The sequence below is a fragment of the Metabacillus kandeliae genome (assembly GCF_021166585.1).
In the GTDB taxonomy this organism is placed as follows: domain Bacteria; phylum Bacillota; class Bacilli; order Bacillales; family Bacillaceae; genus Metabacillus_B; species Metabacillus_B kandeliae.
This window is the reverse complement of record NZ_JAJOZE010000008.1, coordinates 1-57,671: the sequence shown is the minus strand read 5'-3', so window position 1 is coordinate 57,671 and position 57,671 is coordinate 1. Positions and strand designations below refer to the sequence as shown.

Sequence of the window (57,671 nt, the reverse complement as noted above, 5' to 3'; positions counted from 1 at the left end):
TGGATAAAACAATGGAGCTGATATCGAGTTTCGGATGAGTCTGTTCTGTGACATTTTTTAAGATAAAGAACGCTACGATGAAATCTATGATAGCAATCGGCAATACAATATCAAACAGTGTTCTCCAGGGATATTGATCCACAATCCAGCCGGAAAGCGTAGGGCCTATAGCTGGTGCAAATGCGATAACGAGACCGAAAATCCCCATCGCCTGTCCTCTTTTTTCAATGGGGAAGATGACAAACAGCACGGTTTGAATCAACGGAAGAATGATCCCGGCGCCTGCTCCCTGGATAATCCGGCCGACAATTAAAAGGGAGAAACCCGGAGCAATGGAGCAGACAAATGTTCCGATGGCGAATAAGGCGACAGCACTTAGGAAAAGGGCCCTTGTTGTAAATTTGGCTGTCAAAAACGCTGTAATCGGAATCATTATTCCATTTACGAGAAGGAATATGGTCTGCAGCCATTGAACCGTATTAGGGGATAAACTTAAGTCCTTCATAATATGGGGCAAAGCTGTTGCCAGAAGCGTCTGATTCAGGATCGCTATAAAAGCGCCTGAGATCAGAACAGCAACAATGGGTCCTGTTCTGACATTCGTGTTTGGTTGTGTTTGCGTATTTTCCATAGCTCAGTCCTCTTCGATTTTGATTGGCGGTGCACAAATTCCTCTATTAGTATTTATCCTGATCCAGAGATTTGAAACAGGCTGATGTTCAAAACAGGAGGGAAAGGGGATGAACTCAATAAAAATAAAATTGATTGTCGCAGATGATAATTCCTTCATAAGAGAAGGCATGAAAATTATTTTAACAACGTACGAGGAATTTGAAGTTGCAGCAACAGTGTCAGATGGGAAGGAAGCCGTTGACTATTGTTTGAAGCACGAGATTGATGTTGCCCTGCTTGATGTGCAGATGCCGAACATGAACGGGGTGGAGGCAGCGGGTCTGATAGCAGGTCAAACGAAGACAAAGCCGCTGATTCTCACCACCTTTGATGATGATGCTTATATCCTTGAAGCCATTCGGAACGGGGCAAAGGGCTATTTATTGAAAAATACTGATCCGGAAAGAATTAAAGAAGCGATCACAGCGGTTCATCATGGGAACAGTATTCTGCAGGATACGGTTCTTGAAAAACTCAAGGCGAATCTCCTAGAGGGGCCTCAGGAAACCCTCAAAATTGATCGTAAGCTTTTCACAGAAAGAGAGCTAAGTATTATGAAGCTCATTGCCAAAGGCTTTTCAAATAAGGAAATTTCAAAAAAGCTGTTCATTTCGGAAGGAACGGCAGCCAATTATATTTCTTCTATTCTTTCCAAAACTGGCTTGGAGCACAGAACGCAAATCGCCATCTATTATTTAACAGGGAATGCTGACTAGGATTATGATGGTGTGGATCAATACAGCAAAGCTGTTTTTTATCCTGGTTTTGGCTTTATACTTTATCCAAACAAAGGAAGTACAGATCCCGCAAGCGGTGCTGCTTGTCCTTCTGTACCTTTGCTTTAATTTAACAGGCTCTATTGCAAAGGGGCCTGTCCTGCAAAGATTGGCGTTGTTCGCTGCTCTATCTGCGGCGGCCTCCGGATTTTTCACAGTCCACCCGCTATTCATCATTTTGATGCCGCTGAATTTTCTGGAGCTGGCTGCACCTGCCAGCCTTAATAAATGGCTTGCTTTATTGCTGCTTCTCCTCCCAGTAAGCTTGATTTCACAGTCTGTGCAGCTCTTTTATTTCTTGGCGGCTCTATTCAGCTTTCTTGTGTATATACTGGCGGAAAGTTACGAAAAAAGGGTGCAGCGGCTGGAGTATCATAATGACAAAATGAGAAGGGATCTTATTCTCCTGACGAAGAACCTGAATGAAAATACGGAATACTCAAGGCAGCTGCACTATTCGTTCAAGCTTGAGGAACGAAACAGGCTGTCACAGGAAATTCACGATAAAATCGGGCATTCGATGACAGGGGCCCTGATTCAGATGGAAGCCGCCAAGCATTTGCTGGATAAGGATGCTGAAAAGGCAAGAGAGCTTCTTCAAAATGCGATCCATATTTCAAAAGAAGGGATTGAGAGCATTCGTCTCACTTTGAAAAATATGAAGCCGCCGGCAGAGCAAATGGGGCTTAGCAGAATCCGGCTGCTTGCAGAGGAGTTTTCTGCCACTCATAGAATCAGCGTCCAGCTTGTTCACAAAGGGAATATTGAGGCCATTTCGCAGCTTCAATGGAAGGTCATCTATGACAACATGGCAGAGGGGATGACCAACACTCTTCGATATGCGGACGCAGACTGTATTTCTGTTAGGCTTGAGGTGCTGCATAAGGTTGTAAAAGCGGAAATAAAAGATAATGGAAAAGGGGCAGAAAAGGTTGAAAAAGGCCTTGGCCTGATCGGAATGGAAGAACGCACAGCTTCCGCAGGCGGCACCATTGTTTTTCATGGAAAAGACGGTTTTACGATCACAATGCTGCTGCCGATTGCAAATGTCTGGCATGGCTGATGAACATACTCAATAAAAAAAGTGAAGATTCTCATGTGAAAAGGATGAACGATTGCACTGCCGGCCGTTCATCCTTTTTCTTATAATGAATCCAAGAAGTGATTCATTCACGAGAGAGGCGAGGAAATGGAAATCCTAACAATGAAAAACCTGACAAAAAAGTTTGGGGATTTTATCGCTGTTGACAATATGTCTTTAACCATTCATGAAGGAGAAATCTTTGGCTTCTTAGGTGCAAATGGAGCAGGGAAGAGCACGACCATTAACTTGGTTTCCGGCTTAATGAAAAGCAATGGGGGAAACATCGTTTTTCTACAAAAGGATATCGCGAAGCATTCCAGGTTTGCTAAAAGAAATATTGGGGTTGTGCCTCAGGAAATTGCCATATATGAGAATTTGACAGCCTATGAAAACGTCGAATTCTTTGCCGGGCTGTATGGCTTGAGAGGAAGGAAGCTCAAGGAGCGGGCAGAGGAGGCCCTTGAGTTTACAGGCCTTAGCGACAAGCGGAAAAGCAAGCCTGACAGCTTTTCAGGAGGGATGAAAAGAAGGCTGAATATTGCCTGCGCCATTGCCCATCGTCCGAAGCTGATTATTATGGATGAACCAACGGTCGGCATTGATCCTCATTCACGAAATTATATTTTATCTTCTGTAAAGAAACTGAATGAGATGGGCTGTACGATTATTTACACGAGCCATTACATGGAAGAAGTCGAAGAGATCTGCACAAAAATTGCTATTATTGATCACGGGAAGATCATTGCGGAAGGCACAAAGGAAGAGCTGGCCGCGATAATAACGAACACAAAAGACATGGTGATTGAAGTAAAATCAACTGAAAATCTTGATATAAAAGCGCTAAAAGAAATCAACGGCGTGAACGAGGTCATTCAGGAGGAAAGCGTGATTAAGATTAACTCCGATTCAGAAGCCGGCAATCTGTCCAGAATTCTGCAATATTTCATCAGTGCCGGGATTGAAATCCGCTCGCTCGATGAGCAGGCGCCAAACCTGGAAACCGTTTTTCTTACTCTGACCGGAAGAAACCTGCGGGATTAGGGAGGGATGGCCATGAATATTTGGAGAATTGCTCAAAAAGAAATCAAGCAAAGCTTTCGCGATGTCAGGACATTAGTATTAATGCTCGCCTTTCCGATTGTTCTCATGCTTATACTCGGATCCGCCCTCACGAATGCATTCAACACCGATTTTTCTCTAGGGAAAGTGGAGGTGCTCTATCAGAATAAGGCATCAGGGCAGCTTTCTCAGTCATTTCAGGGACTTATTGAAAGTACAGATAAAAGCGGTATTCGCTTCATCAAAGAAAATAACAGCAGTAAGGCCAAAAAAGCGATTGAAAATGGAAAATATGCGGGCTATGCAGAGGTATCAGATAAAGGAATCACCTATTTCGGAAACGAAAGACAGCAGCTCGAAAGCGGGGTTGTTCAAGGAGTGCTGAATTCGTTTCTGACGAAATACAAGGCAGCTGCAGAATTAGCTAAAAAGGATTCGAAGCTGATTCATTCAACGTTATTGAATTCACATCACAATTATATAGAAGAAAAAGCTCTGAACGCTTCCAGGCAGCCAGGGTCTATGGACTACTACGCCATTGCCATGACAACAATGATTGCCTTATACGGCAGTATCTCAGCAAGCTTTCTCATCAGAAGCGAAAGAACGAGAAATACTTCCATCAGGCTTGCGGCTGCACCTGTATCAAAAGTTGAAATTTTTATCGGCAAAATCATTGGCAGCCTTCTGACAAACGGTCTGGCCGTTCTCCTTGTCGTCCTGTTCAGCAAATATGTCTTTGGAGTAGATTGGGGCAGCCATTTCGGCCTCGTCATGATGGTGATACTGGCTGAAGTCCTCTTTGCCGTAAGCTTCGGCTTAGGATTAAGCTATATCACGAAAACCCCCGGTGCTCAGCGGGCCATTTCAATGATTATGGTTCAGGTGGCTTCCTTCTTTGGAGGAGCTTACTTTCCAGTTGGAAATGAGAAAGGCTTTTCAAAAATCGTAACAGATTTATCACCGCTTCACTGGTCTAATACAGCCATCATGAAATTAGTCTACAACAATGATGCAGCCGCGGCACTTCCAGTCATTTCGCTGTTTATCGGATTAGCGGCCCTGTTCCTCGCCATTTCAGCAGGTGCGATGAGCAAAAGAGAGGGGATTTAATTATGACATCTATTCTGTGGCTCATCAGAGGGGCTTTGAAAACCCACCTTGCCAACAAAAAAGGAATGTGGATTTTTCTCGGTCTGCCGGTCATCGGCATTCTCCTATCAGTGCTTGCTCATTCAAGCAATTCAGAAGATAGGGTTAAAGCAGCCGTTATTAATGAAGATGGCCAGTATGCTGCAAATTTGACAGCTGATCGAGTGAAAAGCCTTAAAAATGTAAACATTATCCAAGTGAAAAAATCAGATTTGAATAGCCGGATCGCTGATGGCACAATTGATGCTGCCGTGATACTTAAAAAAGGATTTTCGAAAAGCGTTGCAGAGGGAAAACCAGCTGGAATAGAAATCTTTTCCGTGAAAGGGAAACAGGCAACCGCTCTCCTGACAGGGCCAATCTATGAGTATGTGGATGTTCTGACTTCTTTTGCCAAAGCTTCGCCGCAGGATGAATCAGGATTAAAAAAAATGGTGAAAAGCTATCAGCAATCCTCGCTCAAACTAGTCACAGGGAAAATCAGCAGCCTGGAGTCAAGTGATATGACGGCTGCAGGATCAATCGGCTACTTGATCATGATTATGCTCATATCTGCGGGAAGTCTGTCAGAGTTCATTCTGAAGGAAAAAGAGAGCCGCACGTATTTCAGGCTCCTGACAGCACCGATCGACTCGAAATCCTATGTACTGGCCAATATAGCCGTCAACATGATCTTCATGGTTGCCCAGATTGTGATCACGCTCTTTTTCTTAACCAATGTTTTTCATATCCGTTTAGGACTCCCCGTGTCAGAGATGTTCCTGATTCTCTTTTTGTTTTCCTTCATATCAGTTGGCCTTTCGCTCATATTTGCGGCGTTTGCCAAAAGCTCACACGCCGCAAGCGCCCTGCAGAATTTAATTATCACGCCAACATGCCTGATTGGCGGCTGCTTTTTCCCGATAAAAATCATGCCGGAAATGCTCCAGAAAGCAGCTGACTTTTTGCCGCAAAAGTGGGTGCTGACGACCATCTCCCAGCTGCAGCAGGGAAGCCCGCTTGGCAGCCTTGGTTTAAATTTTCTTATCCTGCTGGCATTTGCTGCCGCGTTTTTCCTGATTGCTGTTTATGGATTCAGCAGGGAAAACAAAGGCGGAAGCTTTGTATAAGAGTTAAGAAAGCTGTCCATCATTGGATGGCTTTTTACCTTGAAAGAGATTTAGTTATAAAGGTATAATAGGTAATATTATTTATAGAAATAGGTGAAGTAAAATGGATCCTTACGATTCAAAGATCCTTCAGCTGCTCTCTCAAAATGCCCGCATGAAATGGGCCGATCTCGCCGCAAGCATTGGGCTATCCGCTCCAGCGGCGGCAGAGAGGGTCAGCAGGCTGATGGATCAGGGGGTTATCAAGCATTTCAGCACAATTGTAGACCCTGAAAGTGTCGGCTGCGATCTCGCCGCATTTGTGGCGGTCTCTCTGGAGAGGCCTGAGCATAGAGGGAAATTTCTGGCGCTGATCGAGAAGCTTGCAGAAGTGCAGGAATGCCACCATATTGCAGGTGATGATGACTATTTGCTGAAAGTGCGCTGCCGAAACACAAAGGATTTAGACAGGGTTGTCAGCCATGAAATCAAAAGTCTGCCTGGCATTATCAGGACGAAAACAACGATCGTCATGGATACCATTAAAGAAAGCACTGAGGTTGCTCTGCAGTCCCATAAATTTTCATCATAGAAGGAAGAGCAAAATGTTATTTTTAAAGAGTATCATTTTAGGTTTTTCTGTATCTGCTCCTATTGGACCGATCGGACTTCTCTGCATCCAGCGGGTACTGCAAAGAGGGAAGGTGGCAGGCTTGTTAACAGGCTTTGGAGCAGTTACAGCCAATATACTATACGCTGCAGTTGCCGCATTGGGCTTTTCAGTCATTTCTGCTTTTTTGCTGCAGCAGCAGGCTATTTTAAAAGTGCTCGGGACCCTTTTTCTCTTGTATATTGGAGTGCAGACACTTGTGAGGAAGCCGGCAAAATATGCGGCAAATCTAAAAGGGGAAAGCTTATTCCAAATGTACCTGTCAACGCTTCTCCTGATGATCGCAAACCCCGTAACCATTCTTAACTTTACAGCCATGTTTTCAGGGATAGGATTCCATCAGGGGGAAGACACGATTTCAACCGTTTTTCAGCTAGTGGGAGGAGTTTTGATTGGTGCTGCCTTCTGGTGGATTTTGCTTAGCTGCTTTGTCAGTATTTTCAGAAGCAGGCTGACGGCACATCTTGGATTTGTAAACAAAAGTGCCGGACTGATGATTATCTTGCTTGCTGTTTTATCCTGGATGAAATAATGATAGAAAAGCCCCCGTTCACCGGGGGTTTTTAAGTGCCTATGACCCATGTGGAAGTAAAAAAATGGTTATAGAATAATAGATATCCCGCCAATCAAAAGGAGGAGAAAAGCTTGAATCGAAAAATGATAGCGCTTTCTATCTGCTCAACGCTGCTCTTTTCGTTCAGCCCTGTTATGACAAAAAGGACGAATGCAGAAATGCAGATGACCCCGTTCAGAAATGCTCACGATGTGACGGAAACCTATTTTAATGGAAAAAATGAGAGCTGGCTGACAACGAAAAACCCGAAGCAATACGAACAGGCCACGCTGTATGGAAACCTTGGACTCGCCCCATACAATTGGGGGAATGCAGCAGAGGGCACCGGCTATTACAGCATGAACAAGCCTGCAGCTGTAACAGGACATCAGGTAACAGGGACTTTCGATGATGCGAAGTTTGTTATCCGTGTTCCGGATCAATGGAACGGAAAGCTTGTCGCCGCCGGCATACCAGCCACAAGAAATGAAACATCCACAGATCTTTTGTTCAGCGACTATGTTTTAGGGAAAGGCTATGCCTTTGCAGCGATCGATAAGGGAACACAAGGGGAAAGCGACCCGAACGATCCTTTTGCAAAGGTGAAAAATGCTCTCGTTTCTCCAGATGACAGTGTTGCCGAATGGCACATGCGGTTCAGGCAGGTAACAAAAGCGGCACAGAGCTATCTGGCAGAAGAGTATTCAGATCAGCTGATTAAGAAAAACGACAAGCACAATCCTGCCAGCAAGCTGGTCAGCAAACACCACAAAGTCCCGACCTATGCGATCGGCATTTCAAACGGCGGCTATGTTGTCCGCTATGCACTTGAAAACGATGCTCCCGAAAAAACGGGAGAAGCAAGGCTTTTTGACGGAGGTGTCGACTGGGAAGGTGTTCTCTGGACTGAAAAAGAACCGAACTTACTCAGTTCTTTGACGACTGTCGTCAACAATGCCCAAGCAGCCATTTACGGCGAGGGAAAAGAAAAAGAAAAAGCAATCAAGAAGATGCACAAGGCGGGTCTCCCGGAAGGATCGGAAAAGTTATGGCCGTATCACGACCAGGTGTACTGGTTTGTCACGCTGAATATTTACAGAGACCACTTTGATCCAGCAGCCCCAGGAAGGATTGACTGGAGAAACTATTTGAATTTCAAAGCGGACGGAACAAGAGACAGAACCTATGACAGCATCTTTCAAAACTACGATTATAGCGAACGCCCGAAAAGCGTCAGAAAGAATATTAAAGAGATTGCCAATACAGGCGATATCGATGTTCCCCTGATCAGCATCACAGGCTCTCTTGACTCGCTTATTTTCCCGGATATTCACGCGAAAGGCTATGATAAGCTTGTCAAAAAAGCAGGCAAGGAAAAGCTGCACCGGCTTTATACGGTTAAAGGCGGAAACCATGTGGACAGCCTTGTATGGAATAAGCAGACAGATCCGGAGCAAAGCCTGCAGCCGCTGCTTCCATATGCCCATCAATCGTTTGACCTGCTTGTTGACTGGATTGAAAACAAAAAGCAGGCGCCTGCAAGCCATACGGTAGATCGGCCGAAGAATTCCTTAAAGGTAGTAGATTTGAAGACAGGAAAAGAGAAGAAGCCATATTAAGAGAGGAAGGAGCTCCGTGGGACGGGGCTCTTGCTGGTTAAATTGCGAAATGCAATTTTGAAAGAAAGCGGGAAAGCCTGCTTTGGAGTTGGAATTTGATGATGTACAATAAAGCAATGCATGGATATCGGCGATCTGGATTAAAGCAGAAGAAAACCGGCACTTTTGTTAATAAAGAGCCGGTTTTTTGGTCTGGTCCTTTATATTGGAGCATTTGGGCGTATTTTTTAGCAGTTTTGCAGATAAGACAGCAGCCCTGTTACCGGATATCGGCGAACTTTCCACGATATCGGCGACCTGCTTTCCAAGCAGAAGAAAACCGGTACTTTCATTCACTTTTCAAGCTGCCGGTCAGGCCCCTTGCATTTTTAAACTAGTTCCTCCGCTGCTTCAAGCAGCAAATCCGCGACATGAACCGCCTTCACTTTGCCAGTCAGGCCCTCGCGTTCAATGCCAAGCTTCATTTGAAGCAGGCAGCCTGGATTGGCAGTAGCAATAATAGCCGCTTCCGTTGCTTTTGCCTGCACCATTTTATGGTCCAGGATTTGCATGGACATTTCTGATTCCACTATATTGTAAATGCCAGCAGAGCCGCAGCATCTGTCGGCATCTTTCATTTCCTTGTAAGCAACGCCATCAATGCTGTGCAGAAGTCTGCGAATTTCAGCTGATGTGCCCATAACATTCTTTAAATGACACGAATCCTGATACGTAACAGTTACCTCAGGCAGCTTTAATGGCAGCTTGTCAAACTCAAGCTCCAGAAGAACAGAGGAAATATCCTTCAGGCTGGCTGAAAACTCTTTGGCTCTGTCATGCCAGTCTGGGTCTTCTCTTAATAAGTGATCATAATCTATTAAGAAGGCACCGCATCCGCCTGCATTTGTGATAATGTAATCCACCTTAAGGTCCTCAAATGCCATGATGTTCCGCTTTGCGAGTGCAATAGCACCTTCTTTTTCACCGCTGTGCCCATGAAGGGCGCCGCAGCAGGCCTGATTTTTCGGAATCACAATTTCGCAGCCGGCAATTTGGAGAAGTTTCATTGTTGCATTATTTGTTTCAAGGAACATCGTGTCCATCAGACAGCCAGAAAAGAAGGCAACGCGTTTTTTCCTTTGTCCATGAGGCTCCAAATGCTCTGGCCTGTTTTTCATCACATTCATTTTTGGAACAAGAGGGAGCACCTTTTCCATTGCAGAGAGATTGTCAGGCAGCACTTTCAGCAGCCCTGTTTTCCGTACGGTTTTCTGGAGTCCTGAACGCTGGTAAAATCCGAGCAGCCCTGTTGCATATCTCATTCGGTTTTGGTGGGGAAAGAGCCCGCCAAAAACACTTTTCCGAACAGCTTTTACAGGAAGGGAATGCTTTTTGTTACTATTGATCACTGCCCGTGCTTCTTCCAGCAAATGTCCGTAATTGACACCTGACGGACAAACTGGTTCGCATGCCCTGCAGCCGAGGCACATGTCGAGCGACCGTTCTACATCTTCATCAGGCTCAATCAGTCCGTCTGCTACAGCCTTCATCAGAGCAATTCTTCCCCTTGGCGAATGATTTTCCTTGTACCCGGATTCCACATAGGTTGGGCAGGAGGGGAGGCAGAACCCGCAGCGCATGCAGTTCAGCAGCTCGTCTTCATCCATCCTGTCCTTGAATTGCTGCTGAATCGCTTTTCGTTCCTGTGCTGTTGTCATGATGTGACCACCACCCGTTTCCGTGATTCCTTCGCAAAGACTTTTCCAGGGTTCATGATATTGTTTGGATCGAATGACTGCTTGATCCCCTTCATTGCAGCAACGCCTTCTTTTCCAAGCTTCCATTCAAGGTACGGCGCCTTCATTTCGCCGACACCATGCTCTCCTGTAATGGTTCCGCCAAGCTGTATGGCTTTTTCAAAAATATCGCTGAACGCCTGCTCAACGCGCTCCATCTCCTCGTGATTACGGAGATCTGTTGTACACGTTGGATGCAGATTGCCATCTCCGGCATGCCCGAACGTGCAGATGGAAACATCGTATTTCTCAGCGATCAGGTTAATTTCACGGACCATTTTTGCAATTTCGGAACGCGGTACTGTGGCGTCCTCCAGGATTGTTGTCGGCTTCAAGCGTGCAAGGGCTGATAACGCGGACCTCCGTGCTGTTCTTAATTGCAGCGCGTGTTCTTCAGATTGTGCAATTTCAACGGAAACTGCTCCTTCATCCCGGCAAATGGCAGCCATTCTCTCGATATCTCTTTCAGATACTTCAAGGGGCCCATCCTGTTCAATCAGCAGGACAGCTTTTACATCTGTCGGCAGACCTATTCTGGCAAAATCCTCTACAACCATCAGTGTCGGCTGATCCAAAAACTCCAGCGTGGCAGGGATGATTTTTGAAGCAATAATTTTTGAAACAGACTGTGCTGCAGCTTCCATATCCTGATAATGGGCAAGCATTGTTTTAACTGACTCCGGCTTTGGCACCAGCTTCAAAATTGCTTCTGTAATAATGCCAAGCGTACCCTCTGATCCGGTAAAAAGCCTTGTCAGGTCATAGCCGGCAACATCCTTAGCGAGTTTTCCGCCTGTCCGGATAATGTCTCCGTTAGCCAATACTATTTCAAGACCCATCACATAATCCCGCGTCACGCCATATTTCAGGCCTCGCAATCCGCCGGAGTTCTCATTAATATTGCCGCCGATCGTGGAGATTTTCATAGAGCTTGGATCAGGAGGATAAAACAGCCCTTTTTCTTCCACATCATTGATTAAGTCAAGCGTAATAACGCCTGGCTGAACGGCTGCAGTTAAGTTATCCTCATCAATTTCAAGGATTTTGTTCATATGCTTAAAAAGAAGCACAAGCCCGCCTTCTGTCGGGCATGTTCCTCCGCATAGGTTTGTACCTGAGCCTCTAGGAACGATCGGAATCTTAAATTCATTGCAAACCTTTACAATTTCCGAAACTTCATGCGTATTTCTTGGAGAAATAACTCCATCAGGCATCGCCTGAAACTGCGGTGATGCATCATATGAGTAAACAAGCCTTGAAGCAGCCGAATCCTCGTAGTTTTCAGGAGCAGCGATCGCCATGAGCCTCTTTTTTGCCTCTTCTGGAATCATAAAAAAACACCCGCCTCATAATAGCTTTTACCTATTATTTTAGCGAATGCATGAGCCGTGTTCTATGTATGTTTCTACAGTAATTCCTTTAAAAAGGAGCGGGAATTTGGAGATACCTCTAAAAAATAACAGGCCAGGTAAAGCTCCACCGCGTCTGGAAAATGCTTTATATCGATTCCCGTTAATTCCTTCAGCTTGCTGAACCTGTAGTGGAGCGTGTTTACATGAAGATGAAGGGCTTCCGCCGTTTCTTTTACTGATAAATGATGAGAAAAATACATCCTGCACGTTGCAAGCAACTCTTCATTTTTCAAGACAGGCTCAAGCACGCGTTTAGTAAACTCTTTTTTTGCCTCTGATGGAATGGCATCAAGGCAAATATCGAGCCGGAGATCCTCCTCGAAAATGACAGAATGGGTGCGAAGAGCAATGTGAAGCGCCTTTTCTGCCTGCTCAAATGATTCCCGAATGCTGTGTGCTTCTTTCGGCTGTCCTGCCCCTATCGAAACAGCTGCTTGCCAATTTTCTTCAATGTAACGCTTCATGCCGGTTAATTTTTCTTCAAAGCTTTCTCTGGAGAGGCTGTTGTCAATGAGAAGCAAGAGCCTTTCGTTGCCCCATTGAACAACAAGATCCATCTCCTCAAGGAAAGGGCGAAGCTGCCACAGATCCTGCTGGAAAATGGTCTTCTTTCCGCTCAGCTCCGCAAGGACAGCCCTGCGGCCAATTTCCAGTTCAATATTTAAATGCTTCGCCCTGCTGAAAAAAGCAGGAGGCCATTCTTTCAGCTGCAGCCAGTCAAACACAAACGCTTCCTGCATCCTCGATTCCATCTGAAGCTGCTCGGAATAATAATTTTCCTGAATCAAAAGCTCAGTCATTTTTCTGATAATCTCGCCGAATGGAAGCACATGTCCAGGCTCTCCTGTAATGCCGATTACCCCTATGACCTCCTGCTGAAAGAAAACTGGGAGATTCAGTCCAGCTTTCACGCCGATGAGAGTTTTCTCGTCTTCCTTGCTAATGACAACATTGCGCTTTTCCTTCATGCAAAGGACAGCCCCTTCATGGAACCGGCTGATGCGTGATGGATCAGTGCTGGCAAGGATAACGCCTTCTCTGTTCACAATAATTAGATCTTCATTTAAAAGTTTTTTAACTTCCCCGATAATTTTCTGTGCAAGGGAAGGGAGGAGCTGCATGCTGTTCACTCCATTTCATGTTTTTTATCTCAGCATAAAAAAGCTTGCAGGACTCTGCAAGCTATAGCTGCTATTAAGGCAAATTTCGTCCCCTTGAAGAGACATAAAGGGAGTACCATTCTTCTCTTGTCATTTCTTGAGCAACTTGAATGGCATCCTGGCAATTTTTAATTCTTTCGGGGCTTGTTGTGCCAATTACTGGCTGAATGTTTGCCGGGTGCCTCATCAGCCAGCCGAGAACGATTCCTTCCCGTGAAGTGTTTTTTTCCGCAGCAAGCTGTTCCACAAGCTGCAGCGTTTTCATTTCAGATTCACTCAGTTCCGGGAATTTCCGGCCAGAGAACTTGCCGTTAGCCAGCGAGCCCCATGCCTGAAGCTGAATATGATGAAGCATGCAATATTCAAGCAGTCCTGCAGCAAAAGAAACTTCTGATCCATCAGCATGATTCACATAAACACCCTGATCAACCCAGTCAAGCTTGTCCAGGCTCATTTCCAGCTGATTCACAACCAGAGGCTCATCAAGTGCTGACTGAAGTAACTGAACTTGCCCGGGATTCATGTTGGAAACGCCGAAATGCCGGACTTTTCCGCTTTTCTTTAATTCGCTGATGGCTTCTGCTGTTTCAAAAGCATCCATAAGAGGATCTGGTCTATGAAGCAGCAGGACATCAAGGTATTCAGCTGACAGACGCTTCAGTGTGCCATCCACAGATGATAAAATGTGGTTTTTAGAAAAATCATAGCGTCCTGGAGCTGAACTGTCTGCAAAACGGATACCGCATTTGCTTTGGATCACCATCTTTTCTCTCAGCTGAGGATTAGAGGCGAGTATCGTTCCAAATGCTTCTTCCGCCTTTCCCATTCTGTAAATATCCGCATGATCAAACATGGTAATGTCTGAGGCGAGTGCTGCTTCTACACCGGCTTCCGTTTTTCGGATATCTTCTTTTGTCAGCGGGCTGTTATCCCAATCCCCGCCGTATCCCATACATCCAAGAATTAATCGGCTGCTGGAAATTCCTCTTTTCTCAAGCGGCATCATTATGAAATTTCCCCTTTTCCATTCATTTTCTCTTACTAGTTTAACAGCGGGATGCCATTTTAAAAAGCTGCCGGCTTCTGTAAGCCGGCAGCCTATGGAGTCTATTCTTTTTCCGCTTTGTTTTTCCCGCCAAGATTTTTCCCGATTCCTCTAAATACGAATAGAAGGACAGTGATCGTTCTCTTAATGGCAGGATCATTCAGTGCCCGGAGAAGTCCGAAAAGGCCAGTTTCTTTCGGCGGCTCAGTGTCGCGGCCGATGTTATTATTCCGAAGCCTTCTGACACTGTATGTTTCAAGTCCTTTAAAATTCAGTGCGCCGAGCAGCTCGACCATTGTGGCTACATTGCTAAGGATTGCTGAATTCTGCGGTTTGTTTGCTTCTTTGGCAAAATTCGTAAGCACTCTGTCCTGATGGTGGACAAGAGCGGAGATGGTATCCAGGTTCCGGTTTTCATCCATATATTTAATCAGGTTGATGACCTTCAGCAAGGATTCCTTGTTTTCAGCCAGGGCGCTTACTAATTCATCCAAATTCTCTTCTTTAATCCGCTCAGCCGGTATCTCCATTTTAACGATTTTCTCTGTCGCTTTAGCCACGGTCTTTTACCTCGCTTCCTGGGAAGATATAGTCATTTCTTTCCCACTTGCGCTCTACCTCGACCCCATGCTGCGAAATGCGTTCAGCTGTCCGATGGTTATTAAAATTAATCGGAGACTTGCCTTTTTTCTTCAAAACCTCGACTTTAACAGGGACCTCTTTGTATGCCGGTGTGTCTGTATCCTTGTCAACCCTGTTGCTGGTTAAGTAGTTAATCGCATTTTTTCCGTCACTGTTCAGCGTAACATAAAGCTGTTTGCCGAAAACTTCATCCGTCACGTGAACTCTCGATTCTGTTTCGCCTTCTTTGTTGGACATTTTAATCCATCCGCCTGTTTCAACCCCAAGCTCTTTTGCCGCTTCCTTGGATATCTCGACAAATGGATAAGGAATCTTGTTCACAATGCCTTTTGTATGACTTGTCATATTGCCTTCATGGAAATGCTCGAGAACACGGCCATTGTTGGCATGGAAGTCATGTCCTTCCACTTTTGGATACTCGTATTCAAATTCAAGCGGCCACAGTCTCGCTTTTTTATCATCAAAATTAAACCCATCTGTATAAAGCAGCGGTGTATCTGTACCATCTTCTGCTACAGGCCACTGCAGGCTGTTAAACCCTTCAAGAAGCTCATAGCGGACACCTGCGAAAAGCGGTGTGAGGCTCGCTGCTTCATGCATAATATCTGCAGGGGATTCATAGCCCCAGTCATAGTCAAGCCTTTTGGCAATTTCCTGATAAATCTCCCAGTCAGGCTTTGCATAGCCTTTAGGCTCCATAGCTTTATAAAGGCGCTGGATGCGGCGTTCTGTATTAGTAAAGGTTCCCTCTTTCTCCACGCTAGGCACGGCAGGAAGAACAACATCCGCATACTCGGCTGTTTTTGTCAGGAAAAGATCCTGCACAACAAAGAATTCAAGCTTTTCAAAAGCATCTGTTACATAGTTGATGTTTGAATCGACTATGCCCATGTCTTCCCCTGTAACATAAAGGGATTTCAGCTTTCCTTCATGAATCTTTTCCACCATTTGATGGTTATCCATGCCTTTTTCTTTCGGAATCTCAGCATTCCATGCTTTTTCAAATTTCTTTCTGATCAAATCGTTATCTACCGGCTGATAGCCAGGGAATAGATCCGGCATGCTGCCGAAGTCGCTTGCTCCCTGTACATTGTTATGGCCTCTCAGCGGATAGGCGCCAGCGCCTGGTTTCCCGTAGTTGCCAGTGATCAGAAGCATATTGGAAATAGCTGTGGAAGTATCAGAACCGATCACATGCTGTGTAACACCCATTGCCCAGCAAACAGCCGTTGTATTTGCATTGTGGATATCTTCAGCAATCTTCATCAGGTTTTCCTTTGTTACACCAGTCTTTTCCTCCGCATATTCCAAAGTGAAAGGAGACAGGCTTTCGTAATATTCCTCGAAGCCGTTTACCTTGTCATCAAGAAATTCTGTATGATGCCAGCCTTGATCGATGATGTATTTCGTTACAGCCGAAATCCAGACAAGATCGGTTCCTGGTTTAGGGCTTATGAAGAGGTCAGCTCTTTTGCTCATTTCATGCTTGCGCAAGTCAGCTACAATCATTTTTGAGCCGAAAAGCTTATGTGTCCGCTTAATTCTGGAGGCAATAACCGGATGAGAATCAGCCGTATTGGTTCCGATCAGGATCATCAGTTCCGCTTTGCCAAGATCATCAATAGAGCCTGCATCACCGCCGTAGCCTACTGTCCGGAAAAGTCCTTTTGTTGCAGGTGACTGGCAGTAGCGGGAACAGTTGTCCACATTGTTTGTGCCGATTACCTGCCGTGCCATCTTCTGCACAAGGTAAGATTCTTCATTAGATGCTTTTGAGGAAGCAATAAACGCCAGTGCGTCAGCACCGTCGCGTTCTTTAATCTCCCTGAATCTTTTTGCTACATAATCAAGCGCTACATCCCATTCCACTTCTTTGAACGTATCGCCTTCTCTGATAAGAGGGAGGCTCAGGCGTTTTTCGCTGTTTACATGGCCGTATCCGAATTTTCCTTTAATGCATGACATCACGCCATTAGCCGGTCCTTCTTGAACAGGAGCCATCTTAAGGATTTCTCTTCCTTTTGTCCAAACGTTAAAGGAGCAGCCGACACCGCAGTACGTGCAGACAGTTTTCGTCTTTTTGATTTGATCATCGCGCATTTGAGCTTCAGAATCAGATACCGCGAACAGAGGGCCGTAGCCTGTTTCAACTGTTTTTGTAATATCAATCATGGAGCGGAGAAGACCGTCATTCAAGCCTGTCAGATAGCCGGCTTCATTCAGCATATCGTTCTCCATTAAGGCGTTGCACGGACAAACCGTCACACATTGCCCGCAGCTGACACAGGAAGATTGGTCGATCGGTACATCTTTATCCCAAATAACCCTTGGCTGCTTTCGTTCCCAATCAATCGTCAGCGTCTCATTTACCTCAAGGTCCTGGCAGGCTTCCACGCATCTGCCGCATAAAATGCACTGATCAGGATCATAGCGGTAAAACTGGCCTGAGAAATCCTTTTCATAACCTTTGAAACGGAAAGGCTTCATCTGGTGTTCAAGACCCATCATGGCAACCGTGTTATGAAGGGTGCAGTCTCCGTTGTTTTTTTCGCAAACTGTGCAATACAGTTCATGGTTTTCTAAAATGTTGTCCATCGCGCGGAACTGTGCTTCCTTCACTTCAGACATCTCCGTATTGATGCTCATGCCCTCCGCAAGAGGAGTGCCGCAGGAACGCATTAACTGATCATTAATGGAGATTGTGCACGTATCACACGTCTCAATAGCACCTAGACTTTCCTGGTAGCACACCTGAGGAATTTTGATCTGTTGGGAATTCAAAAACTCAAGAACGGACTGACCGCTGTTTGCTTCAAATTGTTTGCCGTTGACGAAGACAGTTAACTTTTCTTCCATATTGAATGCTCCCCCGTTTTACTAAATAGATTTCCATTATGAATGCAGGATAGGATCAAAGATTCTTTCCGGATGGGTGTACACGTTCATACGGTCTTTACGGATAAAGCCAATTGCCGTAATGCCAAGATCATCTGCCAGCTGCAATGCAAGATCAGTCGGTGCCGACTTTGACAGCAGAATGCCAATTCCCATTTTTGAAACCTTCAGCAGCACCTCTGAAGAAATCCGCCCGCTAAAGGCAATCACCTTATCCCTCACAGGAATGCGGTGAATCAGGCAATAACCGTACAGCTTATCAAGCGCATTGTGGCGGCCGATATCATGATAAAACCTGACCACTCCCTCGTTTCCGCTGATAGCAGCATTATGCATTCCGCCCGTCCGCTGAAACTGTTCGGAATGATCATGAAGCTCCGACATAATCTGTAGTGCCTGCTCAGGAGAAATCCGGCCGGATGACGTGATCGTCTTCGCTGTCAGCATATCATTCTGAAAATAAAACTGCCGGCTCTTCCCGCAGCAGGACCCAATAAAACGCTTAGAAACATTTTGCCGCCGCTGCTCCGGCACATGAGCCGATTCTACATAAGCAAACCCCTTGCTCTCATCAATGGAAAGCGAACTGATCTCCTCATATCGGCGAATCACACCCTCCGAAGCCAAAAACCCAACAACAAGCTCCGTTAAATCAGAAGGTGTGCACACCATCGTTGCCCACTCCTCGCCATTCAAAACAATCGTCAAAGGAAACTCAGCAGCCACCTCATCAGTCTCCTCTGAAAAAACCCCTGACGCATAACGCAAAACCGGCAGCGAACGGATGCCATCGCTATCCAAAAAGCACACCCCCTTGTATGTAAGAAATGGTCTAATATACTTGTTTCCCTTCCTGGTAGGAAGGGGAAACGTGGAAATGCGATTTTTGGGAAAATTATTGGGTTGGGTGGTTGTTAAAAAGGAGCAGAAGGTTGGGAAATTTGGTGATGGCTTGAAGTTTTTTTATAGCCTTTGGAAGTCAGGTTGAGAGCTGAAAGCATCCGGGATGCTTTCGTAGGGGAGAAAAGATTAGTGAACCAGCGAAATTCACGGTTAGTGATAAAAGGGGAAATGAGCAGGAAGTAATCATCTATTGCTTCTAAATGGGCATCCTTTGATTCGTAAAGGCAGTTTCCGCATTTCCATTTACCGTAAATATGTTCCATGTAATAAGTGTGGCAATTACTGCAGGCTATTCCAGTAACTAATTCAGTTTTAGAAATTTGAAATCTATTAAGTAAATCTGATTTAGCAGGGGTATGATTTTTTAAAAGTAGTTTTTTTAATTTTTTTCTGCCAGCGGGAGATATGAGGGGATTTTTGTAGATTTGGTCTAATCGTTTTAGTTTGTCTGCTAGATTTGAAGCATGAAATATTCTTTGATAGGCAGAAGATTGCCCGTTCATTGTTTTAATTATTGTAGAAGGATTGCTGATAACCACTGCTGTCTCAAAAGGAAACAGCGGAAATTTATGGTCGAGCAGCCAGTCAGATAGCATATTTTTTTGGTAAGTCAGTTGTGAAAGAGGATTTTTGAATCCTTCTTCTTTTCCGTCTATTGTTCTAATCAATTGGTTAAACAGAGAATCAAAATGAATGGTACCGGAAATATTTTTTATTTCTAGAATCATAAGAAAGTAGTCTGTAACAAGAAGGGTATCAATTTGAAAAACATTTTTGTTTTTAAAAATGCGAACATCTTGATAAACATCATATTTCTCCTCATCCAGTAGAGATAAATAATAATCTACTGACTGCTCACCCCGATAACCGGCTTTTCTTTTCAATAATTCTTTATGAATTTCGGATTTTTTAGGGTGTTCGTCAGGCAGCCGTCTTAATAAAGCTTCCAGCTGAAAAATAATGAGGGGCTTTTCTCTGTTTTTTACAATCATGAAACCAGTCCTTTGCAGTATAGTGGTTTTTGATGCGTGGAGGGCAAAAATTAGAGCGTTATGATGAAAAATATGATGAATTAGCTTTAATTTCACCACTTTTTATAACGTTTCAGCAAAATAAAAGGTGTTTGACTATGAATTTAAGGCGTTTATATGCGGGTTTTAAAGTTTTATATGCGGGATTTGAAAATTTATTTGCAGCTTTTGGAATTTTATATGCGGGATTCGAAATTTTATATGCAGCTCAGGAGAAAAACATGCGGGTTAAAGGAGTTTCTTGCAAATTTATCAACTCATATGCGGATTTAAAGATTTATGTGCGGGTTCACAAATCTACGTTAGTAGACATCCCTATCTTAACCCAAACCCCAATAGAATGAAAAGCCAAATATAAAACCCAAACCCCAATAGAATGAAAAGCCAAATATAAAACCCCCAAACCCCAATAGAATGAAAAGCCAAATATAAAACCCCCAAACCCTAATAGAATGAAAAGCCAAATATCAACCCCCAATCCCCGCCCCTGCGCCACGCCCCATGCACCTGATATAATATACAGAATCTAGCATATATACGGAGGCAGCAGAATGAAAAAAGAGACAAATCCAACGCGTGTGATATGGGCGCTTTTGATTGCGACGTTTTTGATGGCGATTGAGGGGACGATTGTGAGTACGGCGATGCCTAAGATTGTGGAAGAGCTTGGGGGCAGCCATTTGTATACATGGGTGATTTCGGTTTATTTGCTGGCGACGGTGATCAGTACGCCTGTGTTTGGGAAGTTTGCGGATTTGTATGGGCGGCGGCTGATGTTTACGATCGGGTCTGTTGTGTTTTTGATCGGTTCAATGGCATCGGGGTTTGCGCAGTCGATGGAGCAGCTGGTAATTTTCAGGGTGATTCAGGGTCTTGGAGCCGGGGCGCTTGCGACGATTCCCTTTACGATTATCGGAGATTTGTATTCTTATGAACAGAGGGCGAAGATTCAGGGATGGATCAGCAGTGTATGGGGAATTTCCGGGATTGTTGGACCGCTCGCAGGAGGTATTTTGGTTGATGCGGTTTCGTGGCGCTGGGTCTTCTTTATGAATTTGCCGTTTGGGATTGCTGCGATTTTAATGCTGTGGCTTTCTTTGCATGAGAAGCTTGAGAAGAAGAAGCACAGCATCGATTATGGCGGGATCGCTGTTTTTGCGGTTTCGATGACAGCCTTTTTGTATGGGCTGACAGTCCTTCGGGAGTCAAAGCAGATGACGGGTGCAGTGTGGGCTTTTTTTGCCGTGGCAGTTGTCAGCGGAGTAATTTTCTTTTTTATAGAAAGAAAGGCGAAGGAACCGATGATTCCGCTTGGGCTATTTAAAATCAGAACGCTCACGATTGCCAATACAGCAGGATTTCTGCTTGGTTTTATTCTTGTGGCGTTTACGTTCTACATCCCGCTTTGGGTGCAGTCTGTGAATGGGCTGAATGCGACGATGTCGGGGGTTGCAATGCTGCCGATGTCTATTTTATGGCCAATTGGTGCAATCGTCTGCGGCAGGCTGCTTGCTGTAAGATCAGTCAGGAGCATTACGATTACCGGCTCAGTACTAATTGCCATCGGGTGCTGCGGGCTCTTTTTTATCAATCCTTCTTCTTCTATTGTATGGTTTATGATTATTTCGGCTGTTACAGGTCTCGGTTTCGGGCTTTCTTTTACAGCATTTACGGTTTCTGTGCAATCGGCTGTTGATTGGAGTATAAGAGGGGCAGCTATGGGAACGAACAACCTGCTTCGCATCCTTGGCCAGGCAGTTGGAATAGGTGTTTCAGGCATTCTTCTCAGCGTGAATTTAAAAGGAGAAGAGCTCGCAGCAAGCCTGCATTGGATCTTCCTGCTGCTCATTGTCCTGGCTGCTGCAGCCATTATCAGTACAAGCCTGCTGAAAAAAGAGCCAGCAGGCCAAAAAGAAGCATAGAAGTTTAGCGGAAAGGGAATGAAAAGGGCTAAAAGGATGTGAGAAAATGTATATTTACAGTAAAGAAGAAATTCAGGAGGCGGACAGCACAGCGGAAAAAAGAGGGATGCCGGTTTTTACTCTTATGGAAACAGCCGGACGGGCCCTGTATGAGGCCCTCGCCAATACTGTTACTAGGAAGGACTCTATTTTAGTCCTTGCCGGAAAAGGCAGTAATGGTGGAGACGGCATTGTGCTTGCGAGATATTTGAAACAGAACGGCTTTGATGCAGCGCTTGTTTTCCCGCTAGGGGAGCCAAAAGCTGATTCCCCTGCTGATGAGCATTTGCGCTATTTTGAAGCATGCGGCTTTGCGTCTGCTGCTTTTTCAAAAAATGCAGCATGCGATGTGATCGTTGATGCCCTTCTTGGAGCAGGCTCTGCCCTGCCTTTGCGGGAGAATGCCGAAGAGATCGTCAAATGGGCGAACGGCAAGAATGCTATGCGGGTTGCTGTCGATTTGCCGACAGGTGTTGAAGCTGATACAGGGAATTGTGAAGAGGCCTTCAGAGCTGATATGACGTTTTCTCTGCATGGATACAAGCCTTCTGCCTTTCTGTTGCCTTCAAGCAGCTATTACGGAAAAGTTACAGTGCTGGACATTGGTCTGCCGCACAAAGGGCGCTTCAAAGTCTGGACAATGGATGATGTGAAAAGAACTCTTCCTGTATTTCCTTCTTCTGCCCATAAAGGTACGTTTGGAACAAGCTATTTAATTGCCGGAAGCGAGGATATGCCGGGAAGCGTCATGATGGCTGCCGCCGCAGCGCTCCGAAGCGGCACCGGGAAGCTGATGATCGGGACATCTAAAACAGCTGCAGGCATGATGGCAGCGCAGGTGCCTGAAGCGACCTATTTTTTTGACGGCTTAAAAAAGGCGGCAGAAGGAGAGTTTCCTGAAAAAATCGCTGCAGTTGGAATGGGGCCGGGACTCCAGGATAAGGACTCTATTACAAAAGCCATTCACCATTTGCTTCAAACGGATTTGCCGGTGGTTCTTGATGCAGATGCGCTGGATGAGAGGGACTATCCTGACCGTGAACAGCCGGTTATATTGACCCCGCATCCAGGCGAATTCAGCAGAATGAGCGGCTATGGAGTAAAAGAAGTGCAGGCAAACCGGATTCAGTATGCAAGCGAATATGCTGTTAAGCACAAGGTAACGGTGATTTTAAAAGGAGAGCACACGGTAATAGCCTATCCGGATGGAACAGGGGCAGTGAACACAATCGGTAACAGCGCCCTTGGAAAAGGCGGCAGCGGTGATACGCTGACTGGGATGCTTACAGCCTTTTTAGGGCACTACAAGGACAGCCGTCATGCTGCCGCTAATGCAGTTGTTCTTCATGCTTTAACAAGCGAGGAATGGGTAAAAGAAAATGGGCTGAGATCCATGACAGCAACCGATATTTCCGGGCTGCTCCCTCGGGTAATGAAGCTTGCTGAAACTTAAAGTCTCCAGTAACAGGAGGCTTTTTTTATTGCGCAAAAAGAGGGTGCCGATGGGTTATGGCAGGACTCCGCATTGCAGCTGTAATCGCGATTGGAGTCGCGACGCTTGCGCCGTTTGTCGAAGAAGACGGGCTCGAGAGGGGAATTTTTTCAGGCATCAGCTCCCGCAATTACGTAAGAATTTATGTCGGTGCGGTTCCAGCCTGTGTCCTTGATGTATTAGCAGATGTTATTCTTGGGCTGATTGAAGTGAAAAACCAAATTTACAACCTCCAGATAAGCCGGCGGGAATGGTAAGATAGAAAAATAATTCATTCATTGCTGGGAGAGATAAAAAGTGACAAGAAAACTTTACTATGAAGATCAGTATACAAAGACCTTCCGATCTGCTGTCGTCAAACAGGCAGAAGAGGCTGGACGGCCCTATGCCGTTCTTGAAGAAACAGCTTTTTATCCGGAAGGAGGAGGCCAGCCTTCTGATACTGGCACATTGGATGGTGTCAGGGTGATGGAGGTAAAAGAAGAGGAAGGCGAAATCCGGCACTTTCTTGAACATCCCTTAAAAGTAAAAGAAGCTGAAGGCAAAGTGGACTGGGAGAGAAGATTTGACCATATGCAGCAGCATAGCGGGCAGCATATTCTGTCAGCCGCATTCCGGCATGTTCTTGGAATAGATACTGATGCGTTTCATCTTGGAACAGAAATCTCCACCATTGATCTTTCAGCGGAAAGCCTGACGGAAGAAATGGCCGAGCAGGCAGAATCCTGGGCAAACGGCATTATTTTTTCAAACAAACCGATACAGGCGGTCTGGGTCAAAAAAGAAGAGCTGGAACAATATCCGCTCCACAAACAGCCGGCTGTTGAAGACAACATCAGGCTTGTGATCATTCCGGAAGTTGATTATAACGGCTGCGGAGGAACCCATCCAAACAGAACGGGCGAAACAGGCATCATCAAAATTCTAAACTGGGAAAAACATAAAAAAATGACAAGGGTTCAGTTTGTCTGCGGCGGGAGGGTCATCCGCCAGCTTGGGCAGAAGCAGCGGGTTCTTTTAACCTTGATTCAAACAATGAACAGCCCTGAAGCAAACCTGCCTGAGGCAGCAGTTAAGCTCTTAAACGCCCAAAAGGACACAGCGAAGGAGCTTGCGGAAGCAAAAGACAGGCTGCTTGAATTCGAAGCAGAGAAAGCAGCAGACAGTGCTGATGGCATTGTTGCCCTGTCATTTGAAAACAGGCCCTTGCAGGAGCTTCAAAAGCTCGGAAGGCTTATTGCAGCAAAAGGCCCTGTTTGCCTTTTAACAGTAAAAAACGGCGGGCTTGTTCAGTTTTTTGCCGCAAAGAATCAGGAACATCCTGCAAACTTAAGGAAAATGTCGAAAGAAGTGCTTGATGCCATTGGAGGAAAAGGAGGCGGAAGCGAACTCGCTTTGCAGGGAGGAGGCGAATCAGCCCTTGCTGCAGGTGATCTTCTGGCTCTTATGAAAAAAAGCATCTCATAAAAAAAGGCAGCCGCTCCGGCTGCCTTTTTGCTATTTATCTTTTCCCGCTTGATGGTCAATATTTCCTCCAAGATAATATTCGTTCACCTGGTCATGGGTAACCTCAAGAGGGCTTGCTTGTTTATCCTCATTTTTTTCTGACGGCTCAAATGTTTTGCCTGCAATTTCTTCTGCACGTTCTGTTTGTTTATCGCTCATGCCGGATCTCCTCCTTTAGAGTCTCATCTGGATGGCCTGCTGAGCCTCCATTATATGCTGCAGATGTTCTTCGCAAAGCTTCAATTCATGCTGTTCCTTTTCCGTCAATTCGTGCTTCCTGCTATGAAGGTCACGCAGCTTCTCCTGAGCGGTGAAAATCAGTGTCTGTGCTTCCTGAAACCCGTTCGGAGTCATGCTGTAATGTGCTTTTTGCAAGTCTTCCATTGCCTCGTATATTTTTAAGGATGCTGCGGACAGTTTACCTTTTCCCATATTTTTCGCTCCTTACACATCAAAGGATATTAAGATCTCTTTACAATTTACTTTGCCCTTTTAGGGCATGAATTCATCCTTGTCCGAATAGCATGTACAAGATACTTTCTGACATGGAGGACTTGGATGCTGATACTGCTGAATTACGTTCTTCTCGGATTGTCGCTCGCTGCCCCGATCGGTCCAATCAATGCGGCCCAGCTCGATAAAGGAATGAAAAGCGGCTTCTGGCACTCCTGGCTGCTGGGGCTTGGGGCGACAACTGCTGACTTGCTTTATATGGCACTCGTCTACATAGGAATCGTCCAAATTATTGACATGCCGTTCATTAAAGTTTTCCTGTATGCCTTTGGGGCTTTTGTGCTGATTTATACCGGAATAGAAGGACTTTTAAGCATTAAAAAAAACGCAGCAGCAGCGGCCCGGAAAAGCGAGCCAAAATGGAAATGCTTCTTTTCAGGATTTTTTCTGTCGTTAACCAATCCGCTCACGATTTTGTTTTGGCTTGGCATATACGGATCTGTACTGGCCAATACAGCCGCATCCTCTTCGAAGGGGGAACTGTATCTTTACAGCGCAGCCATTTTTGCGGGCATCCTCGCTTGGGATTTTTCAATGGCGCTGCTTTCAAGCACTTTCAGGAGGTACACAAAGGGAAGACTCCTGATTGTGACATCGCTTCTTTCCGGCATAACACTGCTTTTATTCGGTGCGTACTTTGCCGTGCAGGCCTTTCTCCTTCTTTTCTGAAGCCTTTAGTTTAAGGGACAGAAGAACAATCAGGATCAGGAGGGCAAGGCTTGCGAAAAATCCTGGCCTGCTGTCCTGGTTGAAAGCTGTTCCAATAATCGCGAGCGTGATAAAAGCAGCTCCCAAATACGTGAACAGCTTGCCTGAAACAGCCGTTTTCGTTAGTTTTTTGCTTGAAAATAAAATAAAAATCCAGTTGTACAGGAGCATCAGCCCTGCAGCTGTTGTAATATATTCGTAAATTTTCCCGGGCATAAATAGAGAAAGAACGATGGATACAGCCATGCCTGATATCGTCAGGCAGAGTGAACGGATGGGAAGCTTTCGCTTTCCTTCCGTTTTCTTTTGAAAAAACCGGGGTGCATTCTTATTCTCAGCTAATGTCACAAGCAGGTTGGTGACAGCAAAAAGAGAAGCACACATTGTAGAAAACCCTGCAATAATCAAGGCGCCATTAAAAACATGAGGAAAGACAGGCAGCTTGAATGCCTCCAGCGCCAGGACAAACGGGCTTTCTTTTTGGTTAAATGACTGCCAGGAAAGAAGTGTGACCGCAAATACCATTGAAGCAATGTAAATCACCCCAAGAACCATCAGCATGACGCTTCCGGATTTAGGAGCGTCTTTTTTATCCTTCAGATCCATCGCCATCAGCCCCATAACTTCTATGCCGCCAAACGCATAAAAGGCATAAATAAGAGACAGCCAAAGCCCCATTATCCCTTCAGGAAAAAATCCACCTAGAGAAGAAGGAAACTCATGCTTCTCAGGGCCGTTTTTAAATACTCCGAAGATCGCAAGAACAGCAAGAATAATAAACATCAAAATAGCCCCAATTTTAATGCTCGCAAACACATTTTCCAACCGTTCAAATCCTTTTGTTCCAGCCAAAACAACTCCAACGCCAAGCAGAGCGAAAATACATGCGAAAATCCAGAGAGGCACAGCAGGAAACCAGAACTTAGAAAAAATCGAAAGCGCCGTCAGCTGGCTTCCCATAATCAATATTTCAGAAAGCCAGTAAACCCAGCCGGATGTAAACCCAGCGGCAGGTCCGAAGGCTTTGCTGGCATACGTGCAGAACGCCCCTTTCTGCGGATCCTCTGAAATCATTTTGGCAAGCGCTCTGAACACGATATAAGTTGTTACAGCTGCGATGAAAAAAGAAAGCATAACAGCAGGTCCTGCATGTTTTATGGCAAGACTTGATCCCAGAAAGAAGCCTGTGCCGATAATACAGCCGACACCAATCAGGGAAAGCTGCCACCATTTAAGCGAACCTTCTGCCTGCTTCCCGCATTTTTGCTGACTTTCCGTCACATCATTCTCCCCCTTTAGCATTTGCTTATTATTCGAAAAGGAGAGAAAATTTATTAGCTTAGAATTTTTTGAGTGAAGAAAACATGTGTATAATAAACATGGACGACATATTAGAAAAGGACGGGGTTATATGCTTTCCATTACAAGCCACGCCGTAGAGGTATTAGAGGATCCATTCGGCATCCTGCCGGGAGACCGCTACGAATTTATTTTGAATCTTGACGTTCCGGAGGACGACGAACTATACTCTGATAAAGGTGTTTACTTGAGGGTCATTTACACAGTGGAAGACGGACAATCCAGAATTTCGCAATATCAGTTTTTTGAAAAAGAAACAGACAAGTACTTCGATTTCGAGCTTGATGAGGATGAAGAAGCAATGGCAGCTTCGTATTGCCTGGCGCACCTGCCAAGCAGCGAAGAAGCTGATGTGATTGAGTAAGCAGGATGGATAGAGGAGAGAGCTGGTCTTTAGAGGCTGGCTTTTTTTTCTTGAGGGTTATAGGCAGGGCAGTGAACAGGGGGAAAGGATGCCTTTTCGGTTATAAAATGGCTGTGGATTTCCGCTGCAGCCGGCTTCGCTTTCCGCGGGCGTGCCGGGGAGCCTCCTCGGCGCTTTAGCGCCTGCGGGGTCTCCCCTGCCCCGTACTCCCGCAGGAGTCTTCGCCGTCTTCCGCTCCAATCAACAGCGTTCATTCACTTAGGCAGAATTTAAAAGTCAGTATTGTAAAAAGGGGTTTTTCAGTGGCCTCTTTTAAAACGCTACAAATAAAGTCACCTACTTATTTGCCCCAAAAATTAGCAGGACAGAGCAAAGCAATTTCTACTCCTGTCCAGTCTCCTCAGTTCCCCTATCAGCTTCAACTACATGGTACATAATATGGCCAAGATGATGAATCGGGCCGTACTCTTCATCTTCACTTTCAAGTGTATCCAGTTCTTCGCGGAATTCGAGATCATTCAGGTAAAGGGCTGTAAATTGATAAAAATCCTTTAATTCAAAGGAATAGCAGGCTGACGGATCTTCCTCGTCCGGATTTTCTTCATAGTGCAGGACAAGATAAGATTCCTTGCCAGAAGTGTCTTCAGCATCGAAAAAGATAAAAAAGCCGATGTTGGTGTCCAGTTCAAACAGGTGCCTTGTTCCCCCTTCAGTCAGTGCAGCAAATTCATCTTCTGCGACTTTTTGAACCTTCATTTCTTCAATAGCATCTTCTTTATGAAGCTGTACAGTAAAGGTTTGCATCAATAAAGCACCTCTTTAGTCAGATTTGTCATAGTCTAGTATAACCCTTCCCTCAGCCTCTATCATCAAAAAAGACATGCTCTGCATGCAGTTCATCGCCAAGAGTCAGGATCCCGTATGAATACCGCGGCTGTTTCCGTTTATCAAGCGGTGAGCCAGGATTAAAGAGCAGGATGTCTTTTTCAGTTTTCAGGACGGGAATATGGGAGTGCCCGAAAATAATGCAGTCCGGCTTTTCATCTTGAAATGCCTGGATGGCGCGTTTCTCGGTAGTGAGCTTTTCTCCGTGACCGTGAGTTAAGCCAATGGAAAAGCCGTTCAGCATCAGCAGGTGCTTTTCGCCAAGCAGATCGTGAAGCTCGGGGGAGTCCACATTTCCCGCCACTCCAATCAGCTTGCCATAACCCGCCAGTTCTTCGTAAACGTCCATTATCTGAAAGTCGCCCGCATGAAGGACCATGTCTGCACCTTTGAGGTCTTGTATAAGGATATCAGGCAGTTTTTTTGCCTTTTTTGGGATGTGCGTGTCTGATATTACAATAATGCGCAAAAGGTCACCCTCCTTCAAGAGAAATATGCCTTCATTACTTCTTGCCGAAAAGAAAAGATTTCAAACAAAAAAAGCCGGCAGAAAAATATCTGCGGCTTTTTTTTCGTAACGCCCTTTAAAAGGTTGCGCCGGCTGATTGGTTCGTTCTTTTCAAGTATAAAATATGAAACGCGTTTCATAACAAGAATTTTTATTATCGAAAAGGACAAATTAACAGTATTAGGAGAACCCGAACTGGCAAGAAGTAAAGCGTATCCAAAGTTTTTTACTGATTTTTCAGGCAATGCGAATTGTTTGAAGTCTCTTTTTTTGACGTGTAAAATGCTTTCTTGTCAACAATTTATTAAGTTATCACGAAGGGACGGCAGCAAGAAAATGGATATTTTATTAGCTTTGATCCCTGCATTGTGCTGGGGAAGCATTGTGCTTTTTAATGTGAAACTGGGCGGAGGCCCGTACAGCCAGACACTTGGCACCACGATTGGCGCCTTGATTTTTTCTCTTGCTATTTATTTATTCGTGCATCCTGTTGTTACCCCGTTTATTTTCTTGATTGGGGCTGTATCAGGTTTGTTTTGGGCTTTAGGCCAGAGCAATCAGCTGAAAAGCATCGCTTTAATGGGTGTGTCAAAAACGATGCCGATTTCAACGGGCATGCAGCTGACAGCAACGGCTATTTTCGGTGTGATTGTTTTTCATGAATGGTCTACGCTCACAACAGTTCTATTGGGTTCCGCTGCAATTGTTTTAATTATTGTTGGAATTGTTCTCTCCTCGTTAAAAGGGGAAAAGGAAGATGAGAAAGAAGGCGAACTGAAAAAAGGGATCGCCATCCTGGTTGTTTCCACGATTGGGTACCTTATTTATGTCGTTGTGATCAGGCTTTTTGATATCAACAGCTGGTCAGCTATTTTACCGCAGGCAGTCGGCATGGTCATCGGAGGCGTTATTCTTACCTTTAAGCACAAGCCTTTCAACAAGTATGCCATCCGCAACATTATACCCGGCTTGATTTGGGCTACTGGAAACCTGTTTTTGTTTATCTCACAGCCTAAGGTCGGTGTCGCAACAAGTTTCACTTTGTCACAAATGGGCATTATTATATCAACATTTGGCGGTATTCTTCTATTAGGTGAAAAGAAAACGAAGAAGCAGCTGATTGCAATCATAATAGGAAGCATTTTAATTATTCTCGGTGCGGTATTGCTGGGGATGGCAAAGGCATCATAATTAAAGGAGGCAATATTACATGTTTGCAGATTTAGAAGGAAAAGCAGTCGTTATTACAGGAGCTTCAACAGGACTCGGGCAGGCGATGGCCGTTCGTTTTGGAAAAGAAAAAGCAAAAGTAGTGATCAATTACTATAAAAATGAGCAGGAAGCGCTTGATACGAAAAAAATGGTTGAAGAAGCAGGCGGCGAAGCCATTATTTTTCAAGCTGATGTAACAAAGGAAGAAGAGGTCATCAGCCTTGTGCAGTCATCCATAAAGGAATTCGGAAGACTGGATATTATGATTAATAATGCCGGCATGGAAAACGCTGTCCCATCACACGAACTGTCACTGGCAGATTGGAACAAAGTAATGGATACGAATTTGACCGGCGCATTTTTAGGGTGCAGGGAAGCACTGAAGCACTTCGTGGAAAATGACATTCAAGGAAACATCATCAATATGTCCAGTGTTCATGAAATGATTCCATGGCCGACATTCGTTCACTATGCTGCAAGCAAAGGCGGCATGAAGCTCATGACAGAAACATTGGCGCTTGAATACGCTCCAAAGAAAATACGGGTAAACGCCATTGGACCCGGTGCCATGAACACTCCAATCAATGCAGAAAAATTCTCAGATCCGAAACAGCGTGCTGACGTAGAGAGCATGATTCCAATGGGCTACATAGGAAAGCCGGAAGAAGTAGCAGCAGCAGCGGTATGGCTCGCATCATCCGAATCAAGCTACGTAACAGGCCACACACTATTCGTAGACGGCGGCATGACCCAATACCCTGCGTTCATGGCAGGCAGAGGGTAAACAGAAAAGCGGAAGCCGCTCGTTCAGCCCTGACAAGCGCTGGAGAAAAAATCCGAAAAGTCCGCACTTCGACTTTTTGAAGCGCCTTGATGACAAGGCAAAATTAAGTTTTGATAGTATAAAAATAAGTTTTGCAATTGTATGAAGTACTTGGACAGTAAACAAGCCAAATCGGACAGTTAAAACGGCAAATCCGCCAGTAAACTGCCCACTTTGGACAGTAAAGTGCCCATTTTGGACATTTGAGCATCTGTTTGTTACAGTAAATGGAAAATAGAGCTGCAGGTTTGCTTTTTTGATCGGAAAAAATCAATTTTGGATGCCCAAAAATGGTTTTTGCGATTGCAAAATATGTCTGGCCAGTTAAAGGTGCAAATCCGCCAGTAAACTGAACACTTTTGCCAGTAAAACGCCTAAGTTTGCCAGTAAACAAAAAGCCGGCCGTTGGTTCGCTTTCTTGGTTTATTACAAAATTAAAATCCGCTTTTTAGAGGGGGAAGGGAGCTTAGCTCTTTTCCCTCTTATTGATTTCCGAAATCCAGGGTCTTCTCATAGTTCAATTAAAACAGCCCTAATCAGAGAAAACTTCTCTTATTCGAATTATGGCCTAAGTCATTTACGGGTCCGAGCAATTCAGCCGACATCGAAATGAACCTTGTTGTCGGGGTTCACGGACCTGTTAAAGCAGCCTATATTGTTGTGATGGATAAATAGATTCCGGCCTTGCCGGAGTCTATTTTCTAAATGACGAGGCACTTGACTGTGCGGGAATGAGAGAAGGAGGGTATGATAGATTTATCAACCAAACATGCGGAGGGATTCTATGATACGCTTTGGCATAATCGGGACAAACTGGATTACGGAAAAATTTTTAGATGCTGCACAGCAGCTGGAAAATTTCCAGCTATCGTGCGTCTATAGCAGAACAGAAGAAAAAGCAAAAGAGTTTGCCGAAAAATATGGGGCTGCTGTGATCTTCACTAATCTGGAAGAAATGGCGGCAAGTGATGAGCTTGACGCGGTGTATATTGCTTCGCCCAATTCATTTCATGCAGAGCAGGCAATGTTATTTATGGATCATAAAAAGCATGTGCTGTGCGAGAAACCGATTGCCTCAAATACAGCTGAATTGAAGTCTATGATTGCTTCTGCTGAACATAATCAGGTTCTTTTGATGGAAGCAATGAAATCAACCTTTCATCCTGTGTTTCAAAAAGTAAAAGAAAGCTTGCCGAAAATCGGAAAGGTGCGCAGATTCATTGGCACCTATTCACAGTATTCTTCTAGATACGATTCCTATAAAGAAGGCACCGTTCTGAATGCATTCAAGCCGGAGCTCTCTAATGGTGCCTTGATGGATATTGGGATTTACTGCATCTATCCAGCAGTTTATCTATTCGGAAGCCCAGAGCGGATTGTTACAGAAGGGTATTTGCTCGAAACCGGCGCTGATGGAGAAGGAACCGTCCTGCTTGGCTATCCGGAAATGGACGCTGTTGCTATGTACTCGAAAATATCACATTCAGCGCTGCCATCTGAGATTCAGGGGGAAAGCGGCTCTATTGTAATCGACCGGATTTCAAGCCCAGTCAAGGCAGTGATTCATTATCGCGATGGCTCAAAGGAAGACCTTTCCATAGAGCAAAAGGAAAACACGATGTACTATGAGGCAAAGGAATTTATCAGCCTGATTGAAAAGGGAAGTCTTGAATCTTCTATTAACACATATGAGCTGTCTGTAAAAGTAATGGAGGTTCTGGATGAGGCTAGAAAGCAGATTGGCATTAAATATCCTGCAGATGAAAAAGGCTGATCCTTCTGCCAAAACCGGCATTTTCAAATTAGACTGATTTCAGACTGAAATCAGTCTAATTTAGAGTGTCTATTATTGTTTAAATTTTCTTGCAAATGGTAAAATGGAGTTGTCAAAAATTTTGAGGAGGTATCACTTTGGCTGATAACAAAGATATCAATGCTTCAAAAGGACAAGATGAAAATCGCGACTCACTGACAACGCGCCAGGGCCACCCAGTTACGGACAATCAAAACATCCGTACAATCGGCAGCCGGGGCCCCGCAACATTGGAAAACTATCATTTTATCGAGAAAATTTCCCATTTTGACAGGGAAGAAGTGCCGGAACGCGTGGTCCATGCCCGCGGATCTGGAGCATTCGGCTATTTTGAAACATATGGCAAGGTTGGCGACGAGCCAGTAGAAAAGTATACACGCGCTAAGGTTTTTTCAGGCGAAGGCAAGAGAACGCCGTTAATGGTCCGGTTCTCAACTGTAGCAGGAGCAAAGGATTCTCCTGAAACAGCTCGGGATCCGCGTGGATTTGCGGTAAAAATGTACACAGAAGAAGGAAACTGGGATCTTGTTGGAAACAACCTGAAAATTTTCTTTATCCGCGATGCGATGAAATTTCCTGATATGATTCACGCCTTTAAAGTAGATCCTGCTTCAAATGTGGCCAATCCGGAGCGGATGTTCGACTTTGTTTCACGCACTCCTGAGGCAACTCATATGATTACCTTCTTATTTTCTCCATGGGGAATCCCGGCTACATACCGTCATATGCAGGGATCAGGTGTAAACACTTATAAATGGGTAAACGATAAGGGAGAAGCAGTCCTTGTTAAATATCACTGGGAGCCGAAACAGGGAATCCGCAATTTAACACAGGAAGAAGCAGACATGATTCAAGCGAAGAATGTCGCGCATGCTACCCAGGACTTATATGAATCGATTGAACGCGGAGAATATCCGGAGTGGGAGCTTTATGTACAGATCATGGAGGATGATTACCACTCTGAACTGGACTTTGATCCCCTGGATGATACAAAGCTTTGGCCTGAAGATAAATTCCCCTGGCTTCCTGTAGGAAAGATGGTTCTTGACCGCAATCCTGTTGACTTCCACAGTGAAATCGAACAGGCTGCCTTTGGTACAGGAGTACTTGTAGACGGAATGGATTTCTCTGATGATAAAATGCTGCAGGGCAGAACTTTCTCCTATTCCGATACACAGCGCTACCGTGTTGGCGCCAACTACCTGAAGGTTCCGGTGAATGCACCGAAAGCGCCTGTGCGCACGAATCAGCATCGCGGACAGATGGATACCCGCGATCCGAAAGAATCCGGAGATAACCCGCATATTAATTATGAACCTTCCATGATTGGCGGCTTTAAGGAAGCAGACAAGGAAGAGCGCCCTCAGCACCGTCCGCAGTACAATGCAGCGGCAATGACTGAGGCGATTGACCGTCCCAACAACTTTGGGCAGGCTGGGGAAACGTACCGAAGTTTTCAGGACTGGGAGCGCGATGAGCTTGTTAAGAATCTATCAGAAGCGCTCGCGATCTGCGACAGCCGGATCCAGGATGCAATGGTGGAATATTTCACACAGGCTGATGAAGAATATGGACGCCGTGTAAAAGAAGGAATCCAGGCTAAAATGAAAGAATTCGAAGAAATGAATATGGAACATAAAGTTCCTGGACGTGAAGCAGGTGTTTCTAAATACGGGCAAGGAACCCCAGCAGGACTTAAAGCAGCAGAAGATGCTGTGAAGAAGAGCCATGAGTCCGGTCCATATTAAGAAATAAAGCTTCTATTATAAATAAGCAGCAGCTGAAAGGCTGGCCGGATTGTCAGAATAGCTGACAGACGCCAGCCTTTCTTTTATTTTTCTTAAAAGCACTGCCGCCGCAGGATTTCAGGCAATTCAAGAAATTTTCAAAAAAAGTCTATATTATTATTATTAAATGTCTAGACAAATAGAAAAGATCGATTATAATAAAACATGTAAGCGCTTAAAGTTCTGAGATTAACTAACATAGCAGCATTGCAATATATCTATGAAGGGGATGGAACCATTGAAAAGAATTATGCTGGCATGCAGTTCAGGAATGTCTACGAGTCTATTAGTAACAAAAATGATCGACCATTCTAAGAGTATTGGGGAAGAAGCCAAAATCTGGGCAGTCGGGCAGGATCAGGCTAAGAAGGAAATGGGAGAAGCTGATGTTGTACTGATTGGTCCGCAAATGAGTTTTCTAAAAGGGGAACTGCAGAAAGAGGCCGATAAGCATGGCATCCCGGTTGATGTGATTGACATGATGGCCTATGGAATGGCTGATGGCAAAAAAGCTTATGAACAGGCTGTCAATTTAATAGGTGTTAATAAATGAGCGAAATGCAATTGAATGAACTGACAGAAGAGCAAATCAATTTCCACCTTATTCTTCACAGCGGAAATGCCCGCAGCAAAGTCATTCAATCACTAAGAGAGTACCGGGAAGGCCGGGCGGCAGAAGCGGAAAGATTCTTGGAGCTGGCGGAAGAAGATTTAAAAAACGCCCATGACATTCATTTTAAAATGATCCAGAAAGAAGCAGAAGGCAAAAAAACCGAGTTTTCCCTGCTGCTTATGCATGCTGAAGACCATTTGATGTCCACATTGACGATGAAAGAGCTTGTAAAAGAAATGATTGAAATTTTTAAAAGCAGAAATCTATAAATCATTGAAAAGGCATCCTGGCATGCTTGCGTCAGGATGCTTTTTTAAAAATGTTACTACACCTAAGTCAGCGGGCTGTGTGAGAAACAGCCAAAATTAAAGGAGGGAAATGAAATGTTTGAGAAATTAAGCGGGATTCTGGTTCCGATTGCCGGAAGGCTGAATAATAACCGGTATCTTCAAGTGCTGCGGGATGCCTTTATGCTCGCCTTTCCACTGACCATTTTTGGTTCCATTGTGGTTGTTTTGCTCAATTTGCCTTTCTTGAGCAGTATAATGAGCGAAGGAACGCTAAATGCTTTCCGCTCGGCATTCGGCATTGCTCCGCAGGCAACGATGGGCATCATGACAGTTTTTGTCGTTTTTGGTATAGGGTACTACTTATCGAAAAGCTATGAGGTGGAGGCTGTTTTTGGAGGGGCTATTGCGCTCGCTTCATTCCTCCTGCTGACACCATTCATTCTCACACAGGAAGGACAGCAGGCAGTCCAAAACGTTATCCCGATTGACCGGCTTGGAGCTAAAGGAATGTTCCTCGGTATGATTACCGCCTTTGTAGCAGCAGAAATTTACCGCTGGGTGCTGCAGAAAGACTTAACAATCAAGATGCCTGCAGGTGTACCGCCGGCAGTAGCGAAATCCTTTACTGCGTTAATTCCTGCCCTGATTACATTGACTTTCTTTTTATTGCTGAACGCTCTTGTTACACAGGTGTTCAATACAAACATGCACGATATCATTTATAATGCGATTCAGGCCCCGCTTGTTGGTCTTGGAAGCGGCATTATTCCAACGCTTATTGCTATCTTCTTTATTCAGATCCTATGGTTTTTCGGATTGCATGGACAAATTGTCATTAACTCTGTAATGGATCCGATCTGGAATACATTAGCCATTGAGAATTTGACGTCCTATACGCAAACAGGTAAAGTGCCGCATATCATTTCAAAGCCATTTATGGAAGTGTACACCGTTGGTATGGGCGGTACAGGAATGACGCTTGCTGTTATCATAGCCATTTTGTTCTTTATGAAGAGCAAGCAGATGAAGCAGGTTGCAAAGCTAGGTCTTGGGCCTGGAATCTTTAATGTTAACGAACCGATTATCTTTGGCCTTCCAATTGTAATGAATCCGCTGATTATTATTCCATGGGTGCTTTCCCCGATGATTGTCACGCTTGTTACCTATTTCGCTATGGCGAGCGGTCTTGTTCCCCCTCCTACAGGGGTAACAGTGCCTTGGACGGTTCCAATCTTTATCAGCGGCATCATGGCAACCAATTCGTGGCTCGGCGGTGTTATGCAGCTTGTGAACCTGGCAATCGTTTTCTCTATCTGGTTCCCATTCCTGAAGTTTATCGACAGAATGAATATGAAGAAAGAATGGGAAGAAGAAAACAAGGATAAAAAAGCATCTTAAGCAAGAAAAGCGGAAGCCGCTTGCTCAGCCCCGACAAGCATAAGACGATCATCCGGGGAAAGGTGGTCTTTCCTTTCCCTGGATGAGCGGCTTATGACCTCGAGGGGCTAGCGGCTGGAGCTGGACAAGCAGAAAAGCGGAAGCCGCTTGCTCAGCCCCGACAAGCACTGGAGCAAAAATCCGAAAAGTCCGGGTTTGACTTTTTGGATTTTTGTGAAGTGACTCGAGGGGCTAGGCGCTGGAGCTGGACATAAACGCCTTAATCTATCCTTAAACAATCAAGCCAGCTAAGGTGAAATTTTATCCTTTTTTATCCTGCAAGGAAAGGGTGCCCATGTAAGTAAGGGCACCCGCTTTTTTGACTTTTCAATTTGCTCAGTCTAATTGGTATAATGGATAGAGGATGGCAAAGGATCACCATTAAGATAAGAAAGACTATATCAAACAATCAACTAGCCAGCAGGCAGGTGTGTAGAGTGGTTAAATATGAATGGATCTCAAATGAGATCAGAAAACGAATCAAAAATGGGGATTATTGCGTTGAACAGCCTATTCCTGATGAAGTCTCCCTTGCAAAGGAGTTTGAATGCAGCAGGATGACAATGAAGCGGGCGCTCGATATTCTTGTCATGGAAGGGCTGCTTTACCGAAAAAGAGGGCACGGAACATTTATTATTAAATCAGCCAAGCAGGATGCAAGGGTAAATGTGGTCAGCAAAGAAACAATCGGGCTGACAGAGCTTTTAAAAGGGAAGAACATCAGCAGCAAAATTATTCAGTTCGGAGTAGAGTTTCCGAGCGAGGAAACAGCAGCCCATCTGGCGATTGATGCGAAATCACCTGTCTATCACATCATCCGCCTTAGAGTGGTGGAAGGTGAGCCTTACGTAATGGAAGAAACGTACATGCCTGCTAATCTGATTCCAGGCTTAACAGAAGAAATCTTGTACGGATCAATTTATAAGCATATTATTCAAAACCTTGGTCTCACGATCGGCGGGTCTCATCAGAAGATCAGGGCCTCAAAGCCAAATGAGCTCGATAAAGAGCACTTGGACTGCAAAAAAGATGACCCGATACTGGAAGTGGAGCAGGTAGGTTTCTTAAACACTGGTATACCGTTTGAATATTCCTTTGCACGCCATAGATATGATAAATTTGTATTTATAAACGTCAATATTATGAAGTAAGGAACGGGGGAGCAGCATGAAGCTTGGAGGAATTGAAGCAGGCGGTACAAAGTTTATTTGCGCAGCAGGAGATGAAAAAGGAAATATTGTGGAACAAATCCAAATCCCAACGCTTTCACCGGAAGAAACCATGCCGGCTGTTTACGATTTTTTTAGCCGCCATCAGCTTGACGCTATTGGAATCGGGTCATTCGGTCCAATAGATGTGGACACCGGCAGTCCTTCTTATGGATCTGTGACGTCAACACCTAAAATTCCATGGAGAAACTTCCAGCTCGCAGGGGCGCTGAAAGAAAAATTTGATGTGCCTGTCGGGTTTACTACAGATGTCAATGCCGCTGCTTTAGGAGAAGCTGTTTACGGTGCAGCAAAAGGACTCGACAGCTGTCTTTACCTGACAGTCGGCACAGGTATCGGCGGAGGGGCTATCGTAAAGGGGGAAGTGCTCCAGGGGCTTTCTCATCCTGAGATGGGCCATATCCTCGTAAGAAAACATCCGGAAGATACATATAGAGGAAAATGCCCTTATCATGGTGACTGTCTGGAGGGCCTTGCAGCAGGTCCTGCCATCGAAGAAAGATGGGGCAAAAAAGGGATTGAGCTTGCAGACAGGCCTGAAGTATGGGAAATGGAAGGCTTTTATCTTGCCCAGGCGCTCATGCAGTATGCCCTGATTCTGTCGCCTAAAAAAATTATTCTTGGCGGCGGGGTAATGAAGCAGACTCATTTATTCCCGATTATTCATAAGCATTTTAAAGCGCTCATGAAAGAATATGTTGTGCTTCCGGAATATCTCGACAGCATCAATGAATATATTGTGCCGCCTGGCTTAGGTGACAAAGCAGGCATCATTGGATCACTTCTTTTAGCAGAAAAGGCGCTGAATGAAGGCGAAAATTAATTTCAGGCCCCGCCCTTAATTGGAGCGGGGCTATTTTATGCAGAGAATTCGAGTGTATTTTAAATTCTTTTATTAAATATAACAGTGGCATATCTAAGATTGCATCCTAATTAAAATATTATCTCATTTTGAAAACAAAGTGCTTTTAACCGCCATACCTGCTCGTTCCTCAGAGGGGATAAAGTACAAAATACTTCCATATAGTGTACGCAATGACCTATCCTATTTTCAGTAAATGAGACATTGCATCCATTTGGGCTATTTCGCAAATAAACTCTCTTCATTTGAGTATTTTTGCTAAGATGGGGTAAGTATATGGAAACGCTTCGAAATTAATGGTAAGTTTTATCAATTCACTATATAAGGCAGATTGACAGTCATTAAGACATTGTGGGATTCGAAGAGTTTTTTAAGGAGAGTCTGATGAAAATAGAACCAAAAAAATGGATCCTATTTTGAAGATACGCAATTAAATTTTTTATAAGTTAAAAGTATTGAGTAAAAAAACCCATTTTCCTCTTAACATCTAGTCATTTGTTCCGATATAAATATTGTGCAGGTTAAAATGGGTGCCAAATGGCATAACTGCATGGAACATTATTCAAAAACGGCAAAAACAAAGAACCTGTAATGTAAGGATCGACCGTTTGAGGAGAGGAGAAAGAGAGTAATGGAAACTTTTATGAATTTGTTTCATTCAACCTTTACATGGCTTCATATTCTAGTGCTTGCGATTGGCTGTTTCTTTATCTATTTTAATATTATCAAAAATTAAAGCGGGGCATGCCCAATCGTGCAGCAAACCCCGCCTCTTCATTTCTGCCTTATTCCCAGCTGCCATACAGCTTAGAAAACAGGCCATCTATATAATCCTCTTGAATGACACCAGACTTACCCATAATCTTGTTCATTATAAATTCAACTGCTTCCCCGCAGCTTTCTGTTTCCATGTCCTCATGATAGCTATTCATTGCTTTATGCATTTTAAAGAGAAGCGGCTGATTATTGAGCACATTCACAATCTGTTCTTCAAATGGCAAATTTTCATTTAAATGATAGACAAGGCCTTTTTCTTTTAGATAGGAAAGGTTTATTTCCTCTTGTCCCGGTAAAACCGAATGAATAAAAACAGGAATCCGCTTTTTCAATGCCTCACTGACCGTTACACCGCCAGGCTTGGTAATAATGGCGTCTGCCCAGTCGTAAAGCTGATTCATAGAACTTCTGCATGAAATGTAGGATAAAGGCCGCACTGACGGCATTCCTAAGGAAGCAAAATTTTTATAGAGCTGTTCATTTGAACCGCATAGAATCCTGTATTCAATAGGATATTCTCTTTCCATGCGCGTAAGGCTGTCCAAATTTTCCCCTAAGCCATGGCTTCCTCCCGCTGCCAGGATATTCAGCTTGCCCGTAATTCTTTTTTTCTTCTTTTGCCTGATAATGCGATCATCAGACAAAATGCCGGATATCACTATTTTTTCTTCAGATATGCCAGATGAGATCAGCTTCTCCTTCACTTGAGGCGTCGGAACAAAGTGCCAGTCGGCTCCTTCTTTTCCCCAGAGGCTGTTGATGAAAAAGTCTGTATAAATATTAACAACCGGCGCTTTGCATACCCCGTACTTTTTCAGCTTGCTGACAAGAAAGGAAGGAAAGCTGTGTGTGCAGATAATAAGGTCAGGCTGCTTTTGCTGAATCAGCTGCTCCATTTTTTCCATAAAAAAGGAAGTATAGAAGGATTGGATCAAGCCTGATGTCCTGCTGAAGAATTTTTTGTAAAAACGGCTGTAGCATCCCGGATTTTTCTTAATCAGCTTTAAGTAAAAATGGGAAATATTCTTTTCCAGAGCAGGGCTCACATAGGATAGAAAATCAATTTTTTCGCAAATCACATCAGGCTCCTGTTCGCTGAACGCTTCCATGAGCGCATGAGATGTTTGATGGTGTCCAGATTCCATTTGAAAAAGCGGTAAAAACAAGACCTTTTTCATTTTTATCCCTCCGTTTTTGCTGCTGGATATAAGCTATAACAATTCGCGCAATGGCTGGTTTGCTGCCTTGCCTGCCGGCAGCATGCTTGCGAAGACACCGATGATGATGCTTGCTGCCAGCCAAAAAACAATGCCGGAAATGGGGAAGACGTTCTGCAGGGAGTCATGCAGCAGGGATTCCCCAACTTTTTGGCTCAAAAACAGATGAAGCGGATAAGCGAGAGCTGCAGAAATCGCCCAGCTGATAGAAGCAATCAATATTCCTTCGCCTATAAACAGGCTGTAGATTTTCCTCTTTGTACCGCCCATGCTTCGGATAACACCAATCTCTTTTTTTCTTTCCAAAACATTCACACTCATTGCGGTCATTAAATTAAAAGCACCGACTGCGGCAAAAAGCACCCCGACGGCCATAATCGCATAATAGATTAATTGAATGATTTCAAGCGGCCTGTCTGTCATATCAGAAGCTGTTTGGACACTTTGGACAGCGATCATATTTTTGGCGAAAACCTTGTCAGCATCTGAAATGGTTTGATAGCTGTGATCTGCTGCCGGAGAACTGATTTTCGCCACAACCCGATTGCTGCTGTTATTTTTCATCCATGAAGCATATTGATCGCGCTCCATATAGATGGCCGGCCCATTCAGCTGTCCGCTCATGATGCCGCTGATTCTCCAAACCTTCGTTTTGTCGCCAATTTTAAGCTTTAGCTTGTCACCGGGATTAACGTTCCCAATCAGCTGTTCTACATCTCGGTTTACAACAATGGTATCCTGCTTTTTCAGCCAATTTCCCTTTTCCATTTTAGGCCGCACCATTTCTGTTTCTGCAGGAAGAGCAATAAGGAGCGCGTTGTGCTTGTCTGAAGCTCCTTGCTGCTGAAGCTCTGTATTACGGGTTGTCCAGGCTTCAGCATTTTTCACATGCTGAACATTTTCAGCTTTCTTTATCAGCTGATCAGTCGAAAGCGGTGTTTGAACATCCCACTCCACATCATAGTTCCAATAGTGCTGAATTCCCTTCAGAGTTGATAACAGCGAGCTGTTTAAGGCCATGCAGGCAATAATGACGGCACCGCCGAAGGAAAGCATCACAATGTTGGTCAGAAGCTGCAGCTTTTTTGAAAAAGCATTCCGGACGGACAGAACACGGTAGGTAAAGAACCTTCCAAAGTTTCTTTTTTCGGTCCTTTTAACCGTCTGCTGCCGCATTTGCTGCAGACCGTCCGCCGCCTTAATTCTGACGATTTGTGCAATAGGGAAAACAGCAGCAAGTGCCGGGACAAGGAAAGAGAGGACAAGTGCTGCCAAAAGCACATATTTAGAGTAGGAAAAATGCGGCTCTCCCATATTCAGACGCTGCACCAGTTCTTTAGAGAAAAACCAGGATGCACTGCTGCTGATAATAGTAGAAAAAAGAAACACCATTGTTCCGATATAGCCTAAAACTGCGCCATATTGCATCCAGAAATGGCGTGTTCCCGCACCGAGGACTTTCATTACACTCATTTCAAATGCTTGTTCTGCCACCATCCGATAAAAGAGGTGTACAACAAGCAAAATCCCCAGTATGAGGGAAAGCCCGCCCAGCAGGATCAGCAGCAGCAGGATGCTGTCGGCCATCGTTTTGCGAAGAAAGAAAGGCTCCTCGGCCTGTTCGGTCCTGGATACTGAAATATCCTGATCTTTTAAAGCAGATGCAGCATCTGCCGTTATTTTTTGTGCCTGGTTTTCCGTTGTTCCGGACTTAAAGGTAAGCTGCACAGTGTTGCAGCCCTTCTCAGCACCCAGATTCCGAAACGCTGCTTCTGTTAAATAACCATAGCCTTTGCCGCTGTATGTGATAGGAGTTTTGTAGTAATCTTTCACAGCTCCTGCAACCTTTAGCGTTTTTTTGCTTTTGCCGGGCAGGGACAGCGTAATCACGCTTCCCTTTTTTAAATGCAGAGCATCCATTGTCGACTGGTCAAGGTAAATACCTTTTTGGCCAGAGGGAATATTGCCGGGAAGCCTGATTTTATTAATAGAAAAGGCTCCATTGTCGGGAAGCGCGGTCAGTTCAAAATTTTTATTTGAGCGTCCAATCTCCGCCCTTGCCCTTGTTACCCATTTACGCTCTGCTGTCTGAACACCCTTTACCTTCTTCAAAAAGGAGATGTCCTTATTAAATGTACTGGTCGTAAAGGTTGCATCAGCGGCATTCGTACTTTTCATGCTTTCGTTTTGGGCCTGCTCAAATAAAAGTTTTGTATTCAGCAATGTTCCTACCATTGAAAGACAGAAGGTAATTGAAAGAATAATGACAAATGTTCTTGATTTATGCCTTGCAAGATCTTGCCATGCTTTCTTTATATAGACGGGGATCATAGAAGCCCCCTCTCCCTTGCAAGGGTGCTGATAATGCGGCCGTCCTTTACTTGAAGGGTACGATCGGTTTTTTCAGCCAGCTCCTGATCGTGTGTCACGATAATGACAGTCTTTCCTTCATCAGCCAGCTGCTCAAATAAGGAAAAAATCTGAATCGCATTCTCTGAATCAAGATTCCCAGTCGGCTCATCTGCAAGGATAACCGGGGGATCATTAGCCAATGAACGTGCTACTGCAGTGCGCTGCTTTTCCCCGCCTGACACGTGATCCGGAAAATGATTCATCCGCTCTGTAAGCCCGACTGATTCCAGCAGCTCCATTGCTCTGGTTCGTCTTTTCTTACGGGAGCCTCTTTTTGCGAACTCCATAGGAAGAAGCACATTTTCAAGCAGTGTTAAGGCAGGTATTAAATGAAAGGCCTGAAAGACAATGCCGATATTGGCTGCTCTCCATTTCGTCAGCTTCCTGCCTGAAAGGGTTGATACAAGCTCTCCATTTATTTCAACTGATCCTGCTGACGGCCTGTCAACTCCAGAAAGTATGTTGAGAAGCGTAGATTTCCCGCTCCCGGATTTTCCGATAATGCCTGCAAACTCTCCCTGTTCAATGGAGAAGCTGACGTTGTCCAAGGCCGGAAATGATGTTTTTCCATTAGTATATATTTTTGAAACGTGCTCAAGCTTTATCATTCGGCGGCTGCACTCTCCTCTTCAGTAAAAATACTTTTTCCAATTACATGCAGTTTTGCAGGGGCCAGGGGCTAGTCGGCTGTCTATCATATGACCCCTTTCTTTCCAGTAAAATCCTTACTAAGTCCATTGTGCGATAACAAGGTATTCGTATTCTAATAGTCATATCTAAGGGTAGAAAAACTTTGCCCCCGTCTCATTAAATATCATGCCGGCGGTTACCCCGCAACCTGCTTACTATTTCCATAAATTTAATTTTGAAATTTGATGCGCCGAACCTCACAGGATTTTTCGGTATTTTTCGGGTAAATATCCAATAATAAGGGAAAAACAGCGTCTTATATATGTATATAGGCTTATGATTTTGTATTAATATGTCGAATAGTGACGAAAATGTTGTAGTTTATTAGATACCTTTTCTCATTTTTCTTAACATTTGTACCCTTATTTGCCCTTAGATCGTTGAGGGTCTTGTTTTCATGAAAACTAGAAAATAAATTATTACAAAATCGTAAACTGTTTCACACTTCGTAAAATTCTAATAGATGTATAGGTTATATAGGTTTATCCATCTTAGAAACCACCAGCCTGCCGTATTGTTACAGAAAAGTTACAATTATTACAGTCAGTTAAGTTAACGCTTACAACATAATGATCATCACACTTTAGAGGTTTTTTGACGAATGGGGATGAAATTTGTCACGGGCAATACGGCAGATTGAAAAGAGGTTTGAAAATTCATTAATCTGTTCATGACAAAAGACTTCGGCATCGAGGCGAACAAAAGAGGTGGAGATCTTCGGAGTGGATCTTAGTCAAAATTTTAAGAATGATAATTTGAGAGGAGAACTACAATGGCTAAAGTTGAACAGGAACTTGCTTCCGAACAGCCGGAAGTAAAAAAGGTTTCCACGCAGAAAAAACTTTCCACTAAGGAAAAAACCTTTGTTATCACACTTTTCATTATTTTAGTAGCTGCTCTTTTCTATGTGAACTGGACAGCCTCATCAAGTCTTAACCTGACAATCGGTGTCTATGGATCTGTCATGATTGCGTATCTGCTTGGGAAAATGCTTCTTTCCTTCAAATACGATACCGTTGATATTGATCCGCCGGATTTAAAAGTTTCGGTCATCATTCCTTCCTATAATGAAGCGCCTGACGCTGTTCTCGGTACAATTGAGAGCATCCTGAAACAGGATTATCCAATCCATGAAATCTTCGTCATTGACGATGGAAGCAAAGATATTTCGGCATATGAAGCAACATTAAAACTAAAAGAAAATTTAACTTCAGGATCAGGTGAAAAGCTGGCAGCACTGGCTGCTGGAGATCCTTCTTATAAACTTCCGAACTTAATTGTTCACCGTCTGCCTAAGAATGCCGGCAAGCGCCATGCGCAAATTTGGGCTTTTGAACGGGCTACAGGCGATGTTTTTGTAACAGTTGATTCTGACTGCACAGTGTTTCCGAATGCCGTGCGCGAGCTGTTAAAACCTTTTAATGACAATGAAGTTTCAGCAACAACAGGTCATGTCAACATCCGGAACCGTACTGACAATGTTTTGACCCGTCTGATCGATATGCGTTATGACAATGCTTTCCGTGTTGAGCGTGCGGCGCATTCTGTTACAAATAACGTTCTAGTCTGCAGCGGTCCTTTGAGTGCTTACCGCAGCGAAGTAGTGATGAAGAACCTGAACCATTATGGAACTCAAACCTTCCTTGGACAGCAAGTTCAGCTCGGTGATGACCGATGCCTGACGAACTATGCGATCCGTGAAGGAAAAACACTTTATCAATCAACAGCACGATGCATCACTGACGCACCGACTACACTGAGAACTTTACTGAAGCAGCAATCACGCTGGAACAAGTCATTTTTCCGCGAAAGTCTGATTGCCCTTAAAATCGGCTTAACGAAACCGAATGTCTTTGTATGGGTACTGCTTGAAATGTTCCTTTGGATTGCGTTTGGCGTGTCACTTGTCTTTGCCATTTACTATACGTCTTCGACAATGGGCTGGATCATGCTGATCTACTACTTGGCATATGTAACCATCTCTGCCTATGCCCGAAATGTCTTTTACGCTTATAAAAAGCCGCTTACGTTCTTGCTGGCGCCGATTTACGGAATTCTTTTCCTTTTCCTGCTTTGCCCGCTTCGTTTCTGGGCACTGCTGACACTGCGTTCTACATCTTGGGGCACAAGAGGCTAAGTTACAGCCTCTTAAGCCTTTTGCTGATAACAACTTGATTGGAGATGTTTCTATGAAAATTCGCAAAGCTATTATACCTGCTGCAGGCCTTGGAACAAGATTTCTTCCGGCGACAAAAGCACAGCCGAAAGAAATGCTTCCGATCGTCGACAAACCAACCATACAATACATTGTGGAAGAAGCCATCCAATCCGGCATTGAGGATATTCTTGTCATTAGCGGACGCGGAAAGCGTGCTATCGAAGACCATTTCGACAAAGCATATGAGCTGGAAGAAACCCTTTTGAAAAAAGAAAAGTTTGAAAGACTCGAAGAAATTCAAGCCATTTCCAATATGGCGAACATTCACTATATCCGGCAGAAAGAGCCAAAAGGTCTTGGCCACGCTATCAATTGTGCAAGCAGCTTCATTGGAAATGAACCATTTGCTGTTCTGCTTGGAGACGATATCGTAAAAGCAGATAAGCCTTGCTTAAAACAGCTGATCGATGTTTACGACAAATATGAATCCTCTGTTGTGGGTGTACAGGAAGTTGCTCATGAAGACGTTTCAAAGTACGGCATCATTGCACCGCTTGAAAATGCAACTCTTGACGATGGGATTATCTCCCTTGCGTCTGTTGTAGAAAAGCCTGCACGTGAAGATGCCCCATCCAACTATGCAATTATGGGCCGCTATGTGTTAACGCCGGAAATATTTGATATTTTAAATACTCTTCCGCCAGGATCCGGAAATGAAATTCAGCTGACAGATGCTATTAAAATCCTGAACGAATCCCAGAACGTACTGGCCTATGACTTTTCCGGCAAACGCTACGATGTTGGCGACAAATTCGGATTTGTTAAAGCAACAATTGATTTTGCTCTGGAAAGAAATGATTTAAGCGCACAGGTTCAGGAGTATTTAAAAGAACTAGCAAAACGCAAAGAATTTATTCTTTCTTAAGGAGGAGAATACGATGAAAATTGCCATTATCGGTACTGGCTATGTTGGGTTAGTGACAGGCGTATGCTTATCTGAAATCGGCCACAGCGTAGTATGCCTTGATATCAATGAAGAAAAAGTGCAGTCCATGAAAAAAGGCATTTCGCCAATTTATGAACCAGGTCTTGAAGAGCTGATGCTGAAAAATATGGAAGCAGGCAGACTGGATTTTACAACAAGCCACATCACAGGGCTGAAAGATGCCGATGTTGTTTACATAGCTGTCGGAACTCCGCAGGGAGAAGACGGATCAGCTAACCTTTCCTATATTTACAATGCAGCAAGAGACATTGGCCAAAACATTACCCGTGATGCTGTGGTTGTAACGAAAAGTACAGTTCCGCTTGGAACAAACCACAAGGTTAGAGAATTGGTGCTTGCCAACCTTCAGGGAAACCACTGTGTAGAGGTTGTATCAAATCCTGAATTCCTTCGTGAAGGACAAGCGATTCATGACTCATTTAATGGTGACCGCATCGTGATTGGAGCGGACAACGAAGAGGCAGCAAATATCATTGAAGAAATCAATAAGCCGTTTAATCTTCCCATTTTAAAAACAAGCATCAGTTCTGCAGAAATGATCAAGTACGCTGCGAATGCTTTCCTTGCGACTAAAATTTCCTTTATTAACGAAATTGCCAACCTGAGCGAAAAGGTCGGCGCGGATGTTTCCGAAGTTGCAAAAGGAATGGGGCAGGATGCGCGCATTGGCGCTAAATTCCTAAATGCAGGCATCGGCTACGGCGGATCTTGCTTCCCGAAAGATACGCATGCACTTGTGAAAATTTCTCAGGACAATGAGCACAATTTCCACCTGCTAAAATCAGTGATTGAAATCAATGAGCAGCAGAAGACGCTGCTTGTTGAAAAAGCCATTGAGCGTTTTGGCTCACTGAAAGGCAAGCGTGTGGCCCTTTTAGGTCTTGCATTCAAGCCTGAAACAGATGACATGAGAGAGGCAGCATCCATTTCTGTTTCTAAGCGCCTTGTAGAAGAAGGGGCAGAAGTAATCGGCTATGATCCGATTGCAGCTGAAAATGCCAAAAAGGTTCTCCCGGAGCAGGTTGCTTATGCGGAGCAAATTGAAGATGCCATCAAGCAGGCTGATATGGTCTTTATCCTGACAGATTGGAAAGAAATCGTGGAAAAAGCACTGATTATGTCCAATCTGTTCTTAAAGAACCCGGTTGTCTTTGACGGCCGCAACTGCTACACCCTTGAAGAGGCGAAGAAGTACAAGGCTGAATATCATTCCATCGGCAGACATGCAGTCCTTCCAGACCCGCAGGATGCCGCTCGGAAACAAATGGTTGCTTCATTCTAAGGCAGTTAAGCTGCTTTAGAATGATTCGATAAAATTTAATAGTGAAGGGAAGATCTGGATGAAGAAATTAGTTGCTTCAACCGTTCTGGCAACGGCTCTTGCTGTAAATTTCTCAGGAGTCGGACATGCCGCAACAATGCCTAACGTGTCACAAGAACAGGTTCAAAAGGCTAAGGAAACAGCACAGCAGCTTTTGGACAAAGTCAGCACCTTAAAAGCGGATGTGAAGCTTAAGGATGCCAAGTATACTGTTCAGTACACAGAAGAAAGAGGCACTGTTAAAGTACACATTGTGAAGGATTCCGGCAGCAAGAAGTTTGAAATCACAGATGAAAAGGCTAAAACGCAAATTGTTCAATTTGTCAAAGACTTGAATTTGAACAAAAGCATGAGCAAAGAAGCAATCATCGGTAAAATTTCGAAAGCTCTTGGAGTAAAACCTTCTGATGTCCTAAAAGCAAAAGCAGCCATTTCTTTCAACAATGATGCAGATCTTTCCTTCGGGTACAAAAAAGGCAGCAAAGAAGCGGCAGAGTCTTATCTGCCAAACAAACTGGATGTGTACCTTGAAGGCAAAAAGGGCGAGTATTTCCATGCTGAGCTTGCACTGCATGACGATACTGTCAAAGCAAAAATTGAAGAAAAAACTTCAGCAGGCTACAAATCCTATATAGGTTTAGCTGCCCTTATGGAAATGGCCCGCCTGAAATCAGTCCTTACACCATCTAAAGACACAAACATCAGCGACTACTTAACTGCGCTGACAAAAGAACTTGGCTTCAAGCCATCCGAATTAACAGAAGCCGATGTGAAAGCTGTGTTCGGCGACGGTTCAAAAGCAGACATTCAATTTTCGAAGTAATAACAAAAAAATTACCCTATTTATCCAAAAGTTCGACCATTCATCATGAACACCAACCCTTAAAAGACTGCCATCAGGCAGTCTTTTTTGGTTTGTCTGCAGCTGGAATGAAAAACAGTTGTTTAAGTTGAAAGGAGATTAAGAAGTAATGAAGTTTTGTAAACTTATAAAGATATATTTGTAACCTGTGTTTCTAAGGCCAATGATTCATAAAATGGCTTGCATTTCAGATAAAATAACCATTTTGCATGAAGATGGCCGGTGTTTCCTGCCAAAAAATGATTCCCCTCTCGGTAAATGGTTTTATGCGGTGCTTTTGGCCTTCCTCTCATCTTTAACATAATTGCAATAGGTGATAAAACATCTAGGGAATTCCCATTAAAAAGAAAACTTTATCCTTCTGCAAACGCGTTTCTCCTCCGATAATGCTGCTGTAAAGCCTGCTATGATCCCCTTTTAGCTGATGAAACGCTTCCAAAAAGTTCAATGAAAAATTAGAATATTCCCTTTTCATAATTCATTCCACTTAGACTATGATTTTATCGGCTGCTTGAAAAAAAGGGGATTTCCAACTATCTTCATCTTTCATTCTATACTCAGCCCCTTATAGTAGGGATGGGAAGAAAAAAAGACGGAGGCTGAACGAAAAAGCCTAAGTCGGGATTTAAGGAGATGTTATGGCATGTGGGTTATTCCCCTTTGTGCAGCCATTTTGCTGGTATTGGGCGTATTGGAAAAACGGCGGCACCAGAAAAATCTTGATTCTATCCCTATGCGGATCAACATTAATGGCATCAGAGGCAAATCTACGGTTACCCGGTTAATAACTGGAATTTTGATTGAGGCCGGTTATAAAACTGTCGGAAAGACCACAGGTACGGACGCAAGAATGATGTACTGGAACACGAAGGAAGAAAAACCGATTATCCGCCGGCCGGAAGGTCCAAATATAGGAGAACAGCGGCGGGTAACAGAAGAAGTCGTGGAGCTGAAGGCTGAGGCATTCGTCAGCGAGTGCATGGCGGTCAATCCTGACTACCAGATTATCTTTCAAAGAGATATGCTTCAGGCGACCATTGGAGTGATCGTGAACGTGCTCGAGGATCATATGGATGTAATGGGTCCAACTCTTGACGAAGTGGCTCAGGCGTTTGTCGCAACCATTCCGAAGAACGGACATGTCATTGTGAACGAAAGCCCGTACATAGAATTTTTTAGGCGTGAAGCTGAAAAAAGAGGATCTACTTTGATTGTTTGTGATAATTCACGAATTTCAGAGCAATTCCTCAAAAGCTTTGAATATATGGTTTTTCCCGATAATGCTTCTCTTGCGCTTGCAGTAGCCGATGCGCTCGGGATTGATGAAAAAACAGCCTTCAGAGGCATGCTGAATGCTCCGCCGGATCCGGGTGCAATGAAAATTCTGCCTCTTGTAGATCCGAATAATCCAGGCTATTTTGTAAATGGATTTGCGGCGAATGACGCTTCTTCCACAATTAATATCTGGAAGAGAGTTGAGGATCTCGGCTATCCGACAAATGACGCGGTTGTGATTATGAACTGCCGGCCGGACAGGGTGGACCGGACCATTCAATTTGCCAATGATGTTCTTCCTTATATTCCGGCTAAAGATCTTATTCTGATAGGAGAAACAACACAGCCGATTGTGGAAGCCTTCAATGCCAAAAAGATACCATCTGAAAATCTTCATAACCTTGAGGGGTATTCAACAGAGGAGATTCTGGAAGTTATGGAGAGCATGCTTCGGGGAAGAGCTGTCTACGGTGTCGGAAATATCCATGGTGCAGCAGCTCCATTAATCGAAAAATTGGAAGACTATAAAATCAAGCAGTTTGTGAGCTAGGGGGAAACGGAATTGTTCGGATCGGATTTATACATAGCCCTCGTATTGGGCGTATTGCTAAGTTTGATATTTGCGGAAAAAACAGGAGTTCTCCCTGCTGGTCTTGTGGCACCGGGTTATTTAGCCCTCGTTTTTGATCAGCCGGTATTTATGGCAGTCATATTTTTTATCAGTCTCTTAACCTATTTAATCGTCGTTCATGGGGTGGGGAAAGTTGTCATCCTCTATGGCAGAAGGAAATTCGCAGCGATGCTGATGACCGGCATTATATTAAAAGTCCTATTTGATTATTTTTACCCCATCATGCCCTTTGAAATAGCAGAGTTTAGAGGAATTGGAGTCATCGTTCCCGGGCTGATTGCCAATACGATGCAGAAGCAGGGACTGATTTTGACAGCCGGAAGCACGCTGCTTCTAAGCGGAGCAACCTTCCTGCTTATGTCTCTTTACTATTTAATTTAAAAGCGGGGTGAGAACATGAGCGGTCCTTCAGGAAAACGGAAATTAAACTTTCAGGAAAAATTGCTGATTTTTATGAAACGGAACAAATTAAATACGACCAAACAGGTTTTCTTCTGGCTTGCTGTTTCAGCCCTGATCATGTTTGGCTTTTCATTTGCCAAGTCCGAGCAGGGACAGCCTGAATTGAAATATAAAGACGAAATCTTTACAGCCTCCTTCATGGGTGACATTATGATGGGCCGCGAGGTGAAAAAAGTGACGGATCATAAGGGGTACGATTACCTTTTCCAGAACGTCAAGCCGCTGCTGCAGAATTCTGATTACTCAACAGCCAACTTTGAGCATCCCGTCGCAGATGGACTGAAAGGCGGGAAAGACCCCCAGCACATTCATATAGGGACGGATACAGAGGCTGTTAAGGCGCTGCAAAATATGAATTTCACCGTCGCAAATCTAGCAAATACCCATGCTCTTGATTATGGGATACAGGGCCTTGATAAAACTTTCAGCGTTATGAAACAGCATGGTATTGATCCAGTTGGTGCCGGGCGGACTCTTGAAGAGGCGAAAAGGCGCATATCCTATAGAGAATATAACGGCATAAAAGTAGCGACCCTTGGATTTACGGATATTTATCCAAAGGATTACAATGCGACAAAGCTAAATCCGGGAGTTCTTCCAATGAAACCGAAGATTTTCATTCCCTTAATTGCGGAAGCAAAGGAAAAGGCTGATCTGGTTATTGTTAATGCTCATTGGGGACAGGAGTATGACACAAAGCCCCACCCGAGGCAAAAGGAATTTGCCCATGCGATGGCTGACGCCGGAGCTGATGTTATTGCAGGACATCACCCGCATGTACTGTCGCCTGTTGAAAAATACAAAGATACTGTTATTTTCTACAGCCTTGGGAACTTTATTTTTGATCAAGGATGGACAAGAACTAGAGAAAGCGCAATTGCGCAGCTAAGAGTGATGAAGGATCAGAAAGCCAGATTCGAAATCACTCCTCTCCAAATCAGAGAAGGACAGCCATCACCGCTTAGAAATATTAATCAAATACAGAAAAAGCGGATTTTTAAAACTTTGACCAAAGATATGAAAAATGTTGATTGGAAAGAGAAAAACGGCAAGCTCATTTTTGAAATGGATTACGACAAAAAGTTGTAGAAGGTGCTTATGTCTAAGAAATGGATAACCAGAGCCGTGGCGGCGGTAATGATCGCATTAATTCTTCTGTTTGCGATATTCAGATGCAGCAGCTATTCAGGCCCTGACGGCGGCGGAACAGTGAGTGCCAATAACGCGCTTGCCACTGAGGCAGGAACGAAAGTCCTCCGGGATGGAGGCAATGCTGTAGACGCAGCTGTTGCCGTGTCCTATGCACTTGGCGTTGTGGAGCCCTTTGCATCAGGCATAGGGGGCAGCGGAGTCATGGTCGTTTACAATCCAAAGAAAAATATTAAGAAAGTGTACGACTACAAAGGCATTTCATCTTTCGCCAATCTTAAGTCCAAAGATTCTATTGCTGTTCCGGGCTTCGTCAAAGGGCTGGAAACAGCGCATATCGAGCTTGGAGAAAAACCGATGGACGAATTGATCGCTCCGGCTATAAAGTACGCAGAAAAAGGCTTTAAAGCAGATAAATTTTTGACGGACAGGCTGACGATTCAAAAAAAAGAGTTTCATGGTCTTCCAAAGTCCTTTTATCCTAACGGTAAACCGTTAAAGCCAGGTCAGCTTGTAAAACAGCAGGATCTTGCAAAAACCATGAAGCTGATTCAGAAGAATGGGTCAGACGCTGTATACGGAGGAGAAATCGGCAAAAAGATTGCTGAGAGAGCTGATGCCGTAACAGAGGATGATTTTAAGAAATATACCGTTAAAAAGTCAGAGCCTGTTGAAGGGAAGTTTGGAAACTATCATATTCTGACGTCACCGCCTCCAACAGGGGGAGTGACCCTGCTTGAGATTTTAAAAATGGCTGAGCTTTACAAGGGTGAATTTAAGGAAAACCAGGTAACCAACTATGTGCATCTAATTGGTGAAATCACAAAACAAGCCTATAAAGACAGAATTCAGCAGATTGGCGATCCAGCTTTTACAGAAGCGGATGCTAATCAAATGCTCTCTTCCGGCCATATTGAAAAGCAGGCAAAGAATATCAGCTTCGACAAGGTTTCTTTCGATATAGATGTGAACGATACCGAAGCGGACAAAAAAGATTACGAAAATACCACCCATTTTTCTATCAAGGACAGTGACGGCACGATCGTATCGGTTACAAACACACTCGGTAATTTCTTTGGATCAGGCTATCACACAGCCGGTATTTTTCTGAACAATGATTTAACGAGATTCAGTGAAAATAAGAATTCGCCAAATCGGATACAGCCTGGAAAAAGGCCAAACAGCTATATTACTCCGGCCATATTGGCAAGCAAGGATGAAACAGTTGGCATAGGGACACCAGGCGGCAAGCGGATTCCAATGGTGATCGCACAAGCTTTGATCCAGCACGAATACTTCGGAAAATCATGGCAGGAAGCCATTAAGGAACGAAGGTTTTACATCGAAGGCAAAAAGCTGTATGCAGAGCCGGGCTATCCAAAAAATGTGAGAGACAAGCTTGAAAAAAGAGGATATGACATCAGAACGAAAAAGTCTCCCTTCTTCTACGGTGGAATCAATGCGGTAATCGATGACAGAAAGAACAGCAGGGAATATGGAGCAGCCGATCCGAGAAGGACTGGCACGTGGAGCACAGCCAACTAAAGGAGGATAAAAATGAAATTTTTAAAAAGCATCTTCAGTTTGGTCGTAGTAACAGGAATCTTAGCTTTTATGATTGGATTTAAACAGACGGAAACTGTAGGGCCTGCTGAGAAGCAATCCATCACAGCGACAATGACACAGGTTGAAAAGCATAAGCAGCAACTGCAGGCGACAGCGATGGCGGCTAAACAGAAGGTTGATGAATATGCTCAAAAACAGACCGGTCAAAAAAGTGACGGCCAAACTGGCAGCTGATCAAAAATCCCCTTTAAAGGGGATTTTTTTAATGTTCTATCGTGATGTTTGTTCTTTTGAAAGAACGATTTGAACGATGGAAGCAGCGGACATCTTTATTTTTAAAGAGGGCAGGCAGGGAGAGAAAACCCTTCTTTGTTATATCATGATAATGCTTCTCGATTATTGCAATAGAACAAAAGAACTTCTGAACGTTTTTATTATGAAACCTCAGATTTAGTCCTCCCGAAAAGAAGTTTTATTATGACTTACATAATTTCCCTTATAAATTTCTGAGAAAAGATTTTAATAGATAAAAGCACTAAACTCCTTGTCCTGACAGCCTTTCTATTAAAAAATATTCTTCTGGCATTTTATTAACAAACCCTTCTATTATTTCGTTTCTCGAAATATAGACAAAAAAATAGGGTATTCTGCCTAGTCATTTTTTAGTAGAAATAGAAAATTCGGACTATTTATTAAATTCAGATTAAATTTATAATAATATTGTAGTAAATATTCTTTTTATTAGAAAATATGACTCGTTTTACCAGATGAGGCGCTATTTTCTACATAAGCGGAGGGGGCTTGTGAGTTGAGGAAGTTAAAACGTTCTATGGAAAGAAATCAGAGAAAATGGAAAAAGGCTGCAAAAGTAACAGCTGCAGCCATGCTTTCCGGCGGATTTATTTTAGGAAGCTTGCTTCCTGTAAACGCTGCATCAGCAGCTTCCACTTCAAAAGTGGCAGAGTCAGCACCAATTGATGTAGGTCTGATTCCGGATGAAAGGCTTGCTGAAGCATTAAAGCAGCAGGGATTGCTGAACAACGATGCAACTGTTGCTGAAACACAGGCAGCAATTAAGAATTACGTAGCACAAAAGCAGGGATTTAAAGCACCGGAAGATCAAAGCTTGAGCAGTGTAAACGTAAAAGCTAAGGATACAAAAAAAGATCAAAAAGAAAAGACTAAAAGAAAAGGTTTTGGAAACCTTGGTCCTGGCAGCGGCAACGGTTTTGTAAAAGTAGACTCTGCAAAACAGGCAAAGTACAATGGTCCTGTCCGCACTGATAACGTACTAGTTTTATTGGTCGAATTTGCAGATTTCAAGCATAATAACGTCGATAAAACACCTGATTACATGTGGGCAAGTGATTTCAATCAAAAGCACTATCAGGATATGATTTTTGGTGACAAAGACTTTAAACTTTTTAACGGAGATAAAATTAAAACATTCAAGCAGTATTACAATGAGCAATCTGGCGGAAGCTATGATGTTAAAGGAACAGTTCACGACTGGCTTACAGTTCCTGGTAAAGCTGCAGATTATGGCGCAGACGCTAAAACAGGCCATGATAACCTTGGCCCTAAAGGTCCTCGCGACTTAATTAAGGATTCCTTGAATGCAGCAGTTGCTGCTGGAATTAATTTATCAGATTATGACCAATTTGATCAGTACGATCTTGATGGAGACGGCAACAAAAATGAGCCTGACGGACTCGTTGACCACTTAATGGTTATTCATGCCGGAGTTGGACAGGAAGCAGGCGGCGGCAGACTTGGAGCAAATGCCATCTGGTCTCACCGCTGGACAGTTGGACCACAGCCTTACGCAATCCCGAACACGACTTCCAGCACAAAGTACTGGGGCGGCAAGATGGCTGCATTCGATTACACAGTAGAGCCTGAAGACGGCGCTGTTGGTGTATTCGCCCATGAATTTGGACATGATCTTGGTCTGCCGGATGAGTATGATACACAGTACACTGGTGCAGGTGAACCGATCGAAGCATGGTCCATCATGAGCGGCGGCAGCTGGGCAGGTAAACTTGCCGGAACACAGCCGACAAGCTTCTCTCCTCAAAACCGCGAATTCTTCCAAAAAACAATGGGCGGCAACTGGGCCAACATTGCGGAAGTAAACTATGATGACCTGCAAAGGCACGGTATGGCTACAGTGATTGACCAGGCAGTTACAAAATCTAAAAATCCTGGCATCGTAAAAGTAAATCTTCCGAAGAAGCCTGTTAAAGGAATTGCTCCTGCTTTCGGTAAGAAATACTATTACAGTGACAAAGGCGACGACCTTCACAATTCTATGAGCACGCCTGAATTTGATCTGACAAATGCTTCAAGCGCTGAATTCAGCTACAAAGCTCACTATGATGTTGAGTATGATTATGACTTCCTTGAAGTTAACGCTGTCCTGAGCGATGGTACAAAAGTACTTGTTGACAAGATTGGCGATGAACTGACTGATGAAAAAACTGGTGCAGACACATCCAAAGGCCAATGGGTAGATAAAACCTATGACCTTAGCCAATTTAAAGGCAAAAAAGTGAAGCTTCAATTCGATTATATTACGGACGGCGGCCTTGCAATGGACGGCTTTGCCCTAGATAACGCAGAACTGAAAGTAGACGGCAAAACAGTATTCTCTGATGATGCAGAAGGAACACCAAAAATGGCACTTAACGGCTTCATTGTTTCCGACGGCAACTTCTACAAAGACAACTATTACTACCTTGAGTGGAGAAACTATGCAGGATCTGACGAAGCGCTTCAATTCGGACGCGGCGTTCCTTACAACACAGGAATGGTAGTATGGTACGGCGATGAAAGCTACATGGATAACTGGACAGGCCCTGGCTACCACCCAGGATACGGATTCCTTGGCGTTGTTGATTCACATCCAGAGGTTGTTGTTGGAACGCTTAAAGGCAAGCCATCTGTAGCAAACAGCACTCGCTACCAGATTGCTGACGCAGCATTCTCTTATGACCGCACACCTGGATTCACAATCAGCTCTCCTTCAAGAGGACTGTTCACATTTGACAGCCTTCCAGGAGTTACACGTTTCAGCGACAGCAACACATATATCGATTCCAAGCTTCCTGATGCAGGACGCATTCTGCCAAATAACGGTTTGAAAGTTACTGTTCTTGGAGAAGCGAAGGATAACTCTGCTGGTGCAGTGTATATCGGTAAATAATCGATTATAAGAGAAAACCAGTCCTCGATGAGGGCTGGTTTT

Annotated in this window: 51 protein-coding genes and 1 pseudogene (1 of these 52 running past the window's edge); 35 read left to right on the top strand and 17 right to left on the bottom strand. The window is 44.2% G+C overall.

The genetic code is table 11. From position 1 onward, the window contains the following. On the bottom strand, positions 1-631 hold the beginning of the coding sequence (locus LRR81_RS15430) for an MDR family MFS transporter (protein WP_231790284.1). 776 nt of this gene lie to the left of the window's left edge; the window shows 631 of its 1,407 coding nt (coding positions 1-631); its start codon is at positions 629-631; its stop codon lies off the left edge, out of view. 109 nt (positions 632-740) lie between these two features. Here LRR81_RS15430 and LRR81_RS15425 point away from each other — a divergent pair, with 109 nt between their 5' ends. The 8 genes from LRR81_RS15425 to LRR81_RS15390 all read left to right on the top strand — a co-directional run bounded on the left by LRR81_RS15425 (position 741) and on the right by LRR81_RS15390 (position 8,673). Then, on the top strand, positions 741-1,388 hold the full coding sequence (locus LRR81_RS15425) for a response regulator transcription factor (protein WP_231790283.1): 648 nt from the start codon (positions 741-743) through the stop codon (positions 1,386-1,388). 4 nt (positions 1,389-1,392) lie between these two features. Then, positions 1,393-2,511 (top strand): sensor histidine kinase, encoded by a 1,119-nt coding sequence (locus tag LRR81_RS15420; protein ID WP_408631615.1) that lies wholly within the window; start codon positions 1,393-1,395, stop codon positions 2,509-2,511. Positions 2,512-2,637: 126 nt separating this feature from the next. Then, on the top strand, positions 2,638-3,573 hold the full coding sequence (locus LRR81_RS15415) for an ABC transporter ATP-binding protein (RefSeq protein ID WP_231790282.1): 936 nt from the start codon (positions 2,638-2,640) through the stop codon (positions 3,571-3,573). 12 nt (positions 3,574-3,585) lie between these two features. After that, a complete protein-coding gene (locus tag LRR81_RS15410; protein WP_231790281.1) occupies positions 3,586-4,704 on the top strand; it encodes an ABC transporter permease in 1,119 nt (372 codons plus the stop codon). A 2-nt stretch (positions 4,705-4,706) separates the two neighbouring features. Further along, the gene (locus LRR81_RS15405; RefSeq protein WP_231790280.1) at positions 4,707-5,852 is read left to right on the top strand and encodes an ABC transporter permease; all 1,146 of its coding nucleotides are present in this window, start codon (positions 4,707-4,709) and stop codon (positions 5,850-5,852) included. A gap of 103 nt (positions 5,853-5,955) precedes the next feature. After that, positions 5,956-6,423, top strand: coding sequence for an Lrp/AsnC family transcriptional regulator (locus LRR81_RS15400; RefSeq protein ID WP_231790279.1), 468 nt, complete (start codon positions 5,956-5,958; stop codon positions 6,421-6,423). Positions 6,424-6,436: 13 nt separating this feature from the next. Further along, entirely contained in the window at positions 6,437-7,033 is a 597-nt protein-coding gene (locus tag LRR81_RS15395; protein ID WP_231790278.1) for a LysE family translocator, read from the top strand. Positions 7,034-7,146: 113 nt separating this feature from the next. Continuing rightward, positions 7,147-8,673 carry an alpha/beta hydrolase gene (locus LRR81_RS15390; protein WP_231790277.1) on the top strand — a complete coding sequence of 509 codons (1,527 nt, stop codon included), beginning with the start codon at positions 7,147-7,149 and terminating at the stop codon, positions 8,671-8,673. Positions 8,674-9,041: 368 nt separating this feature from the next. Here the strand turns inward: LRR81_RS15390 and LRR81_RS15385 are convergent, their stop codons facing one another. The 8 genes from LRR81_RS15385 to LRR81_RS15350 all read right to left on the bottom strand — a co-directional run bounded on the left by LRR81_RS15385 (position 9,042) and on the right by LRR81_RS15350 (position 19,497). Next, positions 9,042-10,370 carry a (Fe-S)-binding protein gene (locus LRR81_RS15385; protein ID WP_231790276.1) on the bottom strand — a complete coding sequence of 443 codons (1,329 nt, stop codon included), beginning with the start codon at positions 10,368-10,370 and terminating at the stop codon, positions 9,042-9,044. Further along, positions 10,367-11,779 carry a glycolate oxidase subunit GlcD gene (glcD, locus tag LRR81_RS15380; RefSeq protein ID WP_231790275.1) on the bottom strand — a complete coding sequence of 471 codons (1,413 nt, stop codon included), beginning with the start codon at positions 11,777-11,779 and terminating at the stop codon, positions 10,367-10,369. Before glcD ends, LRR81_RS15385 begins: the two co-directional genes overlap by 4 nt. Before the next feature lie 74 nt (positions 11,780-11,853). Beyond that, positions 11,854-12,981, bottom strand: coding sequence for a CdaR family transcriptional regulator (locus tag LRR81_RS15375; RefSeq protein WP_231790274.1), 1,128 nt, complete (start codon positions 12,979-12,981; stop codon positions 11,854-11,856). A 73-nt stretch (positions 12,982-13,054) separates the two neighbouring features. Next, positions 13,055-14,026 (bottom strand): aldo/keto reductase, encoded by a 972-nt coding sequence (locus LRR81_RS15370; protein WP_231790273.1) that lies wholly within the window; start codon positions 14,024-14,026, stop codon positions 13,055-13,057. 101 nt (positions 14,027-14,127) lie between these two features. Next, positions 14,128-14,625, bottom strand: a complete 498-nt coding sequence (locus LRR81_RS21390) for a DUF1641 domain-containing protein (RefSeq protein ID WP_231790272.1) — start codon at positions 14,623-14,625, stop codon at positions 14,128-14,130. Further along, positions 14,618-17,563: a formate dehydrogenase subunit alpha gene (fdhF, locus tag LRR81_RS15360; protein WP_231790271.1), complete on the bottom strand. Its 2,946-nt coding sequence runs from the start codon at positions 17,561-17,563 to the stop codon at positions 14,618-14,620. The genes LRR81_RS21390 and fdhF overlap by 8 nt, the downstream gene beginning before the upstream one ends. Positions 17,564-17,599: 36 nt before the next feature. Continuing rightward, complete coding sequence (fdhD, locus tag LRR81_RS15355; RefSeq protein ID WP_231790270.1) at positions 17,600-18,403, bottom strand: formate dehydrogenase accessory sulfurtransferase FdhD; 804 nt, start codon at positions 18,401-18,403, stop codon at positions 17,600-17,602. Positions 18,404-18,516: 113 nt separating this feature from the next. Further along, positions 18,517-19,497 (bottom strand): nuclease-related domain-containing protein, encoded by a 981-nt coding sequence (locus LRR81_RS15350; protein ID WP_231790269.1) that lies wholly within the window; start codon positions 19,495-19,497, stop codon positions 18,517-18,519. A gap of 32 nt (positions 19,498-19,529) precedes the next feature. On the opposite strand from LRR81_RS15350, the gene LRR81_RS15345 reads away from it, so the two are divergent. The 5 genes from LRR81_RS15345 (at position 19,530) to LRR81_RS15325 (ending at position 24,456) form a co-directional block, all read left to right on the top strand. Beyond that, positions 19,530-19,880, top strand: coding sequence for a hypothetical protein (locus LRR81_RS15345; protein WP_231790268.1), 351 nt, complete (start codon positions 19,530-19,532; stop codon positions 19,878-19,880). 207 nt (positions 19,881-20,087) lie between these two features. Beyond that, positions 20,088-21,458, top strand: a complete 1,371-nt coding sequence (locus tag LRR81_RS15340; protein ID WP_231790267.1) for an MDR family MFS transporter — start codon at positions 20,088-20,090, stop codon at positions 21,456-21,458. A gap of 46 nt (positions 21,459-21,504) precedes the next feature. Then, a complete protein-coding gene (locus tag LRR81_RS15335) occupies positions 21,505-22,950 on the top strand; it encodes an NAD(P)H-hydrate dehydratase (protein WP_231790266.1) in 1,446 nt (481 codons plus the stop codon). A gap of 56 nt (positions 22,951-23,006) precedes the next feature. Continuing rightward, complete coding sequence (locus LRR81_RS15330; RefSeq protein WP_231790265.1) at positions 23,007-23,246, top strand: hypothetical protein; 240 nt, start codon at positions 23,007-23,009, stop codon at positions 23,244-23,246. Between the two features lie 40 nt (positions 23,247-23,286). Next, positions 23,287-24,456: an alanyl-tRNA editing protein gene (locus LRR81_RS15325; RefSeq protein ID WP_231790264.1), complete on the top strand. Its 1,170-nt coding sequence runs from the start codon at positions 23,287-23,289 to the stop codon at positions 24,454-24,456. Positions 24,457-24,486: 30 nt separating this feature from the next. Here LRR81_RS15325 and LRR81_RS15320 read toward each other — a convergent pair whose 3' ends face one another. Both LRR81_RS15320 and LRR81_RS15315 read right to left on the bottom strand, forming a co-directional pair. After that, positions 24,487-24,654, bottom strand: a complete 168-nt coding sequence (locus tag LRR81_RS15320) for a DUF4025 domain-containing protein (RefSeq protein WP_231790263.1) — start codon at positions 24,652-24,654, stop codon at positions 24,487-24,489. Between the two features lie 15 nt (positions 24,655-24,669). Next, a complete protein-coding gene (locus LRR81_RS15315; protein ID WP_231790262.1) occupies positions 24,670-24,927 on the bottom strand; it encodes a hypothetical protein in 258 nt (85 codons plus the stop codon). Between the two features lie 126 nt (positions 24,928-25,053). Here LRR81_RS15315 and LRR81_RS15310 point away from each other — a divergent pair, with 126 nt between their 5' ends. Beyond that, positions 25,054-25,677 carry a LysE family transporter gene (locus tag LRR81_RS15310; RefSeq protein ID WP_231790261.1) on the top strand — a complete coding sequence of 208 codons (624 nt, stop codon included), beginning with the start codon at positions 25,054-25,056 and terminating at the stop codon, positions 25,675-25,677. Here the strand turns inward: LRR81_RS15310 and LRR81_RS15305 are convergent. Continuing rightward, positions 25,630-26,997 (bottom strand): amino acid permease, encoded by a 1,368-nt coding sequence (locus LRR81_RS15305; RefSeq protein WP_231790260.1) that lies wholly within the window; start codon positions 26,995-26,997, stop codon positions 25,630-25,632. The genes LRR81_RS15310 and LRR81_RS15305 overlap by 48 nt on opposite strands. Positions 26,998-27,127: 130 nt before the next feature. On the opposite strand from LRR81_RS15305, the gene LRR81_RS15300 reads away from it, so the two are divergent. Further along, complete coding sequence (locus LRR81_RS15300; RefSeq protein ID WP_231790259.1) at positions 27,128-27,439, top strand: DUF6509 family protein; 312 nt, start codon at positions 27,128-27,130, stop codon at positions 27,437-27,439. A gap of 381 nt (positions 27,440-27,820) precedes the next feature. Here the strand turns inward: LRR81_RS15300 and LRR81_RS15295 are convergent, their stop codons facing one another. Both LRR81_RS15295 and LRR81_RS15290 read right to left on the bottom strand, forming a co-directional pair. Continuing rightward, entirely contained in the window at positions 27,821-28,243 is a 423-nt protein-coding gene (locus tag LRR81_RS15295; protein WP_231790373.1) for a cytosolic protein, read from the bottom strand. Between the two features lie 52 nt (positions 28,244-28,295). Continuing rightward, on the bottom strand, positions 28,296-28,793 hold the full coding sequence (locus tag LRR81_RS15290; RefSeq protein WP_231790258.1) for a metallophosphoesterase family protein: 498 nt from the start codon (positions 28,791-28,793) through the stop codon (positions 28,296-28,298). 375 nt (positions 28,794-29,168) lie between these two features. On the opposite strand from LRR81_RS15290, the gene LRR81_RS15285 reads away from it, so the two are divergent. From LRR81_RS15285 to LRR81_RS15240, 10 genes and pseudogenes are all read left to right on the top strand, one after another. After that, positions 29,169-30,023, top strand: coding sequence for a GRP family sugar transporter (locus tag LRR81_RS15285; RefSeq protein WP_231790257.1), 855 nt, complete (start codon positions 29,169-29,171; stop codon positions 30,021-30,023). 19 nt (positions 30,024-30,042) lie between these two features. Then, positions 30,043-30,828, top strand: coding sequence for an SDR family oxidoreductase (locus tag LRR81_RS15280; RefSeq protein ID WP_231790256.1), 786 nt, complete (start codon positions 30,043-30,045; stop codon positions 30,826-30,828). Between the two features lie 618 nt (positions 30,829-31,446). After that, a pseudogene (locus LRR81_RS15275) lies at positions 31,447-31,542 on the top strand (LUD domain-containing protein); the annotation flags it as partial. A 109-nt stretch (positions 31,543-31,651) separates the two neighbouring features. Beyond that, a complete protein-coding gene (locus tag LRR81_RS15270; RefSeq protein WP_231790255.1) occupies positions 31,652-32,641 on the top strand; it encodes a Gfo/Idh/MocA family protein in 990 nt (329 codons plus the stop codon). A 137-nt stretch (positions 32,642-32,778) separates the two neighbouring features. Continuing rightward, positions 32,779-34,428 (top strand): catalase, encoded by a 1,650-nt coding sequence (locus tag LRR81_RS15265; protein WP_231790254.1) that lies wholly within the window; start codon positions 32,779-32,781, stop codon positions 34,426-34,428. A 277-nt stretch (positions 34,429-34,705) separates the two neighbouring features. Next, on the top strand, positions 34,706-35,020 hold the full coding sequence (locus tag LRR81_RS15260; protein WP_231790253.1) for a PTS sugar transporter subunit IIB: 315 nt from the start codon (positions 34,706-34,708) through the stop codon (positions 35,018-35,020). Then, positions 35,017-35,349, top strand: a complete 333-nt coding sequence (locus tag LRR81_RS15255; RefSeq protein WP_231790252.1) for a PTS lactose/cellobiose transporter subunit IIA — start codon at positions 35,017-35,019, stop codon at positions 35,347-35,349. The genes LRR81_RS15260 and LRR81_RS15255 overlap by 4 nt, the downstream gene beginning before the upstream one ends. 114 nt (positions 35,350-35,463) lie before the next feature. Next, on the top strand, positions 35,464-36,768 hold the full coding sequence (celB, locus tag LRR81_RS15250; protein WP_231790251.1) for a PTS cellobiose transporter subunit IIC: 1,305 nt from the start codon (positions 35,464-35,466) through the stop codon (positions 36,766-36,768). 476 nt (positions 36,769-37,244) lie between these two features. Beyond that, on the top strand, positions 37,245-37,958 hold the full coding sequence (locus LRR81_RS15245) for a GntR family transcriptional regulator (protein ID WP_231790250.1): 714 nt from the start codon (positions 37,245-37,247) through the stop codon (positions 37,956-37,958). A 16-nt stretch (positions 37,959-37,974) separates the two neighbouring features. Continuing rightward, complete coding sequence (locus LRR81_RS15240; protein WP_231790249.1) at positions 37,975-38,859, top strand: ROK family protein; 885 nt, start codon at positions 37,975-37,977, stop codon at positions 38,857-38,859. 824 nt (positions 38,860-39,683) lie between these two features. On the opposite strand, the gene LRR81_RS15235 is transcribed toward LRR81_RS15240, so the two are convergent. Genes LRR81_RS15235 through LRR81_RS15225 form a run of 3 tightly spaced genes read right to left on the bottom strand, consistent with a single transcriptional unit; the run spans position 39,684 to position 43,912 of the window. Then, the gene (locus tag LRR81_RS15235; RefSeq protein WP_231790248.1) at positions 39,684-40,853 is read right to left on the bottom strand and encodes an MGDG synthase family glycosyltransferase; all 1,170 of its coding nucleotides are present in this window, start codon (positions 40,851-40,853) and stop codon (positions 39,684-39,686) included. 33 nt (positions 40,854-40,886) lie between these two features. Then, complete coding sequence (locus tag LRR81_RS15230; RefSeq protein ID WP_231790247.1) at positions 40,887-43,223, bottom strand: ABC transporter permease; 2,337 nt, start codon at positions 43,221-43,223, stop codon at positions 40,887-40,889. Beyond that, positions 43,220-43,912 carry an ABC transporter ATP-binding protein gene (locus tag LRR81_RS15225; RefSeq protein ID WP_231790246.1) on the bottom strand — a complete coding sequence of 231 codons (693 nt, stop codon included), beginning with the start codon at positions 43,910-43,912 and terminating at the stop codon, positions 43,220-43,222. The genes LRR81_RS15230 and LRR81_RS15225 overlap by 4 nt, the downstream gene beginning before the upstream one ends. 854 nt (positions 43,913-44,766) lie before the next feature. Here LRR81_RS15225 and LRR81_RS15220 point away from each other — a divergent pair. The 10 genes from LRR81_RS15220 to LRR81_RS15175 all read left to right on the top strand — a co-directional run bounded on the left by LRR81_RS15220 (position 44,767) and on the right by LRR81_RS15175 (position 57,629). Continuing rightward, positions 44,767-46,131: a glycosyltransferase family 2 protein gene (locus tag LRR81_RS15220; RefSeq protein ID WP_231790245.1), complete on the top strand. Its 1,365-nt coding sequence runs from the start codon at positions 44,767-44,769 to the stop codon at positions 46,129-46,131. A 52-nt stretch (positions 46,132-46,183) separates the two neighbouring features. After that, positions 46,184-47,077, top strand: a complete 894-nt coding sequence (gene galU / locus LRR81_RS15215; protein ID WP_231790244.1) for a UTP--glucose-1-phosphate uridylyltransferase GalU — start codon at positions 46,184-46,186, stop codon at positions 47,075-47,077. A 13-nt stretch (positions 47,078-47,090) separates the two neighbouring features. Then, positions 47,091-48,440: a UDP-glucose dehydrogenase family protein gene (locus LRR81_RS15210; protein ID WP_231790243.1), complete on the top strand. Its 1,350-nt coding sequence runs from the start codon at positions 47,091-47,093 to the stop codon at positions 48,438-48,440. Between the two features lie 58 nt (positions 48,441-48,498). Then, positions 48,499-49,302 carry a YusW family protein gene (locus LRR81_RS15205; RefSeq protein WP_231790242.1) on the top strand — a complete coding sequence of 268 codons (804 nt, stop codon included), beginning with the start codon at positions 48,499-48,501 and terminating at the stop codon, positions 49,300-49,302. 682 nt (positions 49,303-49,984) lie between these two features. Next, a complete protein-coding gene (gene pgsB / locus LRR81_RS15200) occupies positions 49,985-51,166 on the top strand; it encodes a poly-gamma-glutamate synthase PgsB (RefSeq protein ID WP_231790241.1) in 1,182 nt (393 codons plus the stop codon). Positions 51,167-51,178: 12 nt separating this feature from the next. Next, on the top strand, positions 51,179-51,628 hold the full coding sequence (gene pgsC / locus LRR81_RS15195) for a poly-gamma-glutamate biosynthesis protein PgsC (RefSeq protein ID WP_231790240.1): 450 nt from the start codon (positions 51,179-51,181) through the stop codon (positions 51,626-51,628). Positions 51,629-51,643: 15 nt separating this feature from the next. After that, entirely contained in the window at positions 51,644-52,798 is a 1,155-nt protein-coding gene (locus tag LRR81_RS15190; RefSeq protein ID WP_231790239.1) for a CapA family protein, read from the top strand. Between the two features lie 9 nt (positions 52,799-52,807). Beyond that, positions 52,808-54,403 carry a gamma-glutamyltransferase family protein gene (locus LRR81_RS15185; protein ID WP_231790238.1) on the top strand — a complete coding sequence of 532 codons (1,596 nt, stop codon included), beginning with the start codon at positions 52,808-52,810 and terminating at the stop codon, positions 54,401-54,403. Between the two features lie 12 nt (positions 54,404-54,415). Beyond that, positions 54,416-54,658 (top strand): hypothetical protein, encoded by a 243-nt coding sequence (locus tag LRR81_RS15180; RefSeq protein ID WP_231790237.1) that lies wholly within the window; start codon positions 54,416-54,418, stop codon positions 54,656-54,658. A 595-nt stretch (positions 54,659-55,253) separates the two neighbouring features. Beyond that, on the top strand, positions 55,254-57,629 hold the full coding sequence (locus LRR81_RS15175; RefSeq protein ID WP_231790372.1) for an immune inhibitor A domain-containing protein: 2,376 nt from the start codon (positions 55,254-55,256) through the stop codon (positions 57,627-57,629). The last annotated feature ends 42 nt before the right edge of the window (positions 57,630-57,671 follow it).

Bases quoted from the DNA above. Each gene is read 5' to 3' on its own strand.
- LRR81_RS15415 (WP_231790282.1), top strand. From the start codon at position 2,638: ATGGAAATCCTAACAATGAAAAACCTGACAAAAAAGTTTGGGGATTTT.
- LRR81_RS15405 (WP_231790280.1), top strand. From the start codon at position 4,707: ATGACATCTATTCTGTGGCTCATCAGAGGGGCTTTGAAAACCCACCTT.
- LRR81_RS15425 (WP_231790283.1), top strand. From the start codon at position 741: ATGAACTCAATAAAAATAAAATTGATTGTCGCAGATGATAATTCCTTC.
- celB (WP_231790251.1), top strand. From the start codon at position 35,464: ATGTTTGAGAAATTAAGCGGGATTCTGGTTCCGATTGCCGGAAGGCTG.
- LRR81_RS15320 (WP_231790263.1), bottom strand. From the start codon at position 24,654: ATGAGCGATAAACAAACAGAACGTGCAGAAGAAATTGCAGGCAAAACA.
- LRR81_RS15255 (WP_231790252.1), top strand. From the start codon at position 35,017: ATGAGCGAAATGCAATTGAATGAACTGACAGAAGAGCAAATCAATTTC.
- LRR81_RS15210 (WP_231790243.1), top strand. From the start codon at position 47,091: ATGAAAATTGCCATTATCGGTACTGGCTATGTTGGGTTAGTGACAGGC.
- LRR81_RS15185 (WP_231790238.1), top strand. From the start codon at position 52,808: ATGTCTAAGAAATGGATAACCAGAGCCGTGGCGGCGGTAATGATCGCA.
- LRR81_RS15285 (WP_231790257.1), top strand. From the start codon at position 29,169: ATGGATATTTTATTAGCTTTGATCCCTGCATTGTGCTGGGGAAGCATT.
- pgsB (WP_231790241.1), top strand. From the start codon at position 49,985: ATGTGGGTTATTCCCCTTTGTGCAGCCATTTTGCTGGTATTGGGCGTA.
- LRR81_RS15375 (WP_231790274.1), bottom strand. From the start codon at position 12,981: ATGCAGCTCCTCCCTTCCCTTGCACAGAAAATTATCGGGGAAGTTAAA.
- LRR81_RS15295 (WP_231790373.1), bottom strand. From the start codon at position 28,243: ATGCAAACCTTTACTGTACAGCTTCATAAAGAAGATGCTATTGAAGAA.
- LRR81_RS15280 (WP_231790256.1), top strand. From the start codon at position 30,043: ATGTTTGCAGATTTAGAAGGAAAAGCAGTCGTTATTACAGGAGCTTCA.
- LRR81_RS15235 (WP_231790248.1), bottom strand. From the start codon at position 40,853: ATGAAAAAGGTCTTGTTTTTACCGCTTTTTCAAATGGAATCTGGACAC.
- LRR81_RS15230 (WP_231790247.1), bottom strand. From the start codon at position 43,223: ATGATCCCCGTCTATATAAAGAAAGCATGGCAAGATCTTGCAAGGCAT.
- LRR81_RS15330 (WP_231790265.1), top strand. From the start codon at position 23,007: ATGGCAGGACTCCGCATTGCAGCTGTAATCGCGATTGGAGTCGCGACG.
- LRR81_RS15220 (WP_231790245.1), top strand. From the start codon at position 44,767: ATGGCTAAAGTTGAACAGGAACTTGCTTCCGAACAGCCGGAAGTAAAA.
- glcD (WP_231790275.1), bottom strand. From the start codon at position 11,779: ATGATTCCAGAAGAGGCAAAAAAGAGGCTCATGGCGATCGCTGCTCCT.
- LRR81_RS15175 (WP_231790372.1), top strand. From the start codon at position 55,254: ATGGAAAGAAATCAGAGAAAATGGAAAAAGGCTGCAAAAGTAACAGCT.
- galU (WP_231790244.1), top strand. From the start codon at position 46,184: ATGAAAATTCGCAAAGCTATTATACCTGCTGCAGGCCTTGGAACAAGA.
- fdhF (WP_231790271.1), bottom strand. From the start codon at position 17,563: ATGGAAGAAAAGTTAACTGTCTTCGTCAACGGCAAACAATTTGAAGCA.
- LRR81_RS15270 (WP_231790255.1), top strand. From the start codon at position 31,652: ATGATACGCTTTGGCATAATCGGGACAAACTGGATTACGGAAAAATTT.
- LRR81_RS15410 (WP_231790281.1), top strand. From the start codon at position 3,586: ATGAATATTTGGAGAATTGCTCAAAAAGAAATCAAGCAAAGCTTTCGC.
- LRR81_RS15345 (WP_231790268.1), top strand. From the start codon at position 19,530: ATGCGTGGAGGGCAAAAATTAGAGCGTTATGATGAAAAATATGATGAA.
- LRR81_RS15240 (WP_231790249.1), top strand. From the start codon at position 37,975: ATGAAGCTTGGAGGAATTGAAGCAGGCGGTACAAAGTTTATTTGCGCA.
- LRR81_RS15315 (WP_231790262.1), bottom strand. From the start codon at position 24,927: ATGGGAAAAGGTAAACTGTCCGCAGCATCCTTAAAAATATACGAGGCA.
- LRR81_RS15350 (WP_231790269.1), bottom strand. From the start codon at position 19,497: ATGATTGTAAAAAACAGAGAAAAGCCCCTCATTATTTTTCAGCTGGAA.
- LRR81_RS15300 (WP_231790259.1), top strand. From the start codon at position 27,128: ATGCTTTCCATTACAAGCCACGCCGTAGAGGTATTAGAGGATCCATTC.
- LRR81_RS15400 (WP_231790279.1), top strand. From the start codon at position 5,956: ATGGATCCTTACGATTCAAAGATCCTTCAGCTGCTCTCTCAAAATGCC.
- LRR81_RS15370 (WP_231790273.1), bottom strand. From the start codon at position 14,026: ATGATGCCGCTTGAGAAAAGAGGAATTTCCAGCAGCCGATTAATTCTT.
- LRR81_RS15225 (WP_231790246.1), bottom strand. From the start codon at position 43,912: ATGATAAAGCTTGAGCACGTTTCAAAAATATATACTAATGGAAAAACA.
- LRR81_RS15205 (WP_231790242.1), top strand. From the start codon at position 48,499: ATGAAGAAATTAGTTGCTTCAACCGTTCTGGCAACGGCTCTTGCTGTA.
- LRR81_RS15395 (WP_231790278.1), top strand. From the start codon at position 6,437: ATGTTATTTTTAAAGAGTATCATTTTAGGTTTTTCTGTATCTGCTCCT.
- LRR81_RS15385 (WP_231790276.1), bottom strand. From the start codon at position 10,370: ATGACAACAGCACAGGAACGAAAAGCGATTCAGCAGCAATTCAAGGAC.
- LRR81_RS15340 (WP_231790267.1), top strand. From the start codon at position 20,088: ATGAAAAAAGAGACAAATCCAACGCGTGTGATATGGGCGCTTTTGATT.
- LRR81_RS15180 (WP_231790237.1), top strand. From the start codon at position 54,416: ATGAAATTTTTAAAAAGCATCTTCAGTTTGGTCGTAGTAACAGGAATC.
- LRR81_RS15420 (WP_408631615.1), top strand. From the start codon at position 1,393: ATGATGGTGTGGATCAATACAGCAAAGCTGTTTTTTATCCTGGTTTTG.
- LRR81_RS15190 (WP_231790239.1), top strand. From the start codon at position 51,644: ATGAGCGGTCCTTCAGGAAAACGGAAATTAAACTTTCAGGAAAAATTG.
- LRR81_RS15335 (WP_231790266.1), top strand. From the start codon at position 21,505: ATGTATATTTACAGTAAAGAAGAAATTCAGGAGGCGGACAGCACAGCG.
- LRR81_RS15310 (WP_231790261.1), top strand. From the start codon at position 25,054: ATGCTGATACTGCTGAATTACGTTCTTCTCGGATTGTCGCTCGCTGCC.